Annotated in this window: 56 protein-coding genes (2 of these 56 running past the window's edge); 36 read left to right on the forward strand and 20 right to left on the reverse strand. The window is 48.7% G+C overall.

Annotated features, from left to right (window positions below; genetic code table 11):
- The 10 genes from CVV44_16860 to CVV44_16905 form a co-directional block, all read left to right on the forward strand.
- Positions 1-264, forward strand: partial view of a hypothetical protein gene (locus CVV44_16860; GenBank protein ID PKL37302.1) — the 3' end only. The gene continues 363 nt to the left of window position 1, outside the view; the window shows 264 of its 627 coding nt (coding positions 364-627); the start codon falls outside the window, past its left edge; it ends in the stop codon at positions 262-264.
- Positions 254-577 (forward strand): ArsR family transcriptional regulator, encoded by a 324-nt coding sequence (locus CVV44_16865; protein ID PKL37303.1) that lies wholly within the window; start codon positions 254-256, stop codon positions 575-577. The genes CVV44_16860 and CVV44_16865 overlap by 11 nt, the downstream gene beginning before the upstream one ends.
- The gene (locus CVV44_16870) at positions 570-947 is read left to right on the forward strand and encodes a hypothetical protein (GenBank protein PKL37304.1); all 378 of its coding nucleotides are present in this window, start codon (positions 570-572) and stop codon (positions 945-947) included. Before CVV44_16865 ends, CVV44_16870 begins: the two co-directional genes overlap by 8 nt.
- Before the next feature lie 12 nt (positions 948-959).
- Positions 960-1,718 carry an outer membrane lipoprotein-sorting protein gene (locus CVV44_16875; protein PKL37305.1) on the forward strand — a complete coding sequence of 253 codons (759 nt, stop codon included), beginning with the start codon at positions 960-962 and terminating at the stop codon, positions 1,716-1,718.
- Complete coding sequence (locus tag CVV44_16880; GenBank protein PKL37306.1) at positions 1,719-2,966, forward strand: hypothetical protein; 1,248 nt, start codon at positions 1,719-1,721, stop codon at positions 2,964-2,966.
- A gap of 13 nt (positions 2,967-2,979) precedes the next feature.
- The gene (locus CVV44_16885; GenBank protein PKL37307.1) at positions 2,980-4,215 is read left to right on the forward strand and encodes a hypothetical protein; all 1,236 of its coding nucleotides are present in this window, start codon (positions 2,980-2,982) and stop codon (positions 4,213-4,215) included.
- 15 nt (positions 4,216-4,230) lie between these two features.
- Entirely contained in the window at positions 4,231-4,938 is a 708-nt protein-coding gene (locus CVV44_16890; GenBank protein ID PKL37308.1) for a macrolide ABC transporter ATP-binding protein, read from the forward strand.
- 158 nt (positions 4,939-5,096) lie between these two features.
- Positions 5,097-6,389, forward strand: coding sequence for a hypothetical protein (locus tag CVV44_16895; GenBank protein ID PKL37309.1), 1,293 nt, complete (start codon positions 5,097-5,099; stop codon positions 6,387-6,389).
- 484 nt (positions 6,390-6,873) lie between these two features.
- Complete coding sequence (locus tag CVV44_16900; protein ID PKL37310.1) at positions 6,874-7,074, forward strand: cold-shock protein; 201 nt, start codon at positions 6,874-6,876, stop codon at positions 7,072-7,074.
- A 160-nt stretch (positions 7,075-7,234) separates the two neighbouring features.
- Positions 7,235-8,083 (forward strand): hypothetical protein, encoded by an 849-nt coding sequence (locus CVV44_16905; GenBank protein PKL37311.1) that lies wholly within the window; start codon positions 7,235-7,237, stop codon positions 8,081-8,083.
- A 27-nt stretch (positions 8,084-8,110) separates the two neighbouring features.
- On the opposite strand, the gene CVV44_16910 is transcribed toward CVV44_16905, so the two are convergent.
- Together CVV44_16910 and CVV44_16915 are read right to left on the reverse strand one after the other, a co-directional pair.
- Positions 8,111-9,688: a hypothetical protein gene (locus tag CVV44_16910; protein ID PKL37312.1), complete on the reverse strand. Its 1,578-nt coding sequence runs from the start codon at positions 9,686-9,688 to the stop codon at positions 8,111-8,113.
- A gap of 161 nt (positions 9,689-9,849) precedes the next feature.
- Positions 9,850-10,416 (reverse strand): hypothetical protein, encoded by a 567-nt coding sequence (locus tag CVV44_16915; protein ID PKL37313.1) that lies wholly within the window; start codon positions 10,414-10,416, stop codon positions 9,850-9,852.
- Positions 10,417-10,808: 392 nt separating this feature from the next.
- Here CVV44_16915 and CVV44_16920 point away from each other — a divergent pair, with 392 nt between their 5' ends.
- The 5 genes from CVV44_16920 to CVV44_16940 are packed head-to-tail and all read left to right on the forward strand — an operon-like array spanning position 10,809 to position 15,830.
- A complete protein-coding gene (locus CVV44_16920; GenBank protein ID PKL37314.1) occupies positions 10,809-11,954 on the forward strand; it encodes a Fe3+-hydroxamate ABC transporter substrate-binding protein in 1,146 nt (381 codons plus the stop codon).
- Between the two features lie 54 nt (positions 11,955-12,008).
- On the forward strand, positions 12,009-13,013 hold the full coding sequence (locus CVV44_16925) for an ABC transporter permease (protein ID PKL37315.1): 1,005 nt from the start codon (positions 12,009-12,011) through the stop codon (positions 13,011-13,013).
- A gap of 3 nt (positions 13,014-13,016) precedes the next feature.
- Complete coding sequence (locus CVV44_16930) at positions 13,017-13,808, forward strand: iron ABC transporter ATP-binding protein (protein PKL37316.1); 792 nt, start codon at positions 13,017-13,019, stop codon at positions 13,806-13,808.
- Positions 13,784-14,740, forward strand: a complete 957-nt coding sequence (locus tag CVV44_16935; GenBank protein ID PKL37317.1) for a hypothetical protein — start codon at positions 13,784-13,786, stop codon at positions 14,738-14,740. Before CVV44_16930 ends, CVV44_16935 begins: the two co-directional genes overlap by 25 nt.
- On the forward strand, positions 14,706-15,830 hold the full coding sequence (locus CVV44_16940; GenBank protein ID PKL37318.1) for a sulfate transporter: 1,125 nt from the start codon (positions 14,706-14,708) through the stop codon (positions 15,828-15,830). Before CVV44_16935 ends, CVV44_16940 begins: the two co-directional genes overlap by 35 nt.
- A gap of 28 nt (positions 15,831-15,858) precedes the next feature.
- Here CVV44_16940 and CVV44_16945 read toward each other — a convergent pair whose 3' ends face one another.
- From CVV44_16945 to CVV44_16965, 5 genes are all read right to left on the reverse strand, one after another.
- A complete protein-coding gene (locus CVV44_16945) occupies positions 15,859-16,515 on the reverse strand; it encodes an SAM-dependent methyltransferase (GenBank protein ID PKL37319.1) in 657 nt (218 codons plus the stop codon).
- On the reverse strand, positions 16,512-17,642 hold the full coding sequence (locus CVV44_16950) for a hypothetical protein (GenBank protein PKL37320.1): 1,131 nt from the start codon (positions 17,640-17,642) through the stop codon (positions 16,512-16,514). Before CVV44_16950 ends, CVV44_16945 begins: the two co-directional genes overlap by 4 nt.
- A complete protein-coding gene (locus CVV44_16955) occupies positions 17,643-19,382 on the reverse strand; it encodes a radical SAM protein (GenBank protein PKL37321.1) in 1,740 nt (579 codons plus the stop codon).
- The gene (locus tag CVV44_16960) at positions 19,379-20,026 is read right to left on the reverse strand and encodes an SAM-dependent methyltransferase (GenBank protein PKL37322.1); all 648 of its coding nucleotides are present in this window, start codon (positions 20,024-20,026) and stop codon (positions 19,379-19,381) included. The genes CVV44_16955 and CVV44_16960 overlap by 4 nt, the downstream gene beginning before the upstream one ends.
- Positions 20,027-20,293: 267 nt before the next feature.
- The gene (locus CVV44_16965; protein ID PKL37323.1) at positions 20,294-20,827 is read right to left on the reverse strand and encodes an SET domain-containing protein-lysine N-methyltransferase; all 534 of its coding nucleotides are present in this window, start codon (positions 20,825-20,827) and stop codon (positions 20,294-20,296) included.
- A 206-nt stretch (positions 20,828-21,033) separates the two neighbouring features.
- Between CVV44_16965 and CVV44_16970 the strand changes: the two genes are divergently transcribed.
- The 12 genes from CVV44_16970 (at position 21,034) to CVV44_17025 (ending at position 31,396) form a co-directional block, all read left to right on the forward strand.
- Complete coding sequence (locus CVV44_16970; GenBank protein PKL37324.1) at positions 21,034-21,540, forward strand: hypothetical protein; 507 nt, start codon at positions 21,034-21,036, stop codon at positions 21,538-21,540.
- 187 nt (positions 21,541-21,727) lie between these two features.
- A complete protein-coding gene (locus tag CVV44_16975) occupies positions 21,728-22,537 on the forward strand; it encodes a hypothetical protein (GenBank protein ID PKL37325.1) in 810 nt (269 codons plus the stop codon).
- A 277-nt stretch (positions 22,538-22,814) separates the two neighbouring features.
- Positions 22,815-23,243 carry a flagellar basal body rod protein FlgB gene (flgB, locus tag CVV44_16980; GenBank protein ID PKL37326.1) on the forward strand — a complete coding sequence of 143 codons (429 nt, stop codon included), beginning with the start codon at positions 22,815-22,817 and terminating at the stop codon, positions 23,241-23,243.
- Positions 23,244-23,263: 20 nt separating this feature from the next.
- Positions 23,264-23,728 (forward strand): flagellar basal body rod protein FlgC, encoded by a 465-nt coding sequence (gene flgC, locus CVV44_16985; GenBank protein ID PKL37327.1) that lies wholly within the window; start codon positions 23,264-23,266, stop codon positions 23,726-23,728.
- A gap of 185 nt (positions 23,729-23,913) precedes the next feature.
- Positions 23,914-24,240, forward strand: coding sequence for a flagellar hook-basal body complex protein FliE (gene fliE, locus CVV44_16990; GenBank protein PKL37328.1), 327 nt, complete (start codon positions 23,914-23,916; stop codon positions 24,238-24,240).
- Between the two features lie 204 nt (positions 24,241-24,444).
- Positions 24,445-26,211, forward strand: a complete 1,767-nt coding sequence (gene fliF, locus CVV44_16995) for a flagellar M-ring protein FliF (GenBank protein ID PKL37329.1) — start codon at positions 24,445-24,447, stop codon at positions 26,209-26,211.
- 145 nt (positions 26,212-26,356) lie between these two features.
- The gene (locus tag CVV44_17000) at positions 26,357-27,370 is read left to right on the forward strand and encodes a flagellar motor switch protein FliG (protein PKL37330.1); all 1,014 of its coding nucleotides are present in this window, start codon (positions 26,357-26,359) and stop codon (positions 27,368-27,370) included.
- A complete protein-coding gene (locus CVV44_17005) occupies positions 27,363-28,289 on the forward strand; it encodes a flagellar assembly protein FliH (GenBank protein ID PKL37331.1) in 927 nt (308 codons plus the stop codon). The genes CVV44_17000 and CVV44_17005 overlap by 8 nt, the downstream gene beginning before the upstream one ends.
- Positions 28,290-28,298: 9 nt before the next feature.
- Positions 28,299-29,702 (forward strand): flagellum-specific ATP synthase FliI, encoded by a 1,404-nt coding sequence (gene fliI, locus CVV44_17010; protein PKL37332.1) that lies wholly within the window; start codon positions 28,299-28,301, stop codon positions 29,700-29,702.
- Between the two features lie 13 nt (positions 29,703-29,715).
- Positions 29,716-30,192, forward strand: coding sequence for a flagellar export protein FliJ (gene fliJ / locus CVV44_17015; protein PKL37333.1), 477 nt, complete (start codon positions 29,716-29,718; stop codon positions 30,190-30,192).
- Entirely contained in the window at positions 30,189-30,767 is a 579-nt protein-coding gene (locus CVV44_17020; protein PKL37334.1) for a lytic transglycosylase domain-containing protein, read from the forward strand. The genes fliJ and CVV44_17020 overlap by 4 nt, the downstream gene beginning before the upstream one ends.
- 32 nt (positions 30,768-30,799) lie before the next feature.
- Positions 30,800-31,396, forward strand: coding sequence for a flagellar protein FlbB (locus CVV44_17025; protein ID PKL37335.1), 597 nt, complete (start codon positions 30,800-30,802; stop codon positions 31,394-31,396).
- A 12-nt stretch (positions 31,397-31,408) separates the two neighbouring features.
- On the opposite strand, the gene CVV44_17030 is transcribed toward CVV44_17025, so the two are convergent.
- The 6 genes from CVV44_17030 to CVV44_17055 form a co-directional block, all read right to left on the reverse strand.
- On the reverse strand, positions 31,409-33,814 hold the full coding sequence (locus CVV44_17030) for a hypothetical protein (GenBank protein PKL37336.1): 2,406 nt from the start codon (positions 33,812-33,814) through the stop codon (positions 31,409-31,411).
- Positions 33,815-34,006: 192 nt separating this feature from the next.
- A complete protein-coding gene (locus tag CVV44_17035; protein ID PKL37337.1) occupies positions 34,007-34,450 on the reverse strand; it encodes a two-component system response regulator in 444 nt (147 codons plus the stop codon).
- A 95-nt stretch (positions 34,451-34,545) separates the two neighbouring features.
- Positions 34,546-35,130, reverse strand: a complete 585-nt coding sequence (locus CVV44_17040) for a YihA family ribosome biogenesis GTP-binding protein (protein PKL37338.1) — start codon at positions 35,128-35,130, stop codon at positions 34,546-34,548.
- The gene (rimI, locus tag CVV44_17045) at positions 35,127-35,570 is read right to left on the reverse strand and encodes a ribosomal-protein-alanine N-acetyltransferase (protein PKL37339.1); all 444 of its coding nucleotides are present in this window, start codon (positions 35,568-35,570) and stop codon (positions 35,127-35,129) included. The genes CVV44_17040 and rimI overlap by 4 nt, the downstream gene beginning before the upstream one ends.
- Before the next feature lie 64 nt (positions 35,571-35,634).
- Positions 35,635-36,411: an enoyl-CoA hydratase gene (locus CVV44_17050; protein ID PKL37340.1), complete on the reverse strand. Its 777-nt coding sequence runs from the start codon at positions 36,409-36,411 to the stop codon at positions 35,635-35,637.
- Positions 36,412-36,608: 197 nt separating this feature from the next.
- Positions 36,609-37,511, reverse strand: a complete 903-nt coding sequence (locus CVV44_17055) for a hypothetical protein (GenBank protein ID PKL37341.1) — start codon at positions 37,509-37,511, stop codon at positions 36,609-36,611.
- Positions 37,512-37,747: 236 nt separating this feature from the next.
- Here CVV44_17055 and CVV44_17060 point away from each other — a divergent pair, with 236 nt between their 5' ends.
- Positions 37,748-39,973 (forward strand): hypothetical protein, encoded by a 2,226-nt coding sequence (locus CVV44_17060; protein PKL37342.1) that lies wholly within the window; start codon positions 37,748-37,750, stop codon positions 39,971-39,973.
- 3 nt (positions 39,974-39,976) lie between these two features.
- Here CVV44_17060 and CVV44_17065 read toward each other — a convergent pair whose 3' ends face one another.
- Both CVV44_17065 and CVV44_17070 read right to left on the reverse strand, forming a co-directional pair.
- Positions 39,977-42,160, reverse strand: coding sequence for a hypothetical protein (locus CVV44_17065; protein ID PKL37343.1), 2,184 nt, complete (start codon positions 42,158-42,160; stop codon positions 39,977-39,979).
- A 142-nt stretch (positions 42,161-42,302) separates the two neighbouring features.
- The gene (locus CVV44_17070) at positions 42,303-43,739 is read right to left on the reverse strand and encodes a hypothetical protein (GenBank protein ID PKL37344.1); all 1,437 of its coding nucleotides are present in this window, start codon (positions 43,737-43,739) and stop codon (positions 42,303-42,305) included.
- 272 nt (positions 43,740-44,011) lie between these two features.
- On the opposite strand from CVV44_17070, the gene CVV44_17075 reads away from it, so the two are divergent.
- On the forward strand, positions 44,012-44,329 hold the full coding sequence (locus CVV44_17075; GenBank protein ID PKL37345.1) for an NGG1p interacting factor NIF3: 318 nt from the start codon (positions 44,012-44,014) through the stop codon (positions 44,327-44,329).
- Between the two features lie 17 nt (positions 44,330-44,346).
- Here CVV44_17075 and CVV44_17080 read toward each other — a convergent pair whose 3' ends face one another.
- Positions 44,347-44,688: a hypothetical protein gene (locus CVV44_17080; protein ID PKL37346.1), complete on the reverse strand. Its 342-nt coding sequence runs from the start codon at positions 44,686-44,688 to the stop codon at positions 44,347-44,349.
- Between the two features lie 8 nt (positions 44,689-44,696).
- A complete protein-coding gene (locus CVV44_17085) occupies positions 44,697-45,641 on the reverse strand; it encodes a hypothetical protein (protein PKL37347.1) in 945 nt (314 codons plus the stop codon).
- Positions 45,642-45,977: 336 nt separating this feature from the next.
- On the opposite strand from CVV44_17085, the gene CVV44_17090 reads away from it, so the two are divergent.
- The 3 genes from CVV44_17090 to lpdA all read left to right on the forward strand — a co-directional run bounded on the left by CVV44_17090 (position 45,978) and on the right by lpdA (position 48,926).
- Positions 45,978-46,682, forward strand: a complete 705-nt coding sequence (locus CVV44_17090; protein ID PKL37348.1) for a hypothetical protein — start codon at positions 45,978-45,980, stop codon at positions 46,680-46,682.
- 42 nt (positions 46,683-46,724) lie between these two features.
- Entirely contained in the window at positions 46,725-47,267 is a 543-nt protein-coding gene (locus CVV44_17095; GenBank protein PKL37349.1) for a hypothetical protein, read from the forward strand.
- A gap of 222 nt (positions 47,268-47,489) precedes the next feature.
- Positions 47,490-48,926, forward strand: a complete 1,437-nt coding sequence (gene lpdA, locus CVV44_17100) for a dihydrolipoyl dehydrogenase (GenBank protein PKL37350.1) — start codon at positions 47,490-47,492, stop codon at positions 48,924-48,926.
- A gap of 14 nt (positions 48,927-48,940) precedes the next feature.
- Here the strand turns inward: lpdA and maf are convergent, their stop codons facing one another.
- Both maf and CVV44_17110 read right to left on the reverse strand, forming a co-directional pair.
- Positions 48,941-49,558, reverse strand: coding sequence for a septum formation protein Maf (gene maf, locus CVV44_17105; protein ID PKL37351.1), 618 nt, complete (start codon positions 49,556-49,558; stop codon positions 48,941-48,943).
- A 2-nt stretch (positions 49,559-49,560) separates the two neighbouring features.
- Positions 49,561-51,606 carry a bifunctional (p)ppGpp synthetase/guanosine-3',5'-bis(diphosphate) 3'-pyrophosphohydrolase gene (locus CVV44_17110; protein PKL37352.1) on the reverse strand — a complete coding sequence of 682 codons (2,046 nt, stop codon included), beginning with the start codon at positions 51,604-51,606 and terminating at the stop codon, positions 49,561-49,563.
- 216 nt (positions 51,607-51,822) lie between these two features.
- Between CVV44_17110 and CVV44_17115 the strand changes: the two genes are divergently transcribed.
- Both CVV44_17115 and CVV44_17120 read left to right on the forward strand, forming a co-directional pair.
- Positions 51,823-53,370: a hypothetical protein gene (locus CVV44_17115; protein PKL37353.1), complete on the forward strand. Its 1,548-nt coding sequence runs from the start codon at positions 51,823-51,825 to the stop codon at positions 53,368-53,370.
- Positions 53,371-53,440: 70 nt separating this feature from the next.
- Positions 53,441-54,685, forward strand: coding sequence for a hypothetical protein (locus tag CVV44_17120; protein PKL37354.1), 1,245 nt, complete (start codon positions 53,441-53,443; stop codon positions 54,683-54,685).
- Between the two features lie 102 nt (positions 54,686-54,787).
- Here CVV44_17120 and CVV44_17125 read toward each other — a convergent pair whose 3' ends face one another.
- Positions 54,788-55,924, reverse strand: coding sequence for a hypothetical protein (locus CVV44_17125; GenBank protein ID PKL37355.1), 1,137 nt, complete (start codon positions 55,922-55,924; stop codon positions 54,788-54,790).
- A gap of 313 nt (positions 55,925-56,237) precedes the next feature.
- Here CVV44_17125 and CVV44_17130 point away from each other — a divergent pair, with 313 nt between their 5' ends.
- Together CVV44_17130 and CVV44_17135 are read left to right on the forward strand one after the other, a co-directional pair.
- Positions 56,238-57,302: a hypothetical protein gene (locus tag CVV44_17130; GenBank protein PKL37356.1), complete on the forward strand. Its 1,065-nt coding sequence runs from the start codon at positions 56,238-56,240 to the stop codon at positions 57,300-57,302.
- A gap of 73 nt (positions 57,303-57,375) precedes the next feature.
- On the forward strand, positions 57,376-57,671 hold the 5' portion of the coding sequence (locus CVV44_17135; protein ID PKL37357.1) for a hypothetical protein. The gene runs 46 nt beyond the window's last position; 296 of the gene's 342 nt are visible here — the first part of the coding sequence; its start codon is at positions 57,376-57,378; its stop codon lies beyond the right edge, outside the window.

Here is a 57,671-nt window from a genome sequence, read left to right on the forward strand (position 1 = left end):
CTGGTGGTGCGTGTTTCATCCTTTGCCTTCATCCCGTATCTGATTCTGGTTACCTTCGGCATCTTCATGGTTTTTTTCGCGCAGATATCCTACCAGTTTTATTTCGGCTTTGGCTATTTTTATATGCTCCTGGCCATTGTGCTCTATCTTTTTGAGCTGGATGGGGACAACCTTTTTATCATTACCGGCATGATCCTGGGGGCCACGTTCGTTTTGGCGGGCCTTGTCACACGTCGAAGAGAGAAGGAAGTCAATGACCATTGATACGCTGTTCACTCAGTTCGACAGCGTCTTCTTTGAGAAGACGCGTCTTTCCATGATGACTATACTGTATAAGGAGGAGCCCGTGTCCTTTAACCGTTTGAAAAAAGTAATCGGCGGCACCGACGGCTCCATATACTCACATCTTCAGAAGCTCCAGGAAGCTGGATATATCGGCCAAAAAAAGGAGATCATGAGTGGAAAGGCCCAGACATCATACTTCTTAACGGCCGAGGGGAAAAAGATTTTCCGGAAATACATTAAATTCATGGAGGAAATGATCCATGAGCAGAAGAGGGGGAAGAGCGATGCGTGAGATAGTGTTCTGGATTTACCTGGCTAATGCCGTGGTCCTTATCAATCATGAAGTAGACTCCGGTTACTGGAAGGAATGGGAGCTTGTCGGCATGAAGGGAGGAATAAGCCTGTTTCTGCTGCTTCATTTCCCCCTTTTCTTTGTGTTGCTCTGGGGACTGGTGGAAACTTATAAAGGCACCACGGCGGGTCTTGTTGTTTCACTGGTTGTGAGCAGCATTGGTATTTTTGCCGCCATTGCCCATGCCCTGTTTCTCCGGAAGGGAAATGAAAAGTTCAGGCTCCCGGTTTCTATAGCCATACTGATCATGACAGGGATTCTGTCGCCGGTTCAGCTGGCGATGACAGTTTATCTAATGAATATGCAGTAAAGGGAGGATATAATGAATTTAAAAAAAGCGGCTGTAGTATGTATTATGGCACTCCTGCTCCCCGCCGGGGAAGGCCTTATGGCCCTCACGGCCAGGGAAATAATTGACAGGGCTGAAAATGCCGTGCGTGGCAACAGCGCCATGGGTACATACGCCATTACCATAAAGACCAGGCGCTGGACCAGGACAATGGAGCTGAAGAGCTGGGATCACCGGTCGACCAAGAGGTCCTTTTCGGAGATAACGGCTCCGAAGAAGGATGCGGGAAACCGATTCCTCCTGGTGAATAAGACCATGCATCAGTATGTTCCAAAACTGCAGCAGGAGATCAAGATATCGCCCTCCATGATGATGCAGTCCTGGATGGGTTCTGATTTCACCAATGATGATATTGTGAAGGAATCCAGCATACTGGATGACTATACTCAGCGTCTTATCGGCAATAAGAGCATCGACGGTACGGAATGCTATGAGGTGGAACTAATCCCCAAAAAGGACGCCGATGTGGTGTGGGGAAAAATAATCTACTATGCCCGCATAACGGACTGCCTGCCGGTGCGCCAGGAATTCTATAATGAGCATAACGTCATGAAAAAGGTCATGGCTCTCAGCAGCTTTAAAACCATGCACGACCGGGTAATCCCCACGATAATGAAGATGCAGACCGTTGGGAAAGACGACCGGTATACGGTCATGGAAATAAAGGAAATACGGTTCAATGTGGCAATTCCCGATTATATTTTCTCGCTGCAGAACCTCAAGAGGAAATAGATGATGAAGAACAAAGAGCTGTCCATTGTGCTCCTCCTGGCCTGGAGGAGCGTATGGAAGAACAAGCGGCGGACAATTCTGACGCTTCTCACCGTGGTTATCGGGAGCGCCATGATCATTTTTCTCAACGCCTTTGCCACGGGCGGCCATGAGCAGATGATCGAGGACGCTGTGTCCACCAACACGGGGCACATACAGATCCACGAGAAGGGTTTCTGGGACAACCGTGGAACGGATTACGCTTTTCAGGCCGATGACGGGCTTCTGAAGTTGCTGGAAGGCGACAACCGCATAAAGTCCTTCAGCCGGCGAATACACGCCGCGGGCCTTCTGTCCTGCAGGGATACCACTGTAGGAGCCATGGTCCAGGCCGTTGATCCCGCACGGGAAAATGAAGTCACTGATTTGCACCGACATATAATCGATGGTCGTTTTCTCGATGAAAACGATACAACCAGTGTTGTGCTGGGTGCCGTGCTGGCACGGAATCTGGGAGTAAAACCGGGAGGGAAGATTGCCCTTATCAGCCAGGGATTTGACGGATCTATAGCCGCTGAGAAGCTCACTGTCGTGGGGCTCTTCAATTCGGGGAACCCCGAGTATGACCAGTCGCTCATGATAATGCCCTTTGCTCAGGCGCAGCAGACCTTCACCATGATGGGATATATCAACGCCATAACCATACACCTGAAAAGCCCGGCATACACAGATGCGGTGCGTGACCATATCCGCCGGCATGTGGACACCGGGGCACTGGAGGTTATGGGCTGGGATGAGCTCATGCCGGAACTGGTGCAGTTTATCGTCATGGACGATATAGGCGCCTATATATTCGATTTTATCCTGTTCATGGTTGTGGCCTTCGGGATACTCAACACCATCCAGATGTCGGTCTTCGAGAGAATCCGTGAGTTCGGTGTTATGCTGGCTATCGGAACCCGTCCCGGTCAGGTGACGGCCATCGTGCTTTTCGAATCGTTGTTTATTTCGATAATCGGCGTTGTCCTGGGTATGGCCCTGGGTTCCGGGATCAGTTATTACTTTACGCTGAATCCCCTGGATTATTCTCAATTCGCCGATGAGATTGCCGTATGGGGAATCGCCACAACGCTCTTTCCGGCAAAGCTCACCTGGCTGAACATCACGGTGACTTCTTTTCTGACTCTGGGACTTGCCGTCCTCTTTACGGTATTCCCGGCGCGCAGGGCGGCGAAGCTCAATCCCATTGAGGCCATAAGGCACTTATGACAAGAGGTATGTAATGAAGATATTTATTATGATGAGCTGGAGAAACCTGTGGCGTCACCGCCGCCGCTCTGTCGTGGTTATTTCCTCAATCGGAGTGGGAATCTTTTCCATGATTTTCTCCATGGGCTTTATGAACGGCATGAATGTGCAGATGGTGGAGAACACCATCAGCACGTCGCTTGGTCATGTGGCTGTGCATAAAAAAGGATTCCAGGACAATATGAAACTGGAAAACAATTTCATCGCCGATGATGCGATCTACAAAGCGCTTCGCGAGGCTCCCGCCGTGGTGGCCTTTGCGCCCAAGATAAAGGTGCAGGGAATGGTCCGGTCCTCGGAAACCTCCCGGGGAGTGCTCATCATTGGGATCGATCCTGAAAAGGAAAAAAAGATATCGAAAATATACGATTATACGAGTAAAGATGAGGGGAGCGCTTTTCTCGATGATATGGCGGCCGATGAGGTACTCATCTCTAAAGCCATGGCCGGAAAGCTCGATCTTGTGGTGGGAGACCGCCTGGTTCTCATGGTGCAGGATAAACATCGTGAAATCATCGGTGAAGGGCTCATGGTAAAGGGTATCTTTGAATCTCCCGTGGACAGTTTCGACAAGTACGTGGTTTTCGTTGGTTTGAAAAAACTGCAGGAAGTCACGGGCCTCGGTGATGGTATTTCCGAACTGACAGTCCTGGTAAAAAACAAGGACCGTGTCAGGGCCACCAGGGATTATATCAGGAACGCCCTGAAGGACCGCAACCTGGAGGTCCTCTCCTGGCAGGATATGGCGCCTAACCTGGTCCGGGCCATTGCCCTTTTTGACATGATCATGTATATCTTTTTCGCCATTGTATTCGTTACAGTCATATTCTCCGTGGCCAATACACTCATTATGGCCATTCTGGAGCGCTTTCACGAGATCGGCGTTATGAAGTCCATCGGCACCAGGCCTTCATGGATATTTTTCATGATTATGTTTGAGGCCGTGAACCTGGGGTTTGTGGGTCTTGCCATGGGCATCCTGGCCGGTGTTGGTATTACGGGGCTGCTGGGGTTTACAGGAATAGATTTTTCTTTTTACATGGAGTCCATGCGCACCTGGGGAACGGGCAGCATCATCTATCCCGCCATCAAAATTCTTGATCTTATCGTGGCGGTGATCATAGTTCTTTTGACCACAGTGATCGCGGCGCTCTATCCAGCGGTGAAGGCCGCCCGGATACGGCCCCTTGAGGCGCTGCATTTTATATAGTAAAGGAGCATAGCAATGGATAAAATTATTATAAAGAATCTGACCAAGGACTATAAAACCGACGGCATCACCGTGCAGGCGATTCGCGGCATCGACCTGACGGTACAGGAAGGGGAATTTTCGGCCATTGCCGGTCCTTCGGGCTCGGGGAAGACGACGCTTCTCAACATTATCGGCGGCCTGGACCGCCCTACCGAAGGCACCGTGCAAGTGGGGGACAGGCTTCTAGGCGAATGCTCCGATCGCGAGCTTTCCGATATACGCCTGCGGAAGATCGGATTCATCTTTCAGGCTTATAATCTTATTCCGGTGCTCAATTCCATCGAGAACGTGGAATATGTTCTACTGCTTCAGGGCGCCGATAAGAGTGAGCGCCGGGACCGCGCCGCGGCCATGCTGAAAGAAGTGGGGCTTGAGAAGGAGATGTTCCGGCTTCCCAAAGAACTTTCGGGCGGACAGCAGCAGCGCGTGGCTGTGGCACGGGCCATTGTATCGGAACCCGAGATCATCCTGGCCGACGAGCCCACGGCCAACCTGGACCAAAAGACCGGCGCTGCTCTACTGGACCTCATGCATGATCTGAACCATCGTAAAAATATCACCTTTATTTTTTCCACTCATGACAGCATGGTCATGGAACGGGCAGAGCGGCTCATCTACCTCATTGATGGCGCCGTTAAGGAGGATACGGTGCGCCAGGGCTTCGGTATAAAGAATTCATAATCGTCGGGATATGCTTTGGCGGTGCTGAAAGAAAGAGGCGCGAAGAGCGTGATAAGGGATATCGATAGATTAAACTAAAAGAGAATAGGGAAATGTGTAACGGGATAAAGACAGGAAAAAAGGTCTGTGAGTATAGTGTTATTTTTTTAATACTATTGATGATATTTTTAACGGCCGTATTGCCCGCTGCGTCGGCGGCGGAAAAAAATGACGAAGTTGTTTCGTATGAGGCGGCCATGGAGGATGTTACCGGAGAGAAAGGCTGGCAGTATAAAATGACCGGCCAGTACAAGGACCTCTTCACGTACCAGAAGGTCGATGAGTATTACGGCACCGGATTTTTCCCTTCTGGTGAAAAGGGACTGGCGGCGAACCTGAAGAGGCTGCGCCTCTCACCGGAGGTGACCTGGGGAACCATGCTGCTTCTGCATGTTGATTACGACAATGAAATAATGGTAAGCAGCTATACCGGCAGCCATGAGTTCGATGCCTACTGGCGTCCTTCTGAGTACAATGACTTCCTGGATCTTTCCTGGGATCCGCATTACAGCAATGATCTCTATTACCGGATGAAACTCCATCGCGCCTATGTTCGCCTGAACACCGGTGATTTTTCTTTCACCCTGGGACGCCAGCAGATCCGCTTTGGAAGCGGCAGGCTCTGGAATCCCCTGGATATTCTGAATCCCATATCACCCACCTTCGTGGAAGGCGCCGAGGAGCAGAAGGGCACCGATGCTCTGCGGGCCGACTGGTTTTTTACGTCATCGAGCGAGCTTTCCCTTGTTGTAAATCCTGTTCTTGCCAACAACCGGTATGGTGATATGAAATTTCAGAACTGCAATTATGTTGCGCGTGCAAAAACATCCATTAAAGAAACCGATGTTGCCCTCCTGGGAGGATGGATATCGCACCGCGGCGTAGCCGGGATTGACGGCGCCACGACTTTTTTCGATGGCATGCTCCGTGGAAGTGTGCTCTATTCCAATCCGGAAGATTACGATTATTACGTGCAGGCCAGCATGGGTTATGAATATACCTTCAGTTTCGGCCTTTACCTGCTTGCCGAGTATTTCTTCAATCAGAACGGCCTGAACTACAATGCCGATCTTAAAAACGCTTATGCAGCGAGCCTCATCTCCGGCATGAGTCAGAGCGGATATAATCTCCTGGCGAATCAGTTTCTCACGGCGAACCGCCACTACCTGGGTTTTGTCCTGGGGTATGATATTCATCCCCTGGTGCGCGATGATTTCTTTATCATCATTGACTTTGAGGGACGGGCTGCTTTTATCAACGAGTCATTAAAGTTCAATGCCATGGAAAATATGGACATAACCGCCGGTCTCATGTTTGCCTTTACCGGCGGAGGCACCGATAAGATTTCGGATTTTGAATCCTTTACCGGCGATAACCTGCTGTACTACATCAGTCTGAGTTTGTATTTTTAAATATGGTGGGACTTGACAGTTTCAAATTCTCGACATATTATAAATATACAAAGCAGACTTATATATGGGGAACATGTCATGGCATATATAAAATGGACCGACGAATTGAGCGTACAGATCCCGTCAATCGACGCTGAGCATAAAACACTCATAGGCATCATAAATGAGTTCTATGACGGTATTGATAAAAAATATACGGCGTTTCTGGTGGAAAAGGGCGTTAAATAGAGCAGACTTCTTGCTGAAAATCCGGATCGGACGAAATACCTGAAAAGATGCCAAATGACGGTTTTTTTAATAACATAAATTTATTGATAATAAAGGGTTGACATTTAATTAGTACTGTCTACTATGACCTCAAGTGATTAAGTCCGTTAAAATCTTCTATTTTCTTACCTCAAACAAACTCAGGTAATCTTCATAGCAGTATTTTAGGCTTATCCAAAAGGGAAATATCCCGATTAATCTACACAGGAGTTACACTATGTCTCAAGGTACAGTTAAATGGTTCAACGAGCAGAAAGGTTTTGGTTTCATTACGTCTAATGATGGCAAAGATTATTTTGTACATCACACAAACATCATGGGATCAGGTTTTAAAACGCTGCCCGAGGGTGCCGAGGTTGAATTTGAAGTTGAAAAAAGCGAAAGAGGCTTCAGAGCCGTTCAGGTTTCTGTTATCTAAATAAAAACACTTCATTTTACTGGAAAAGGCGCCCTTAGAGGCGCCTTTTTTTATGCCTTCGCCGGAATATGTCTATTTGTAATATCACCGGCAGATCATTATATTTCATTCATTGCGTGACTCAATGAGCATTTGACTATGATAATGCAGGAGAAATGAAATGATTAAAAATATTTTTTTTATAATACTGATAATAACTGTTTCCCTGGGCGCTGTGATGGGCTTTGCGCGATTTCTTTTTTTTATGAAAGTAAAGAGTGAAGTACGGGAGCTTTTCCGGGAAGTGAGGGTGTCAGAAGCGAAAGTCATAGAAGAGACGGATCTTGATGGATTGCCTGAACCGGTACAGCGTTATCTGCGCTTCACCGGCATCATCGGGAAAAAGGAGATCAGGTGCGCCCGGTTCCGGCAGCAGGGCCATTTCAGGACCGACGTAAAACAGGAATGGTTTCCCCTTGATGCCGCACAGTATGTTGCCACGGAAATGCCCGGCTTCATCTGGTTCGCCCATATGCATATGGCGCCGCTGGTGACGGTAAGCGCCCGTGACCGGCTGAGCGAAGGCAGGGGAAACATGCTGGTAAAACTGCTGTCCCTGGTCAGGCTTGCCGATGCCGCGGGAAAAGAAATAGACCAGGGAACCCTGCTCCGGTATCTCGGTGAGATGGTCTGGTATCCCACGGCCTTCCTGAATCGGAATATCCGGTGGGAGCCTGTTGATTCACGGTCGGCACGGGTCATTTTTACCGACGGAAACATGACTGTGTCGGGCCTGTTCATCTTCGGTGACGGGGGAGAGGTAACGTCCTTTAAGGCCCGGCGATACATGAGCAGCGGCAATGCTTCGACTCTCGAGGACTGGTCGGCAGAGATTCATGATTACAGGGAAGTGGACGGCATACGCATTCCCCGCAGTGCCGAGGTCATCTGGCACCTCGAGGCGGGAGATTTCAGCTATGCCAGGCTGGAGATAAGCGATGCCCGGTTCAATGTTCCTGAACCGTATTGATTGCCGATGAGGGCCGCTTCTCTGTGGCTAATCCTGCATGCGGACAGAGAACATTTCCGTGAGTGTGCGCATTTCCACGGCCTGGGCCGACATTTCTTCGCTCACCGATGCGGTTTCTTCCACCAGCGAGGAATTTTCCTGGGTTATTTTATCCATCTGCATCATAGCCGTATTTATCTGCTGCATGCCATGGCGCTGCTCATCGCTGGCTGAAGCGATTTCCCGTACAACCTCACCGACATTGCCAATGGATTCCCTGATGAGGCGCAGCGCCTCACGGCTTTTCGTTCCCATTTCAGTGGCATTATGGATGGATATCATGGATTCGGCAATCACACCATTTATTTCCTTGGCAGCCTCCCTGGCTCTGCCGGCCAGAGAACGCACCTCGGCAGCCACAACGGCGAATCCCCGTCCCTGCTCCCCGGCCCTTGCGGCCTCCACTGCCGCGTTGAGGGCCAGGAGGTTCGTCTGAAAGGCTATTTCATTGATCATGGCCGTTATCTCGGCGATGCGGCTGCTGCTCTCGCTGATTTTCCCAATGGAGTCGATTGCGCCGAGCACAACCGATGCGCTTTCATCGGCTGTTCTGGCCGCATCGAGGGAGAGCCTTTCAGCCTTCTGGGCATTGTCGGCATTACTGGATATTCCGGCAACGGCCTCTTCTATGCTTGAGGCAATTTCTTCCAGCGATGAGGCCTGTTCCGTGTTCATCTGGGAAAGCTGCTGGTTTCCGCCGGCGATTTGTTCCACGACGGTAGTGAGCCTGTTGGCGTTTTCCACCACGTTCGCTACAAGGTTTTCCAGGTTGTCAGCCGATACGTTCAGTGTTTTTGCCAGTGTGCCTATTTCGTCATTCTGGTCCAGTTCGATTCTCTCTTTCAGGTTTCCCCGGGCCAGTTCTTCGGCAAAGGCCGCACATTGGGCAATGCCGCTTTTAATATTTCGTGACACAAGGTAAATCAACAGGGCCAGGAGGCCGGTAATGATTGTAAAGACGATGGCGATGCGTATCTGGAGATTTACAAGACGGCCCGCAATCTCTTCGCGTATATCAGCCTCGTATACGCCCGTGCCGATGATCCAGTTCAGGGGAGCGAAGGTCTTTACATAGGATATTTTCGGCTCCAGGCGGTTCTTGTCCTGTTTGTACTGCCAGATATACTGCACATATCCGGCGTTGTTTTTTTTGCAGACCTGAACCATTTCGACAAAGAGCTTCTTGCCCGAGGGATCTTTATAATCCGAAAGGTCCTTGTCATTGAGGTCGGGACGCAGGGGATGCATGACCATGAAGGGCCGGAAGTCGTTGATCCATACATAATCATTGCCGTCCCTGCCGTAACGTATTCTTCTGACATAATTGAAGGCATTTTCTCTGAATTCCTTCTCGGTAATTACGCCGTTGATATGATCCTGGTACATGCCATTGATTGTTGCAACGGTGGTATCCACAATATCCATGATCTTTTCCTTTTTCATGTCATAAACTGTCTTCTTTATCACGGGGAGCACATAAATGAACATGACAAGGAGAAAGCTGAGAATGACGATTCCGCCGATTGATAATATTTTTGTTTGTATAGACATATTCTTCCAGTACATGGTATTACCTCGATGTAGCAGGGATGGGGAACGTGGTGATGGGATACCTTTATAGTAACACCCGACTGGAAGACTGTCAATAGCGCATATGAGGAAAAGACATGGATTATAGGGGTTGTTTATATGTTTGTTAAAGGGGTCAGAGCCCGCTTTTATCGAAGTTAATTGGCGCGGAAGGCCGCACTTAAACGCAGAAATATTTTTTTCAACAGATATATGAACATTATCAGGGCGAGAGAGGGGGCGATGACCCAGATCAGTTCACTCTTTATCACGTTGAGGCCCCGTTCGGATATGAAGGCTTCAAGGCCAATGGGCGAGACCCTTATGGGCCGCCAGGGGAAAAAATAACGGCTATGATCGAAGGGGATGAAGAAACCCACGCCCAGGCCGCCGCTGGTCATGGCATCCAGGACTCCATGAAGCGCCGTCACGGTTGTGAATATCAGGAAGAGCTGCAGGTAATAGAATATCCCTCTGCGGTCCGTGAGATAAATCAGGGCGGCCATAAAAAATCCCGTACAGGCGGCGAAGACCAGGCTGTGGGATAAACCCCGGTGTCCGAAGGTATGGCCGTAGGGTATTCCCATTCCGAAGGCAATGACATCCAGGTCAGGAAGGATCGAGCAGAAAAGGACCGCCATGAAAAGCAGGAAGCCCTTCTTTTGCGGATGAAGGACCGAGGCCAGGGCCGGCCCTGCCGCCATATGGGCTATTGCCGTGGGCATGATTGTATTCTCCTGTCGGATGAGATTTGTCATATTGTCTGTACGCTCATTCAGTGTACAGTATTAACGTCATGTCATAGTTTTCATCCCGTTTAAATACTCAAGAAATATTTGCATGAAACGGGGTCAGAGCCTCCTTTGCCGCTTCATTGCTATTCATAGGAATATCCCCCGCCTGATTTGATTTTTAAAATATATTTTAGAACCTATATGGCTTAAATGGTGTTATTTTGTGACAATAGGTTCGTTATGGTTGTAAAATATACTATATCAAACTATATATTACAAAAAATTACCAGTTAAGGGTTATTCTGTTGACACTGGTCTGGAAGATTTTAAATATGAAAATGGATAATTGAAATGATTATAAAATATAAAGCAAGGTGATCGTAGTGTATAAATCTGATAAAAATGTATATAAATTATTATATAATACCGGCAGCGGCACGATGCGAATGATCATACTGAGCATGGTGCTTGTGCTGACGGGCTGCTCTCCCCAGGCCGGCGAAAATAAAGCCAAAGTGGTTCCGGGAGAGACCAGGGAAATCATGGATATGAAGGGGAATCGGCTTGTAGTGCCGAAAAATCTGACCCGCGTCGCTCTTCTCGGCGGTCCGACTGGGCAGGTGGCCTATATACTGGGAGTGCAGGACCGGTTGTGCGCCGTTACAAAAAGTATCGTCACATCGGAACTGGTAGGCATGTTCGATCCCTCCATGAAAACACGTCCCGTGGCCCGCACTGTCAACGGCACGGTACATATTGAACAGCTCCTCAGTTCTGATCCCCAACTGGTAATTGCCGGAGACCTGGACGGGCAGATTGTACAGAAAAAGACAAGCATTCCCGTGGCATTTTTTGAAGACAGCATGTCCCACGGTATTGAGGATATCAAGAAGGAGCTGAAGTTTTATGCCTCCGTATTTGAGGCCGAAGACCGGTGCAAGGCCTACTGCGATTATCTCGATGCCATGATCGACCTTGTCAGAAAACGTACTGCGGGCATTCCGGAAAAAGACAGGAAATCTGTTTTCAACGGGTATAACGCCAATCATCTCGTAACGCTGGGCGGAGATACATTCATGCAGGAACGTATAGAGATCGCCGGCTGCCGGAACGCAGCTATAAGCATCCGGACCGCGGGCAAACAGGAAGGGCTTCATTCCGGCCTGGGAGAGGTTTCCATGGAACAGGTCCTGGCATGGAATCCCGATATCATTGTCGTTGATATGGGGGGCGTTGATGAACTGAGCAGGGATGACCGATGGGCTTCCATAAAGGCCGTGAAAAACAGGCAGGTGTTCATACAGCCTGCCGGTGTATTTATCTGGGACAGACCCTCGGCCGAGGCTGCCGCGCTGCATCCCCTCTGGCAGGCTTCAATTGCCTATCCGGAAAAATTCAGGGACATCTCCTTTGTGAAGGAGGTGCAGCGCTTTTACCGTGAGATTTTTCATTTCAATCTTTCGGAAAAACAGGCCCGCATGATTGAGAATGGTTATTTTAAATCAAAGATCATGCGCGGTGTTAATTAGGGGCCGGCAGTGAACAGGCGAAACCTTCCCGGCGGGGATGTACAGGTGCGGATAATGTCCAGGCCGGCGAGGGTTAAGCTTATACTTGCCGTACTGGTGGTGGTCGTTTCCATTGCCTCCCTCATGATGGGCAGAATATATATCCACCCCCTCATCATCCTCAAGGTCATGGCGTCGAAATTTTTCCCCATTGTTCCAGACTGGTCGCCCACCATTGAAAGCGTGATAATGAATGTACGGCTTCCCCGGCTTGCCGCGGGCCTCCTCGTGGGGTCCGGTCTTTCCATTTCAGGGGCCTCGTTCCAGGGACTGTTCAGGAATCCCCTTGTCTCACCGCATATTCTCGGTGTGGCCGCCGGTGCCGGTTTTGGAGCCGCCCTGGCAATCCTTCTTTTTGACAGCCTGATAATCACACAGATATTTTCATTCGCTTTCGGTATCATTGCCGTTATCATGGCTTTCCTGCTCAGCAGGGTATACCGTTCTTCGCCTATACTCATGCTGGTCCTGGCGGGGATTATCGTGGGATCACTTTTTTCGGCACTCACGTCCTTTATTAAATATATCGCCGATCCCATGAACCGCATGCCGGCTATTGTGTTCTGGCTGCTGGGATCTCTGAATAATGTGAGCAACAAGGATTTAATCGTCGTTGCCCCGGTGTTTCTTCTGTGCATCGCCTGCCTGCTTCTTATCCGCTGGCGTATCAATGTCATCGCCATGGGGGAGGATGACGCCAGGGCACTGGGTGTTAACACGGAACTGACCGGGGCCGTCATCATTCTCTGTGCCACGGTCATCACGGCCGGTGCGGTCTGCATCAGCGGGATCATCGGATGGATCGGCCTGGTCATCCCTCATATCGGACGCCTGCTTACGGGACCGGATCATCGTCACCTGCTTCCCGTATCGCTTCTGGCGGGAGCGGCATACCTGGTAATCGTGGATACCATCGCCCGTACCGTGATGGTGACGGAAATTCCCATTGGAATCCTGACAGCCATAATAGGGGCGCCGTTTTTCGCGCTGCTTCTGCGCAGGAACAGTCCCGGGTGGTAGGCCATGGCTGAACGGATAAAGGTTGAAAAACTTTCTTTCAGATACGGACCGGTCCATGCTCCCCGTGTATTTGAGAACCTCTCTTTTTCGGTATCAACGGGGGAACTCATGTGTCTCCTGGGGCCCAACGGTACGGGAAAATCAACGCTTCTGAAATGCATGAACGGTCTCCTGAAGCCGGTGAGCGGAACGGTAGTTCTTGACGGAGAAGATGTATCCTCTCTGTCACGGGAGGACATAGCGAGGAAGGTCGGTTTTGTTCCGCAGTCCCATTCATCGGTGTTCCCCTTTCTGGTCAGGGACGTTGTCGTTATGGGAAGAACACCGCACCTTACAATTTTTTCATCGCCGTCGCGCAAGGATCTCGATATTGCCGGCCATGTCATGGAACAGGTGGGAATATCCCATCTGGCCGGAAAACCCTGCACCATGATCAGCGGCGGTGAATGGCAGCTGGTGCTTATCGCCCGGGCCCTGACCCAGCAGCCGGAAATACTTATTCTTGATGAACCCACGTCGCACCTCGATATGGGGAACCAGTTGAAAATACTGAATGTCGTGCATGGTCTTGCCAGATCGGGGCTGACTGTGGTAATGGCCTCGCACTTTCCCGACCATGCCTTTCTCAGCTCCACCAGCGTTGCCGTATTGAAAGATGGTTCCTTTACGGCCTGGGGAACTCCCGATGATGTCGTGACGGAATCACTGCTGAGGGATACCTATGGCGTTGCCGTAAAGGTGCTCCATGTAGAGGAGGCAGGCAGAAAGGTGTGCATACCCGTTATGAAAAACTGAAAAAATACGGGAAAACCCGTAGTGGTAAGGAGATTGTATTCAAGATGAAAGTGAATGAAAAAAAAACAGTCCTTGAGAGATCATATGATCAGCTGAAAAGCATATATGAAGAAATGGCATTGCAGCCGGGGACACTTCGTAAAATCGGCCTGAAACGGGCGTGGAATGTCATTATCGGAAGCCATGGACAATGCGGCCTGGCCCTTAACTTTACGGGGATGCATGCCGTCTACAGTGAGGAACAGAGAATAGCCGACCAGGAAAAACTCCGAACTCTTATCGGGCTCTCCCTTTTTGATGCCGCTGCCCGGACCATATCATCGGCTTCTCTCCAGGAACGGTCAATCGGCCTGGCCTGTCTCAATGCCCTGTCGCAGCCCCTGCGGGACAATGAAATTCTTGAAAAACGAGGTATCGCCCCCGTTTATAAAAATATTGACTCGTTCATTAAAAAGACGGACGTTGTAACGGTCGTGGGACACGGCGGTGTGGTGAGGGATTTTTTCGGCAAGTGCCGCGAAATCCATGTCACGGACATGCGGCCGAAAGAGGATTTCCAGACAACGGTAATCGGTGAAACAATAACCTACGGGCCGGAAAATATCTTTCTCCATGGCGCCGATGAAAACAGGGATCTCCTTTCCCGCTCGGATTTCGTCATGATCACGGGATCAACCCTGGTCAATGACACCTTTGATGAACTCATGGGCTGGTGCGCCAATGCCAGGGTCAGAGCCCTGTACGGTCCCAGTGCATACCTGGCGCCGGAAGTCCTTTTCAGCAATGGCGTCACCCTGGTGCAGCAGGCCGGGATAAGCAATCCGGAACGTTTCGAGTTCGACATGGTGAACGATCTGGATATGGAATCAGCTCTGAAAATGAACCAGATGATGAAACATGAATTTCTCGAAAAAGAAAACCCCGGAAAATAAAAGCATGAGGATAGATGTGCACGAAATCGCCGCCTCCGTGGCCGATTTCGGCACCATCCTTCCCATTCTCTTCGCCGCGGCCATGATCGCGAAAATAAACCTGGGTCTTGTTCTTGTCTTTCTGGCCGTCTGGTATGTCATTACGGGCCTTGTCTACCGGATACCCATACCAGTCGAACCGATGAAGGCCATCGGTGCCATCATTATAGCCGGCGGGGCAACGGCGGGAGAAGTGGCGGCATCGGGCATTACTATCGGCCTTTTGTTCCTGGTGCTGGGTATCGCCAGGGGCATGAAATACATCCAGAACCTGATTCCCCTGGCGGTAATCAGGGGTGTCCAGCTGGGACTTACGCTTATCCTTTTAAAAACATCATTCCGGTTTATCACGGCTGACCCGCTGTTTTCAGGCCTGGGTATTAGTGTTATCGTCATATTCTTTTTGTTAAACCGATACCGGAAGGTTCCGGACTTCTCGGCTCTCATAATCATCGTTGGTGGTATTGCTCTGTCTCTCTGGACCCGGGGCCTGCCGGGACTGTCTCCTGTTGCCGTCGCCATCCCGGTTATATCATTTCCCCGTGATTTCCTTTCCTCGGGATGGCGTCTTGTGCTCCCCCAGGTACCACTCACCATCGCCAATGCTATCCTGGCCACGTCGCTTCTGGCAAAGGACCTTTTTAATCGGGATGTTGATTCCGACAAACTTTCCGTGACTATCGGATTGATGAACCTGGCCTCGGCCCCCCTTGGCGGTTTTCCCATGTGTCACGGCGCCGGGGGGATGGCGGCCCATTACCGTTTCGGCGGCCGTACTGGCGGGACCAATATCGTTGCCGGCATTATCCTGCTCGTTTTCGCTTTTTTCTTTTCCGATGCGGCGACTGTTGCCTCGCTGCCCCAGGGCATGTTCGGGGCACTCCTCGTCTTCGTGGCCCTGGAACTGGGGAAACACGGCATCAAGACTGAATCACCGGTTCTCACCGGTGCCATGGCCCTGGCAGCCCTTTTTTTCAACATGACCGCTGCGTTTGCCGGGGGGCTCGTTGTGGTGTGGATTCTGAAGCGTTTCGGAATTACAGTAAAATAGGGGAGGCTCTGACCCCCAAAAGATCGGTTCAGTCCTCTTCCTTCTCCAGGTAAATCCAGAAGCCTGAATCGTCATTGCTGACTTCATACCGGTGGATTCCCAGCTTCACCAGCAGTTCCGGAAATATGCGTTTTTGTTCATTCATGAATTTTCCAGCGGGATGATCTTTTTTCCTTCTGCCGCGTTCATTCATCATGTGGTTGATTTCTTCATGTATCTCGCGGGAGCCCAGGCCCAGTCCGACGAAGGCTTTTCCTCCGGGGCGCAGTACGCGGTTTATCTCACGGAAGGCATGCTCCAGGTCCCAGGCGAAGAGAGAACCGCGGCTTATGACGAGATCCACGGAGCGGTCCTTTACGGGCAGCTCCTTTGTATTGGCGATGAGTGGGGTTATGCGGTGAGAGAATCCCGCGCGGGCGATATTTTTCCGGGCGAAATGAAGAATATGTTCGGAAATATCGAGCGCGATAAGCCGTAGTTCGGTCTGCCGGGCCGTTTCAATGGCAAGATGGGCAGGGCCGCTGCCCAGGTCCAGGGCCAGGCCGTTGACTATCCCGCACTGTTTGATGATGCGCGTGACGATATAGGGAAAGGCCGGGGCAAAAAAGGTTCCGGCGACTTCATTGTAGTCCCTGGCTTCTTCATAACTGAAAATATTTCTGTTGTCCTGCTCATTCTTCATCATCTTTTTTTCCTTTTTTTGTATTCGAAAAAGTTCATTTTTCCGGCGTCAAAACCGGGAGGCGGGAGATTGTGCAAAATCATTTCAGCTTCCCTGCCGGAAAGGTCATAGGAAAAATATTTTTTGTAATACCAGATGTATTCTTTTTGAAGATTAATATCTTCAAAAAGTTCCGGATGCAGGCTTTTTGCCAGAAATTGTACGAGCAGCACAATCTCCGTACTTCCATGGCTTGCGTGGAATACGCCCGTGGGGCAGAGTGTTAATTTTTTCTGGCGGACCGCCTTAATTGTGGACCACTGGTGGTTCGAGAGGATGCGGTCGCGGGATGCGGGATCCCCAACTATAATCATTTCGGGATTCCAGGCGATAACCTGTTCAACCGATGTGTCTACGAAATGCTTGTCGAGCCCGCCCGAGACGAGTTCACCACCGGCTAGTTCCGTCAGGTAGTAGGCAGTGGAATACTTCCCCTGTGATTTAAGCTCATTGGACATTGTGGCATAGTATACACGCGTTCTTTCCGCACTCTGTATTTTTTTTGTACGCGAGAGAATCATGTTAAAACATTTATCAAAGTAATCGCAGTAATCCCGGGCCCTTTGCGGTGCCTGGCCTCCCAGGAGATCTCCGTAAAACATGATCTCTTCTTTGTAAAGCTTCATGAACTGCTGTACCGTTTCGGGGCGCTGTTCGCTACGGCTGGGACACACTGCGGGGATTCCTGCAGCCAGGAGGCGTTTCCGCGGCGAGGGCCAGTACCAGTAAAAAAGCAGATCCGGTTTGAATGTGAGCAGCTTTTCCACATCGGGTTCCGTATAATAGCGGAGTACCGGTATATCTTTCATGCGGGGATAAATATGGTACGCCCAGGCATTCTGCCGTGTGGATATGCAGAGTACCTTATCGGCGGACCCAAGCATGAAGACTTTTTCAAAGCTCGGTCCCAGCAAACAGGCGATTTTTTCAGGGGAGTGAGGGATTTTGATTCTTTCCCCGGCCCGGTCGGTTATGATTCTCTCTCCGTTTCCCTGCCGGGAATGAGGATTGGTCATGCCATGAGAATACAGGATGAGAAAAATAACTGCCGTAGTAAAAATTGTCCTTTGAAGCGCGGTCCTGTTTTTCATCTACGATACCCGGTGGAACGATCTGTTTGGCCTGATCGAAGAGTATGAAATATTATAAAAGAGCCGATAAAAGCGCTCGGTCTCCTCATCCATTTGTCCGGAGAACCTTTCAGGGAAAAGAATGCCGGTGATATAGAGAAGGCCCAGGACCCAGCGGAGACTGCCGAAATCCCAGAGGGGAGGAAGAGCGTATACCCTTTTATTTTCCAGGGCCGGGCAGTGAAGATTATTTTCTTCACAGTAACGGTAAAAATCCGACAGGGGACAGGAGAAAAATCCTGAAATGAAAATATATTCCGGAGCGAAGGCCCTGAATTCTTCAGCGGTGATGGTAACTCCCGGTTTCCCCTGGCGGGTCAGGTCTTTATTCACGCAGTATCCGCCGGCAATGGTGACCAGGTTCGTTTCTATGCGCTCGGCGTTAAGAGCGAAGAGTGGGTAGCCCATGGCGTAATACACGCGGGGCCTTTGTTCCGGCGCTCTGTCTTCGGTGAATCGTTGGAGTATCGATTCTATGTATAGTGATAATTCCTTCCCCCTGTTTTCCCTTGCGGTCTTACGTGCCAGGAAGTTTATTATTTCTCCATATTTAAAAGGGTCCTGCATCTCTTTATGGAATTTCTGCAGGTAATCGTTGTTCATCAGTTCAAACCACAGAGATCTCACTCTGTCCGTATCATCGATATTGAGGCAGGTGATGATGGACTGGAGGATTTCCATGGCCCTGGTCGTGCGGTATCCGCCGAAAAATCCCGGCTCATGAAAGGCCTCACGGTGAAAGTTTCCGTTGAAGGGGAGAGTGTATCCGCATTCACATTTTCCTTCTTCGCTCCAGTGAAGGGTCCGCGCCCCCATGGGGCCGAAGAATTCCCGTGTGACAAGAACGGAGCCGCACCGTGGACATATTGTATTAAGGCGGTCCGTACCGGGAGAATTGAAGAGGTATGTGAAGGGGAGGATATGCCGTATCCTGTCGCACAGGATCTCCGCTTCATGGATGGTGGGCTCGTCATCCATGTTGGCGTCGCCAAAGGGAACGAAGCGCATGATCTGAAAGGGAATCCGCGGGGAAAGGGATGCAATGTGGCAGGCAAGGCCCATGACCTCTTCCTCCCGCCCCTTCATGTATATCACCGCCGTTTCGACGTGGACCCCTTTCTCGTGAAGAATTTTAAGGTTTCTCAGAACGGGGCCTATTCCCGGAGCACCGCAGGAGCGGTACGCATCGTCATTAAATCCTTTGAATCCCAGATTTATGAAGTCCAGATGGGGAATCAGCGCCTCCAGGGACTGTTCCGTGAAATATCCGTTGGATGAACAGCCCGTGAGAAGCCCCTCTTTGTGTGCCAGGGCCGTAAGAGCCGTAAAAGTCTGCAGCGACACTATGGGATCATTGACGCAGAAAACGATCCCCAGGCACTGTTCCTCCTTCGCTTTCCTTATGACCGAACAGGCGTCCATTTCCTTAAGGCTTCCCGACATGGTGTCCAGGCCCGATGTGAGAATTTCCGATATGCATCCGCTGCAGCGGAAGTTGCATCCCAGTGTGCTGATCTGGAGAAATTTCCCCCGCGGGTTATGATGGAGGAGGGGCATGGTTTCAATGCTGATGGGAAACATGGTGAGATACCGGTGGGGGTAACATTCCACTATGGTATCACCGGCTGGTTCATACATGCCGCAACGGCCCCGACGGCCGTCAATAAGCTCACAGCCTATTTCGCAGACAGGGCATTTCATGATAGTTCCTTTTCCATGACAAACCAGAGATTGGCATCGTCGCGTTCAACGCGATGTTTTTTTGCCGATGAAGATGCCAGGGCGCTGCTCAGACGTTCAATGTTTTCGGGGCTCATCCGTTTCCCCGAGCTTTCCTTGAAATCACCGCTCCGTTTCTGCATTTTTTCCAGGATCCCGGCCTTCAGTTCCGGCGTACCGAATCCGCCGCCGATAAAGGAACTGCAGCCGGGCTTCAGAATGCGGTGGACTTCGTTGAAAACATCTACGGGAGATTCCCAGAAGAATATGGAACCACGGCTTATTACCAGATCAATGGAGTTATCCCGAAAGGGCAGATGGTGCACATCGCCCTGTACCGGTACGACCCTTTTTTCGAGATCTGCTGTCCGTATGTTTTCCCCGGCGATTCTCTGTGCAGGGGAGGAAAAATCCAGGGCCACGGTAAGAAAATTGCTCTGATTAGATAAGGCTATGGCAAAGTGTCCGGGGCCGCTGCCCAGGTCCAGGCAGATTCCTTGTTGAATGGGAATTTTTCCCAGGATAATACGAGCCAGTATGGGATAGATTGGGGCAAAGATAGTCCTTGCGATTTCATCAAATTCCCTGGCTTTTTTTTCTTCCTCGTGGGGCTGCATTTTGGCCATATACGATACTCACATGATGACTAATTATTACAAATAATCTTAAATTATTCTTTATTTTAAAACCTGATAGAAAAATACAAGCAGGTTTTACGGTACAAGTTTATTTTTGTGAATATATACGGGGAAATTCAGTCTGTTCGGGGTTCAGGGCGTGTAGTACATGGCATCAACGGTAATTTCACGGGCCATACAGGTCAGGGCCGCCCCGTTCTTGCTCATAAAAATTTGGGAGATATGAATGTGGATATAAAAACAGCGTGACTGCGGTCACGCTGTTTTGTTCATTTCCAGCAGTTTGCGTATTTCGTCATGCATGAAAGTGGGAAACTTGTAGCCGTAGTTGAAGGCCAGAAATTTCCAGTCATCCTTGGTTATCCGCCGCCGGCACTGGGAGGAGCCGCAGGAGCAGAGAAAATCCTGGTCTACATTTGCTATAAAGGTACCGTAATCAATGGTGAGTTCTTCGCCGCCGGCGATATCCCGCCTGGCAATGATGTTGTCATTATAATCATATACCATGTTAGGATCACAGGAGTGGTTCATGAAATTCGAAATGTGCCGGGCATGCTTCCAGTCAGAGGTGCCGATTATCATGCCGAAGTCGATGTCATAGCTGTATCGCAGAAAAATTTCGCGTTCTTCCGCGGTAAGATTGTCGAGATCCTCCACGGTCATTATTCTCCAACCCTCCTTTTCGTCTTCGATCCAGTCATCGTGACTGAAAAGGAGAGTACCCTCGGGGATGTCTTCCTCGGTGTAAATGCCCACTTCTGTGTGGCTTAATCTTTTTTTCACCAGCATCGAGTGCACCTCTCGAAAAAAATGTTAATGTCAGCACGGGCAATATACTTTAATGATGCTATTGTCAATAACATATTACACAATTTATGATGATAAAAATTTTTTTTTTGAACTTTTACATTGACTGATGATTTCTCCATAGGCATTATAATTACAGAGGCGGATTTACAGCAAAATGTATCCTGAAGATGTGAGAGGAAATTGAAATGGGAGAAACGGGATTGATTACCATCCGGGACGCGGAGTTAAACGATATTCCCGTTCTAAAGGAAATGAAAAGAAGACTCCAGGAGCATATGGAGGAGAATAATAAGCGGCTGTGGGGTATGAGCGGACAGTATATACAGAATCTTGATGCCTTTTATCAGTCAAAAATAGGGAAAGGGAGCTCAAGATTGCTGTTGGCCTATGACTCAGGGAAGCCCGGGGCGCCCGTGGGCATGGCCCTGGGAAGGATTATCCACAACGAGGAGCAAGTGCCCAATAAATCAGGCAGGATCGATGATGTATGGGTCGAACCGGAGCACCGGCGCATGGGAATCTGCGAGATATTGGTGAAGGAACTTATCGAGTTTTTTAAGAAAAACAGGGTCTTTGACCTGGTGCTGGAATATGCCATATATAACAGGGAGGCCGAGGAAACATGGCGCAAAATGGGCTTTAGCCCTTCCATTATTATATCAACGGCGCGTATTGATGAAGTAAAGATATAAATACATGCTCTTCCCGGTGTGGATTTCCAAAAAACTGCATCAATATCTTACTCGGGATACATTCGTGATTGACAGGGAAAATCTTCGACGCTACAGTAGGTTATCTTGCCTGCATTTCAATGAAACTGACAACGGAAAATCTGGTTTTCCGAAATTTCAACAAGTGATGGGGGATACATATTAAATTATGAAAACGCTTAACGGGAAAAATGTACTGATTACCGGCGCCGGAAGCGGTATCGGCAGGCTCATGGCCATCAATGCCGCGAATGAAAAGGCCAATGTGGCCCTGATCGATGTGAATGACAAGGCTTTGAAGGAAACCGAGGACGCTCTGAAAAGCCGGAATGTCACGGTTAAGTCCTATGTGTGTGACATATCCGACAATGCAAAGGTAGTCAAGGTATCAAAGCAGATCATCAAGGATTTTCAGACCATTGATGTACTCATCAACAATGCCGGTATTGTTGTGGGAAAAAAATTCCTGGATCTTTCCCTTGAGGAAATGGAAAGGACCATGAATATCAATTTCTGGGGTCATATCTATTTTACCAGGCAATTTCTGCCCGGTATGATGGCCCGGGGAAAGGGGAGTGTCGTGAACATTGCTTCTGCCGGGGGACTTCTGGGTATGGTGAATATGTCCGATTACTGCGCGAGCAAGTTCGCCGAAGTGGGATTCAGTGAAACGCTGCGCCGCGAATTGAACGCCGACGGATACAGGAATATAAAAATAACCTGTGTCTGTCCCTATATCATTGATACGGGCATGTTCAAGGGATTTAAGCCCATGCTGCTGAACCCGGTTCTGCAGCCCGAATTTGTGGCCCGAAAGGTCATTGAAGGTATTAAAAAAGAAAAACCCTATGTCATCCTGCCTTCTTTTATGGTGCGCCTCATGATTTTCATGAAACTTTTCCCCACACGGTTTTTTGACTGGGTTCTCGAAGTTTTCGGCGGTTCCAGGGCCATGAAAACTTTTGTAGGCCGTCACTAGATTCTGTATAAGTGCCTTAAAACAGTCGAATCCCTCATCCCCTCCCGTTGTGGGAGGGGATGAGGGGATGGCGCTTGAATGTAAAAATACTCCATTCTGCCGTTTCTCCCCGGGCTCTGACCCCAAAGTGTGACCTTTCAAGTTGTAACAGGGCTCTGACCCCCTTTACCGGAACAGAAAAAAATTATGTCCCCTGGGAAAAAAATCTTATGCAATTTTAAATCATGCCGATGAGAAAAGTAGGGAAGAAATAGATTTCAGGTAAAGGACACGTGAAATGTTTATTGAAAGCAAGATGATGCAGAGCAATTATCTCCTGGAAAAGGCCCTGGATGTGGAATCTCTCAGGAGAAAGGTCATTTCCAATAATGTGGCCAACGTGGATGTGCCTCATTTTAAGCGCAGTGAAGTGAACTTTGAGAGCCAGTTGAAGCGGGTTATCAATGAGCGGCAGGAAATGGAAAACAAGCTGCCGGCACTCATGAATGATTCACGGCATATACCCTTTTTTATTCCCCGGGAAGTTACGGGGGTCCAGGCACGTATAAACCTGGACTATAATTCCACGTATCGCAATGACGGCAATAATGTTGATATTGAAAAAGAAATGGTTGATGCAGCGCAGAATATGATGCGCTACAATGCCTTTGTTTCAGGTCTCAACCATAATTATAAACTGCTGAAATTATCAATGAAGACCGTGTAAAGGCAATAAGGAGCTGACATATGGGAATGTTTGACAGTTTTAATATCGCCTCTACGGGGCTCACATCACAGCGCCTGAGGATGGACCTTATAAGTAATAATATCGCCAATGCGGGAACGACCCGTACGCCCGAGGGCGGGCCTTATTGCAGAAAGCGGGCCATATTTGCCCCCATAAATATCCGTCCCAATTACAAATCACCCCTGGTACCTGAACGGATTGAAGCCGGGATTGGCCGCGGTGTCCGTGTGGTGAAGATCGAGGACGACAAGGAGCCTTTCAGGCTTGTTTATGATCCAACCCATCCCGATGCCATCAAGACCGGCCCTAAGATGGGTTACGTGGAAATGCCTAATGTTAATGTTGTCATGGAAATGACTGATCTTATATCGGCCTCACGATCTTATGAAGCCAATGTCATGCTGGTGAACAACGCCAAGAGCATGTTCAGCAAGGCACTGGAGATCGGCAGGGGCGGTGTTTAGGAGTAATTAAGCAAGGAGGATACCATGAACAGGGAATATTCAATAACAAAGGATATCAATATCACCCATGACCTCTCCCGGAAGGTGAGCCACCGTAAGAGCGACAGGCTTCGCAACTGGGATTGCGAGCTTCATATCACGTCTATAATCGAAATGAGAAATAATAATATCAAGGAGGCCCATTGATGAATGTCGATGCCATTTTTACCGGTAATGTCGTAAAAATGAGGACAACTGATCCTCTTCACTACAATAATATGAAGCCCGCCAGGCTGCCCGAAGATGATATATCGTCATCTTTTGCCGAAATGCTCAAGGGAGCAGTGAACAAGGTCAACAATCTTCAGATCGATGCCGAGGATTTATCGGAAAAAATGATCTATGAGCCTGAATCAGTGGATATTCATACGGTCATGATTGCCCAGCAGAAGGCGGAAATATCACTGAGTTTCGCCAAAACCGTCCGCGACGAAGCAATTCGTGCCTACAGGGACATCATTAACCTTAGATAATACGGTGATTGAGAAATAACGGGAAAAATGATTATAACAAAAAATATATACATTATGGAGATAATTAGCGTTTATTAAGGAAATTAATTGACATTTTTTTTTATTCTTTTTAGAATGTATTATGTCTCATTGTTCCATGGTGTAATAACAAACCTGATGTAAGTTGCAGATGACACGGCATATCCTTCTATTCTGGACGGGGATATGCCTGACTTGATATCAGTTTACGGCAGGTTCAAACATAATACATTTCTTGAAAGGGGAGGCCATATGGGTGAGTTGTTAACCAAGCTGATTGCCCAGGTTCGCGAAATATTCAGTAAGCTGGATACTACAAAAAAAATTGTCATTGGCGCCGTAACCGGTGTTGTGCTCATCGCCTTTATCATCCTGTTTTCCGTTACCAGCGTTGAACCTAACATGGTTCTCTTCTCGGAGCTCTCTTCCAAGGATTTTGGAGAAGTTACCAAGAAGATGGAGGAAATGGGGCTTGCCTATACCACGACAGGCACAACCACCATCATGGTCAAACCATCGGATAGGGACGTCGTTCTCACCAAGCTCGCCCAGGAAAACGCTATTCCCAAGGGGATTCCGGGGTGGCAGCTCTTCGATATGACAAAATGGACTGAAACGGAACGGGAGCTCGATGTCAAATACATGCGGGCCCTTCGCGACGAGATCAAGAAGCACATAGAATCCCTCAAAAATATCGACAAGGCTAATGTGGATATAGCCATCTCCGAAGACAGCCTGTATACGGACAAGCAGACTCCTTACACGGCCGCCGTTACCGTGTACCTGGCGCCGGGTTATGAAAACCTTTCAAAAAAGGAAATCAAGGGTATCATCTACCTGGTTTCCCGGGCCGTGGGAAACCGCCTGACGCCGGAAAACGTAACCGTCACCGATGAATATGGTAAAATCATATCGGACTTTGATGATGACTTCGATAAGGCGAAAACAGAATACACCATTCTGGAATACCGAAGAAAAATCGAGGAAAAGGCCCGCGTCAAGCTTCTGAAGGACATTCGTCAGGGCCTGGAGCGTATCTACTCCGATGACCGCATACAGATCGTCCGTCTCAATATGGATTTCAACTGGGACAAGATCTCCGAAGAACAGGAGGAGTACACTCCCATAGAAATGGAAAAGGACAATCCGGCCACGCCCTATTCTGAAAGGAAAGTAAAGGACTCCCTGGTCATATCCGAGAAGAGCACTGAGGAGAATTTTCAGGGGCATGGATGGAATCCTGAAGGGCCGGCAGGCACCGAGGGCAACAAGCCTCCCGGATACAAGGCCAGCGATGATCAATACTCCAAATACAATAAAAACGAAAACATCAAGAATCATGCCATAAATAAGACCATGCGCAAGGTTGACCGTGATCCCTTCGATATAACCAAGATATCCGTGGCCATCGCCATTGACGGCATTCAGGACCTGCCGCGTCAGCCCGATGGCTCCTACGATCTTGATCCCAACAAAAAACCTGTGCAGAGCTCCCTCACCGACGATGAGCTGAAAAAGGCCGAAAACATCGTCAAGAAGTCCATCAATTTCAGCGAAGCACGGGGCGACCAGGTGGCTGTGGAAAACATTATGTTCGACCGCACGTCGCACTGGAATGAAATACGTGAAGAATACCGCCGCAGGGAGCAGATGAAAAGGCTCCTCCTGGCCGCTCTTATCGGCGTAGTGGCCCTTTTCGTCGGCTTCATACTCTTCAGGACCATACAAAAGGAAATGGAGAGAAGGAGACGCCTCAGGGAAGAACAGCTGGCGCTGGAACAGCAGCGTATGCGTGAAGCGGCGCTTCGGGCAGCTGAAGAAGAGGGAATTGATGTTGAGCTCTCGCTGGAGGAAAAGGCGCGCCTGGAACTCCAGACAAATGCCGTCAGCCTGGCCAAGGAGCGGCCCGACGATGTGGCGCAGCTGCTGCGTACCTGGCTGGCCGAGGAATAAGTACTGATGTTTTTTTATGGCCCGAAACGTTGTTTCGGGCCGATAATTAATAGTGAAATAATCCGGTATTTTGGGTAAAAATGTGCCGAAAGCGACGGATTTGTATTAATTTAAGGTGTGGGCACACACTTTTGGGGAATAAACCATAATGGCAAAAAAATCGGACCTAACAGGCAGGCAGAAAGCCGCTATATTCCTTGTCTCGCTGGGATCGGACGTATCCTCGGAGATTTTTAAGCATCTTCGTGAGGACGAAATCGAGCAGCTCACCTTCGAGATAGCCAGGCTTGACAAGATTGAACCTGCTGACAGGGACAGGGTTTTGCAGGAATTCCAGGAAATGATGATGGCCCAGGAATTCATCGCGAATGGAGGCATCGACTATGCCCGCGAGGTTCTGGAACGTGCCCTGGGAACCCAGAAGGCCATTGATATTGTAAACAGGCTCACCTCGTCGTTGCAGGTGCGCCCCTTCGATTTCATCAGGAGAACGGACCCTAGTCACCTGCTGAACTTTATACAGGGTGAGCATCCTCAGACTATTGCACTTATTCTCGCCTATCTGGATCCCCAGAAGGCGGCGCAGATACTCTCCGGTCTGGGTCACCAGGTCCAGGCCGACGTAGCCCGGCGGATCGCCCAGATGGACCGGACATCGCCGGACGTTCTTCGCGAGGTTGAACGGGTTCTGGAGCGGAAGCTCTCCACACTGGCCAGCGAGGATTTTACCTCGGCCGGTGGTATTGACGCCATCGTTGAAGTTCTTAACAATGTTGACCGCGGTACTGAGAAGATCATCATCGAGGCACTGGAAGAGGAAGACCCGGAACTGGCCGAAGAGATCAAGAAGCGCATGTTCGTTTTCGAGGATATCGTTCTCCTCGACGACCGTTCAATACAGAAGGTTCTCAGGGAGGTGGACACGCAGGACCTCGCCAAGGCTCTCAAGGGCGTGGACGCCGAAGTACAGGAAAAAATATTCAGGAACATGTCCAAACGGGCCGCGTCGCTGCTGCGTGAGGATATGGATTTCATGGGACCCATCAGGCTCCGTGACGTGGAAGAATCGCAGCAGAAGATCGTTAACATAATCAGGAAACTTGAAGATGCCGGCGATATTATAGTCGCACGTGCCGGTGAGGAGGAACTAGTTGTCTAAGCTTGTTTTCAAACCTAACCAGATCAAACAGAGCAATATAGCCAAGCAGATCGAGCTGCCAAGCAAATATCAGCAGAATCTCATCGATGCCGAGGAGTTCAAGGAATTCGAAGTCGATGATGAGGGAAATCCCATAGATGTGTACCACGGCCCTTCCATCGAGGAGATGGAGGCGGAACTGGAGCGTTATCGCCGCGAAACTGAGGAAGAAGTCAAGGTCATGCTCGACAAGTCTCGCGGCCAGGCCAAGAAGATCGAAGAGGAAGGAAAGGCGTCAGCTTTCCGGGAACTGCAGCAGTCCCGTGAACAGATTACCATGGAAATGGAGAGGCTGAAAGCCGATTCTGAACGGGAGATTGAACGAGGCAAGTTCGAAGCGGAGAAAATGATCAAGGAGGCTGAACTCAAGGTCTCGGAGATAGAACACGAAGCGTACAAGAAGGGATATGACGCGGGAAGAGAGGAAGGATACAAGGAAGGCCAGGCCGAGGTTATGCGCCTCATAGACCGTCTCGGCACGGTTGTATCAACGGCCGTTGACATCCGAGACGAGATCATCCGGTCCTCGGAGAAGCTCATGACGGAAATGATCCTCATGATCGCCAGAAAAATAATAAAAGACGAGATCGTAGAACGCCGTGAAGTTGTTATCAACAACATTAAGGAAGCCATTAAGCGCGTCAAGGACCGCGACCGTATCGACATACGGGTCAACTTCGCCGACCTGGATATGACAACGGCCCACAAGGACGAGCTCATCAAGATGATGGAATCACTGAAAAAAGTAAATATTTATGAGGATTCCCGCGTTGAGCGCGGAGGTTGCATTATCGAAACCGACGTGGGAGCCATCGATGCACGGATATCGACACAGCTTGATGCTATTGAAGAAGCGATACGGAACACGAGTGCATTATAAGGGGCAACCATGATAAAGATTCTGCCACACGAAAAGATCGATGTTCTGAGTAAATATAAGAAAGTTCTCGAGGAAACGGATGTAATCAAGTTCACCGGCAAGGTCGAACGTATCGTGGGTCTCACCATTGAAGCGGTGGGGCCTTCTGTCAAATACGGGGACCTGTGTCGCATAAAATTGAGTAAGGGGGAATACCTTCTGGCCGAGGTGGTGGGGTTCAACCGCAACCGCGTTATTCTCATGCCCATCGGCGAGATGGCCGGGGTGGTTCCCGGAGCCGAGGTATATGCGGCCGGCGCTGCCCTCACCGTTCCCGTAGGACCGGAACTGCTGGGCAGGGTAATTTCCGGTGTGGGAACGCCCCTGGACGGAAAGGGGGACATTTTTACAAAAGAACGTTATCCCGTCGATGGCCATCCCATAAATCCCCTTTCGAGGACACTTATCGATACGCCTCTTTCCGTGGGCATCCGCTCGATTGACGGTATGATCACCGTGGGAAGGGGGCAGCGTATAGGCATTTTTTCCGGTTCCGGTGTAGGTAAATCGACGGTCATTGCCATGATTTCCCGCTATACCGACGCCGATGTTAACGTTATCGCTCTTATCGGTGAAAGGGGCCGCGAGGTAAAGGATTTTGTTGACAAGGAACTGGGTCCCGACGGACTGAAGAGGTCTGTAGTGGTCGTAGCCACATCGAATCAGCCTCCCATGCTCAGACTCCGGGGGGGATTTCTTGCCCATGCCATAGCCGAGTATTTCCGTGACCAGGGCATGGCCGTGAATCTCATGATGGACTCCATAACCCGTTTCGCCATGGCCCAGCGTGAAGTGGGACTCGCAGCCGGAGAACCGGCCGCAACGAGGGGATATCCGCCCTCGGTTTTCACACTCATGCCGAGACTCATGGAGCGGGCAGGCACCAGTAATTCCGGCGGCAGTATAACCGGTTTTTACTCCGTTCTCGTTGAGGGCGATGATATGAACGAGCCAATAGCCGATGCGGCCCGGGGAATACTGGACGGACATATCGTCCTGCAAAGGAAACTGGCAAACCGGGGGCACTATCCTGCCGTTGACGTGCTCTCATCCATTTCGCGGTGCATGAAAGATATCGTTACCCCGGAACATATGAAGGCCGCCATACGCTTCAGGGAACTCCTGGCGGCTTATGAAGACGTGGAAGATCTTATAAATCTCAACGCCTATGCCAGGGGGGCGAATCCCACGGCTGACAGGGCCATTGAAATGAGAAACGAAATGATTTCGTTCCTGAAGCAGGGTATATATGAAGAGGACACCTTTGATTCAATTGTCGGGCGTCTTAAAGACATGTTTGCCGAGAAGAAGGCGGCTCCGGCTGCAGGTTCCTTCATGACACCGCCGCCGGCCTTTGCGCGGGTAATCAGATAAGGAATGATAACGCATGAAGAAATTTGAATTCAAACTGCAGCGGCTTCTGGACCTTCGGGAGGCGCGGGAGCGCGGGGTTCAAAATGAACTGGCCATCCTGGTGAGCGAGCAGAACCGGGAACGGTTGAAGCAGGATGACCTGAGACGGAATATTACTGAATTCGGTAAAAGCCTCAGGGAGAAGATGAGAAAAGGCGAAGTGGTCTCAGGCGAAGCGATGCAGTACGGAAAGTTTGTATCGCTGGCCACTATGGCCATCGATTCCGCTGAAAACCGGATACAGGGAATGGAGCCGGGAATAAGCGAAGTCCGGGGCCGGCTCATCGAAGCGTCGAAGGAACGCAAGGTCGTGGAAAAGCTGCGGGAAAAGAAACTGGAAGAATACCGATATGAGCTGGATCGCGAAACTGCCAAGGAAAATGACGATATGAATCAGAAGATATACCTGCGACGGATGGTGCAGGCGGCTTTTGAGGGAGGCGGCGGATGATAGACAATATGTATGCCATAATGGCCAGGATAAACGAGATACAGTCAAGGTTTGGTCTTAAGCGACATAACGCCGCACAGGTAACCGGGACTGAGAAAACGGGCCGTTTCGACGAAATGGTGAGCGGTATCATCCGGGAAATATCGCCGGAGCAGAAGGGGAAAGTTTCGGTCCAGGCAATATCGTCTACGGATGAAATTAAAAAAATAGCCGAATACCATGCCCGGAAGAATAATCTGTCCCCCTCGCTGGTAAAAGCGGTAATACAGAATGAATCAGGCTACAATCCCCGGGCAGTTTCGCCCAAAGGCGCCATGGGACTCATGCAGATAATGCCCGCCATGGCGAAGCAGTACGGCGTCACTGATCCCTTTTCGCCCGATGAAAATATCGGGGCCGGCGTTTCCTTTCTGAGGAACCTTATGGAAAAATACAACGGGGATTATAAAAAGGCCCTTTCCGCCTATAATGCCGGGGAGAACGTCGTTGACAAAGCCGGCGGTGTTCCCGACATAAAAGAAACAAGGGACTATGTGCAGAAAGTGATAAAGAGCTATCTGGAGAATGAAGAGTAGCAAAATTTTTGCATGATGAACTGGAGTGTGCCATGAAAAACGTATCGAACAGAATGAAGGTCATCTATCTTCTGATTCTTATCATATTTATATCCGTGTTCGGCTTGTTCTGGCTGGATTATATCGGCATTTTTAATTTAAGCCGCTATATCAAGGGATACGGAACCGAGGCCCCTTCCGTGATGAATGCTTCCGATGATGAACCCTCGCTTATCGCGCGGGAAGAATTCGAGAAGGAACGGCAGCGTCTCACGGAGCGGATAGAGGATCTGGACAAGCGCGAGGCCCTTATTACGGAAAAAGAAAAACAACTCGATGCCGAGAAGGAAAAAATAGAGGAAGTAAGGCGCGGCCTGAACCTGGAAAAGAAAAAATTCGACTCGGAGCGCGGTGTATATGCCGGGTATCAGAAGAATGTGAAAAAACTGGCCGACAAGATCGCCAATATGCCTCCCGATGAATCGGTAAAAATCATGGTTAACTGGGAGGATCCTCTTATCATTGATGTCCTGCGCCAGATGGATACCGACGCAGAAGCGGCGGGCAGGGCCAGTATTACGGCCTATCTTATAACACTCATGCCAAAGGAAAAGGCCAGCAGGATAATGTATCTGATGACGCAGATTTAAAGGGTCTTCCCATCAGTTGCTTCGGTATTCGATGAGGATTTTTTCTATGGTGCCGAACATTTCCACGGGGTTGATGGGTTTGGCTATATAATCATCCATGCCCGCCTCAATGCACTTATCCCGATCGCCCTTCATGGCGTGGGCGGTCAGTGCGATGATGGGCGTATACCTTCCGTTTTTTTCTTCGAATTTTCGGATCAGCCTGGTGGCCTCATAACCGTCCATGAGCGGCATCTGTATATCCATGAGTATGATATCGAAGACATTCCGCCTGGCTATATCAAAGGCGATGACACCGTTTTCCGCGCTTATCACTTTCCATCCCTTTTTTTTGAGGAGCTGCGTGGCCAGTGTCCTGTTTACCAGGTTATCTTCAGCCAGAAGAATGTTCAATTTTTTTATGTCATGCTTTGCCTCGTCATACAAAGTTTCAGACAAGGATGCTTCATTATCGGGGCAGCTTCCTGAAGAAAGACATTGACCGAGAGTCTCCATCAGCGTGTCGCGGATCACCGGTTTAATTATAAAATTGCTGGCGCCGGACCTGGTGAGAAATTCATGGGCCCGATGCATTTCCAGTGCCGAGAGCATGGTAATGATTACGGGATTTTTATCATCACCGCTGTGGAAAAAATTAATAATATCCGTGCTGTCCATATCATAGGGATTGGAGTCCATGAGTATAAGGCGGTAGTTTTTTCCTGACCGGCTTTTTTTCTGCAGGTATGGTATGGCTTCCCTTGCCGTGGCAGCAGTATTGCAGTTCATTCCATGGAAGGTGAGCAGTTTTTTAATATATTCACGGTTTGATGCATTTTTTTCGATGATGAGTGCGTGTTGACCGGCAATGTTGACTCCCGGGGGGAGAGCATTTTCAGGCTCGCCCCTGCCGGCCAGGGGCAGGGGAATGGAGAAACTGAAACAGCTTCCTTCGTTCACGCGGCTTTCAACCTCTATTGTTCCTCCCATTTTTTCTACGAGCCTTTTGGCGATGGTGAGTCCCAGGCCTGTTCCGCCGTACCGGCGTGAAATGGTGCTGTCAACCTGTCTGAAAACCTCGAAAATATTCATCAGTTCCTGAGAAGGAATCCCGATGCCCGTATCGGATACGGAAAACCTTATTGTGACGGAGCCTGCATCAGTCCCATGCGCTGAAACAACAATTTTTACCTCACCTTCTTCGGTGAATTTAATTGCGTTGCTTAAAAGATTAAGCAGGACCTGTTTGATCCTGAGGGGATCTCCATAATACTGGATGGGAAGTTCGGGCTCGATTTCACAAAGATATTCGAGATGTTTTTCATGGGCCTTCACTGCGGTCATGCGGATGATGGATTCGACGGTTTCAATGAGATTAAACCGGTGCTTGTCGATTTCAAAGCGTTCCGCTTCGATCTTGGAAATGTCCAGTATGTCATTGATTATATCCAGAAGGGACATGCCCGACTGTTTGACGGCTTCAAGGCGTTCCTGGTGTTCCGGTGAGAATTCCTCCATGAGAAGAAGCTCTGTCATGCCGATGATTCCGTTCAGCGGCGTTCTTATCTCGTGGCTCATGTTGGCAATAAAGGCCGTTTTTGCCCTGTTTGCCGATTCAGCCGTTTCCTTGTCGTTAATGAGACGCGAAACATTTTTTTTCTGCTCGGTGATGTTATGAAGAACGGCGAGTATGACTTCGACGCCGTCGACTTCTGTAACGGAGGCCTTGATATTTACCAGGAGCCTCCCTCTCGAACCGGTTATGACCTCCACATCGGTGCTGAACTGATTACTTTTTCGGGAATATTTGTGAAGTTTTTTATGATACCGGTCTTTTTTTTCAACGGGATACAGATCCGATATATGAAGGCCGGTGATGCTTTCTTTATTTCGTTTAAGCAGCAATTCAGCTGTTTTGTTGCAGTCTATTATGCATCCGTCCTGCATGCTGATGAGGAGGATGGCATCACTGACGTTTTCGAATATGATGCGATATTTTTTCTCGTTTTCAACGACCTTGTGTTCCGCTTTTTTTCTCTGGACAATGTGATTCCATTCCCGATAGATCCTGTTTACAATACGGGGGAGACTCTGTATCGATGAATCGGATTTTACCACATAATCCATGACCCCGATCCGCATGGCTTCAACGGCCTTTTCCTCATCTCCCAGGCTGGTAATGATTATGACAGGATAGGTTTCGGTGATATTTTTCTCCCTGAGGTAGGTGAGAATCCGGTCATCGGGCAGGAACAGGTCGGCAATGATTATATGGGGATTGATTCTGGCAAGCATCTCCTCCATGGCCGGAATCGTTGAACAGTGATGGAGAATGTAGTCGCCCTTTGCTGCGAAGACACGGCTGATGAGGGCCGCATGGTCTTCATTATCCTCTATAAGTAAAATGGACTTTATGGTTTTTGTCGACTTTTTATTCATGATCTTCTGAGAACCTTCCCTGATTATTAACGGATGAGGCTGTTGGCGACGCAGACAGCGGGGAAAAGGTGGCTTTGATATACATCCGCCTGGTTCAAAAACAGGGAGAGCGGTTAAACATAAATCAGGTTTTATACACCTTTCCTTATGTTTTTTATCGGGTTTTCCGATGAAATTATTTACTATTATGGCTTATCGCGGGATGCCCACGTTGCATTTCATCCAGTAATCGGCCATTTTTATCATAAGTTCGCTGAAGAGGGAATATTCCAGGGGCTTGACCATGTAGCCATTGGCGTGAAGCTGGTATGCACGCATAATGTCCTGGGGGGCCTGTGACGTAGTCAACACCACTGTGGGGATTGCCTGGGTTTCCGGTGTGGATTTAATTTTTCGGAGAACCTCAAGTCCGTCGATTTTTGGCAGCCGCAGGTCCAGCAGAATCAGGTCGGGCCGTTCTTTTAATTCTTCAGCGGAGTTTCCATTTTTAATGGAAAGATGTTCCAGTGCCATGTTGCCGTCGGTGACATGGTATATAGTGCTTGCCATGGGATGTTTTGTCAGGCTGCGTATTACCAGTTCGGCATGGTCATCATTGTCATCTATGAGCAGAATGCTGAATGGTCTGTTTTCCATGTGCGGCTGTCTCCTGGAGAAAAAGTATTGCATAGGTATCCGCGAGGGTCAAATAGTTTTTCCCGGGATTGTTCAACGGCAGGGTTTCGAGGATTTTAGAGGCTGCGGTGATCTTCCATGAGTTTCAGCAGTTCCTTTTTTCCCTCACTTGATTTCGTCGATGAATAGAAAAGGGCTTCCTTGCCGATCTCAAGCTGTTTCAGTATTTTTGCCGTATTTACCGATCGCTCGTTTCCTGAAACCTTGTCGCACTTGGTGAGAACAATCGCCACGGGTATACGGTTTCCCGTGAGCAGTGCCAGAATTTCCGACTCGTAATCGCCGGGAATCCTGCGGATATCGATGAGAAGAAAAGCCAGCCGGAGATTTTTCCTGTTCATGATATAGGACTTTATCATGGGCAGAAAGGCCTTTTTGATTTCCAGGGGGACTTTCGCATATCCGTATCCCGGCAGGTCAACGACGGAGAGGTTATCGTCGGCGACGAAGAAATTTATCATCTGCGTCACTCCCGGTTTCTGACCGGTTTTTACGAGATTTTTCTTGTTGAGGAGCATGTTGATGAGAGATGATTTTCCCACATTGGACCTGCCGAAAAAGGCGAATTCCGGATAGAGATATTGGGGAAAATCCGATACCTTTTTGCAGCTCTTCAGGTAATAAACGTTTTTAAATTTCATGCAAGTTCCTTTTCCATGAGAATGGCACTATCATCGTCATAGTATCTGGGGCGGATACCCGTCTCCACGAATCCCAGGTGCTTGTAAAATTGCCGCGCCTTGTGGTTGTTTTCATTGACCTCTATGAGAATTTTTTCAGGATGATAGGGATCGAGCTCTCCCGACAGGTGAGAGATCAGGGCTGTCCCGATGCCACGCCGCCTGAAATCGGGGTGTATGGCGATATTATTGAGCTGAATTTCTCCGGCGATGTTCCAGATTACGGCAAATCCTGCAATTTCGTTTTCAGAAAGGGCCACGATAGTGATGGAAAAGCTGTTTCGGAACTCCGCATAAAATAAATCCCTGGTCCATCGCCCCAGCGACAGGGTCTCAATTTCCATTATCCGGTCAAGATCGGCAATGGATGCACGCCGGAATGTAACGGGAAGGTCAGCCATATAGTACCGGTACAGCGGGAGGTGAGGGGGCTCCCGGAAGGAGCCATCCCTCCCTGTTGATATCCTAGTTGTCCTTCGGCACCGGGTTTCTTTTTGAAAGGAAGGCGTCCACTCCCTCGTCCTTGTTTGCAGTCTCACAGAGAACACCGAATTGTTCGCGTTCAAATGTCTGGGCTGCCATGAACTCCATGACCACACCTTCACGAATGGCTTTCATTGCCTGTATGATGGCAGGGCGTCCCTTGGATGCGATGGCTGCCGCCAGTTTTTTCGCTTCTTCAACGACTTCACCTTTGGGTGCGGTCCTGTTGACTATCCCATAGGCTGCCGCTGTTTTTCCATCGACGAAATTGCCGGAAAGGATGAGCTCATAGGCACGTCCCTTGCCGATGAGGCGCGGGCTGCGCTGTGTTCCGCCGTAACCGGGAATAACACCCAGCTTGATCTCGGGAAGTCCCAACTGGGCCGTTTCGTCGGCAAGCCTGATGTGGCATGCCAGGGCCAGTTCCATGCCGCCGCCCAGGGCGAAACCGTTTATGGCGGCGATAAATGGTTTGTCTGCCTGTTCCATTTTATTCAAAAGTCCCTGTCCTCTTTCCAGGTAGGTACTCCCTGCCTTCGCTGTTTTCAGCTGTTCAATTTCCCTTATGTCGGCGCCGGCAATGAAGGCCTTTCCCGCTCCGGTGAAAACGATGACCCTGACGGCATCATCGGCCAGGGCTTTATCAACTGCCGCTTCGATGTCCTTGAGAACGGGGGTAGCCAGGGCGTTCATGGGGGGATTGTTTATGGTCATAATTGCTATACCGGAATCATCCACGGTGTATGTACATGTAGACATGGTGATCTCTCCTTGTATTTTATTTCTGAAGCCTGATTTTTATTATGGCACGGTATGGCCGGGACTTGGGAAATTTCCCTGTTCCGCAGCATGTTTCATTAATAAACCGGAATTGTATCTGTCAATTGTTTTATGGGCACCTTTAAAAATTAGGTTTGCTGCTCATTAGCAGTTTCCCTGGAGATGTCATTCTCACCTCAAAATCCCGATTCGCGGGCCTTGATCAGGTTATATACAGTTTCGTTCACCGGAATGTCCAAGGCGTGTTTTTTCCCGTACTTGATGAACCTGCCGTTAATACTGTCAATTTCCGTTTTACGCTTATTCGTAATATCCTGCAGCATGGAACAGAGATTCGATGCTGTTTTACGGCATACCTCCCTGGTCCGGGCGAGCATTTCCTTTTCATCGAGTGAAATGCCGCATCGCTTCGCCACGGCGACACATTCCCCGACAATGGTATCCTGAAGCCATTGTGAGTGGCGGCTGGATAGTATTTCACCGTTGGGAATGTTCAGCAATGCTCCAATGGGGTTGATGCCGGCGTTTATGACTGCCTTGGTCCATACGGCCAGACCCGGGTCGTCGGTTTGGGCCGCTTCTATCCCGCATGTCTTCAGAATGGAAATGATCTCATGCAGGGCATGCGCGTTATTGCCGCCCAGAACCGTGTCGCCTTTCCCGCCCGGCTTTACACTGTTCTTCTGCGGTTTGAAGGCGCCCATTGAAGTGGTGCCGTAGAGGATGCCCGAATCGGGGAAAACCCGGGCGATAATCTCGTAATTGCCGATTCCATTCTGCAGGGTGATGATGACCGTCTCATCTTCTATATAATTCCTGATATTCTGCATGACCTCGCCCGTGGTGTGGCTCTTTACGAATATGAAGATATAGGCGCAGCCCGATAAAATGGACGGAGTGGTATCGATATTGGGGTACATGATTTCATTCCGTTCGCCGTCCGTCACCGTCAATCCCTGTTTTATAGACAGCACGGTTTCTGTGTCGTTCTCGTAGAGTGAGACCGGGAAGCCGCCTTTCTGGAGATGATGGGCAAAGAGGCAGCCCATGGCCCCGGCTCCCGCAATTCCAATATTCATGTCCTTTTCTCCTTTTTGTGTTTAGGCTGTAACCAATAATGGTGTCATGGTTGTGAACAGGGAATGTCATAACACGGCAGATGGTATTAGTCAAATCATTACCGCTCCACGATTTTATTTATATCCCGATTTTTTCATTAAAGAGGCACTGGCAAAGGGAGAAATAGCTTTTTATGCACTTGACTTTTCGTCGAATGCCTTTATGATGAACAGTGTCTGCACAGGGAATTAACTAAATGAAAATCTGTAACCGTTTAGCCATAATACTCTTCTTTTTCCTTTCTCCCATTCCTCTCGCGGCCGGGAATATTGATCTCGCTGCAGGGGATATGTACATAACGAAAGGATTTGATCTGAAATGGACCGGGTCCATGCCACGGGATTCGTCATGGCTGTATCTTCCCGCGTTGGAAAATGGTTTGAGGAGTATACGCGTTAAGGATATGGATATTCCCTCTCTTCCGAAGAGGAAATTTCTATCCCTCCGTTCATTCAAGCCGGAACATTTTACCATTGTAACATCATTTGCCATTACCCAGGAAAGGATACACGGCCCTGTGCAGGGCATTTATGTGAAGGATATCGGCCAGAACTGGGAAGTTTATATAAACGGCCATCTGGTCCGATCCGAAGTTCATCTCGACGGGGAGGGGTATATTACCTCGCATCGCAATTACAGGGATGTCCTGATCCCTGTCAATCCTTACACGCTGAAACAGGGACAGAACATCCTGGCCTTACACATCATAGGGGATCCCACGGATGTATCCACGGGTCTCTACAAAAACGGCCCGTATCTCATCGGTGATTACGAGTCGCTCGACGAGATGAGATCGGAAAAGATCAGGCTGGTTCTCATGTTTACGTATCTTTTCGTGGGACTCTATCATCTCCTTCTCTTCTTCTACCGGAGAACGGAAAAATTCAATCTCGCCTTCGGCGTTGCAACCCTTTTTATTTTTTTCTATTTCTTCTCAAGAACATACAGTATTTATTTACTCATACCCGATACGAATATTCTATTTCGTATTGAATTTGCCGTGCTATTCCTCATTCTACCCGCAGGGGCGGCCTTTTTCGATCTTTTACTTTTTCGCAAGGTCCATCTTTTTACCATGATATTTACCGGGTTTTATGTGCTCCTGGCCCTCCTGGTGGTCGCGGCACCCACCCCTTTCTGCGTGGATATTCTGAGGATCTGGCAGACAACGGCCCTGATTCCTCTCATGTACATCCTGGTAAACGTGGCCCGCAACTTCATAGCGGATGTCCGCACCGTTCATGGTGGGGGAGAGGGGAAGCGTTCTTTCGCCGGCGCCGCACTCAGCGTTCTCGGTGGCAATGTTTCGGGCAATCTCCTTATAGGTATTTTCGTCATAGTTCTTTCCGCCGCATTCGACATCATCGACGCCGTGTTTCTTTCCCTTGATATCGGTTTGAGCAAATACACGTTCCTTGCCGTGGTTGTGGGCATGACCGTCATACTGGCTAACAGGTTCATCTATGTGCATCGTCAGATCGAAGTCCTCAACACTGATCTGGAGGAAAAACTTCATGAGCTTCACAGTGCCAATGATCAGATCAGCCTTTCCGAGGCCCGGTACAAGGCCCTGGTTGAAGGCGCCAATGATGTGGTATTCACCCTCGATGAGGAATGGAACTTTATCAGTTCCAACAGGACCATGGAAAAATATCTGAAAATCAAACAGAAAGAAATAACGAAGTGGAATTTCCTGGACCTGGTATACGAAGGCGGCGATGATGTTTCCATGAACAGGGAAATTGTGCGTGAAACCCTGGAGGAATTCAAGAGGGAAAAGAAACCCATAAATTTCCGGGCCGAGCTGACGTCCGCTTTCGGGAAAGAGCCCAAGGTCATGCGCATACGCATGCAGTATATCACCATCGAAGGGAAAAACGAGATACTTGGCATGGCTTCCAGCGAAGTAGAAGACTCGCTGCTGAAATATTTTATTACTGAAAAACAGAAATATATCATTGAAAACTTTCTCATAACAGCCGATGAGGTGAGCCGCAGGATCACCCGTAACCTGGTCCGCTACCTTGAACCGAAAAGCGTGGATCTTATACGGCTCGCTCTCCGGGAGATCATCATAAACGCCATTGAACATGGAAACCTGCATATCACCTTTGAGGAGAAATCCGTGGCGCTCATCGACGGCGACTATATGGAACTGGTCGGGGTAAGGCAGAACGACAATGAGTGCCGGCAGAAAAAGGTTACTGTTGAATACTCCCTCAGTCCGAAGCGTGTCATATATCTGATCATGGATGAAGGTGAGGGCTTTGATTTTACGGGCCAGATGAACGAAAGCGAAGAAGTCAATGCCAGGAATCTTCCTCACGGCAGGGGGATTACCATGGCCAGGAATGTCTTTGACGATGTCCAGTACATGGAAAAGGGCAATGCTGTTCAGTTGACAAAAAACTTTTCTTCGTGACCTTTATACCGAGGTTTTCACCAGGTCATCAAGGTTGTTGGCCTTGTCGTGTATATCCTTCATTACCTCTATAATCTTCTGATTCGACAGACTGATTTCCTGGGCCATCTCTGAAAGCTTCTCGATTGTTACCATGGTTTCATTCATAGAGAGGTTCTGTTCCTTTGTGGAAGTGGCTATCTCCTTCGACAGGGTGTCCATCAGCTCGGCATGGGAAACGACGTCTTTTATAGCGATTCCCTGCTGACCCATGAGCTGGGCAACCTCTTCGGTTTTCTCATTTATGGCGCTCACCATTTTGAAGGTGACATCGATGGCTTCCTTGGTGTTGGTCACTATTTTTTTACCTTCGTCGATATCGGCGCTGATGGTGGCTATTTTCGATGATATGAGCTTCGAGTTCTGCGATGTGGCCGAGGCGAGTTTACTTATTTCATCGGCTACGACGGCAAAGCCCCTGCCGTGCTCCCCGGCCCTGGCAGCCTCGATGGCGGCGTTGAGAGAGAGCAGGTTTATACTGTCGGTGATATCGTCGATCATGGAGATGAAAGCATTTATCGAACGGCCGCCTTCCCCGATGACATCCATTTTCTTTATCATGTTTTTCAGGGTGTATTCCGTGATGTTTGTCGAATCTGAGATGACCTTCAGGTGTTCCACAACCTCCATGCTGGCCCGGGCGATATTTTTCTGGGATTGCTTGAGCATCTCGGCCATCTGGTGAGTTTTTTCCCCTTCCTCCTTCTGCTTCACCGTCGAATGGTAGATATTTTCATTGGAACCGGCCAGCTCTTCGAAGGTTGCCGACATCTCCTCGCTTGTGGCGGCCTGTTCCTGGGACAGCTTGGCAAAAATGGAACCCAGGGCCGAAAGTTCCTCGCTGATGCTGATCAGGTCCCTGGAAATGCCGTGTACGGTCTTCACCACTCCCTCCAGGTACACGGCCCGTTCCCTGGTGAGCTGTTCGCTTTTTGCCAGGTCTTTGTTCATGCGCGCCACGTCCTTGCGCATGGTGTTGATCTTGTCGGCCAGGCCCAGCGAAAGAAGAACCACCACGGATGCGGACCCTATCTGAACCGACCAGTTGGTGATGAAATTAGACGGCAGTACACCGAAGGCCTTGAGTGAATAAAGAATGATCCCTATGATCAGACCGGTAAAACCGATGATATAGAATTTGCCCTCCCGCGAGCCCTTGATAACCGAGATGACGGCCATCACCATCAGCGTTGAAGATGTGACAATGGTATTGGCCGTGGCAACGACAATACCCATGTGCGAACCGAAGATCACGGTAACGGGAATTGACAGGGTGCTGGGAATGATGATTATAATTTGAATAATGCGGTGCAAAATGGGAAATTTTTCTTTTGTCTGCATGTAGGATGTGAAAAACATACCAGCCCAGAGAGCAATAAAGGACATGAAAATGGATATATTGTTGTTGGCCCACCAGATGGCCCGGGGCCACAGGTACTGGAAGGCGAAGCCGTTGAGTGTCAATTGAAATCCCACCCATGAAGTAAGGAAAAGTACATAGTAAATATAGCTCCTGTCCCTGATAGAAAGGAAAATGAACAGATTGTAGAAGGCCATTATTATCATGAGTCCATAGTAAATCCAGAACAGGGGCAGTTCTTTCAGCAGGTGGTCGATATAGGCGCTGTTGGACCAGAGTACGAAGGGGAAAGCCATTGAACTGGTGGTTTCCACGCGGATATAATAAGTTTTAGCGCCGGGATTCTGCTTCAGGGTGAAAATGATGTTCCGGTCCTGAATATCCCGCATGGTGAAGGGCATGTGGTCCCCGGTTTTCCGTACATTGACGGTACCATCATCGAGAATGTCAAAGAGCTCCACTGTGTCCAGAAGGGGGTACTGCATTTCGAGATACCATTGCTGCTGCCGTGACGAAGTGTTCGTGATGGAAAAACGGAACCAGTAAACCGACTTGGTGAAGCCGAAATTAACTGCGTCTGTAGCGGACTGAACCCATTTCAGGTCCTTTCTTGCCATATCCTTGAAGGTGTACTCTTTGTTTTTATCTTCCAGGTAGAAAACGTTTTGCGTTATGTTTTTATTTGATAACCACTCATCGACCAGTACGGGCCCGGCAAAGGAAGACATGGCGGGAAGGAGCCACAGGATGAGAATCAACGCGGTCTTGGTAAAATATGCTGTTTTCATAATTCCTGTTTTGACTCCTTTTTTTTACACGGGTAAATCCTTTTTATTGATTTCCCGGTTAGAATGTAAAAATGTAATACAATCAGATATCATTTTTTCTGCAGAACTGTTTCATCGACGTGTGCCGCCTGATTTTCATTGATTATACCAGGGACAGGGTTTTCCCCGAAGGGGAAAACCTTTCACGATTAATGAAGGCGAGGCGCCCGTTTTTTACTACCATGAGGGGATTGCGGCAGGCCCCGATATCCTGCAGGGGATTTCCGTCGAGGACGACCATATCGGCGGAAAAATTTTCTTTTATCCGGCCGATCGTATCACCCATTCCCAGTATCCGGGCATTGTTTACCGTGGCGCTCTTAAGCGCTTCTCCATTGCTGAAACCGAGTCGGGTGAGGGCCTCCATTTCCCGGACAAGGGTGCCGTGATAGCAAAAAGGAACCCCTGCATCGGTGCCGCAGCCGATGAGCACACCGGCTTCTTTCATTCTCCGGACATTATCGGGCCCGTATTTCAGAATACCGTAATAGAGCTCGGGCCTGGTGAGCATGATTCCCCTGTCGTAGCATTTTTCGCATCCCAGCTTTTTATACCAGGCCAGGGCTTCCATGTTGGCCCGGTGGATATCTTTTTCAATAAAACGGTCCAGGTTCGATATCAGGTACTCCCGCCTGATCCTGACTTCGTTATCGATATAGTCATTCCTGAATTCTCGCGGCACTTCATCATAGGCCTCTTCCGAAGCGAATACCTGGCCCACGGTCATGGTGGGAACGATGGCGATATTTTTTTCCGCCATGAGTTTTATTTCTTCGTCGCTGATTCTGGCGTCGCCGATGGTATGCTCCATGGAATTGATTCCGTACTCGAGTCCCCGGTCGAAGCCGAATTTTCTGTGGATGTGACCCGCCACGGGAAGATTATGTTGTTCAGCGAAATCAAAGATTATCTTCAGGTGTTCGCCGCTGTATACGGGAATGACGCCCTTGCCGCACATGAGGGAAAGGTTATCCATGGTGAGCTTGATGAAGGAGGCGCCGTTTTCCAGGCTCTCTTTAAGGCTGTCCTTCAGTTCCCTGACAGAAGAGAACCACACGCTGCTTTTGCCCGTGAGGAGCATGGTGGGTTTGGCGAATATGCTTACGTCCGAGGGATCAATATCGGGATGCCCCCCCTTTATGTTGGTAATGCCGTTCTCAATCTGTTGGACATGGTTGCGTTTCAGCTGGTACAGGGTGGTTGATACTCCCCAGAAATCGAACTGTCCCGCTCCAGGCAGCGTTGTATGACAGTGGGCGTCTATGAGGCCCGGTATGACGTATTTCCCTCCGAGATCAATGACGGCAGAAAATCCCGAAAGTTCGCTTCGGGCTGCTGCCGGACCCAGGGAGGAAATTTTTCCCCTGTCAATGATAAAGGAACTGCCGGGTATGGCCCGCCCTGTCATTACATCGACAATGGATGCGTTCGTGATGAGCATGGCACCGGAATAATCCAGTTTCGGAAGGGAACGTGCAGGAATGGAGGCGCAGCCCGAAAGGTCCGCCGCGGCAAGGGATGTAATTCCCAGGGCCGACATGCGCAGGAAGTCCCTGCGGGACAGTTTATCATTACCAGGGTTTTTCACTCGATACCATTAAGCAGTATTATACCGGCATTTATTTCATTATGGAAAAAGTGAAAATGGATGTCTATCACTTTAAACATTGTTCAGGAAAAAAATATCAGGTATGATTTCATTTTCCCGGTATGCGATACTATTGTAATTTATCAATTGCGATTGACGACACAGTCAAGGCATGGTATCGGTGCGGACATGTCAGTTTCATGTTTAATAGTCGAGGAGGATATATGTACAAGCTCTGCTTTTATGTGCCCGGGAGTCACCTGGAGGAAGTGAAGAGCGCTCTCTTCGCTGCAGGAGCGGGGAAAATCGGCGATTATGACTGCTGCGCCTGGCAGACACGGGGAACCGGTCAGTTCAGGCCCCTGAAAGGGAGTAATCCCTATATAGGGAGACAGGGAGAGATAGAAACCGTGGATGAATACAAGGTGGAAATGGTCTGCGAGGACCATCTCATCGAAGAGGTGGTGCGAGCCATGAAAAAGGCCCATCCCTATGAAGAACCGGCCTTTGATATATGGAAGCTTTTTCTTTTTCCTGATTGACGGACCGGACCGTCTGGTCATCCCCGCCGGGGATTTTTAATCCGGTCCTGCATGAGGTGAATCATATTCAGGTATTCCTTCTGGCGGAGAATGAAGTCCTTCACCAGTTCATTTTTTTCCAGTTCCTGCTGAAGAAGTATGTATTCCGATGATTTCTCGGCCTGGATCGGCTCACCCTGCCGTCCCTTGCGAGTAAGTTCTTCGCCCAGCATAACCAGCCGCGCCAGGAGTTCCTGGGATTTGTGATCCCGCTTCATATCCTCCTGTATCTCGTGATATCTGTCGGTGATATCATGATTTTTAATGAGGGACGAGAGCTCGTTGGCCTTGGCTATTATATCCGAATAGTCTTCACTCATTGTCGGGATTACCACAGTATCTTCATGGGATTCAGGAGTCTATTATGGTGCCAGATAGTGAAGTGGAGATGGGGGCCCGTGGAGAGTCCCGTGGAGCCAACCTTGCCGATGATGGAACCGGCTTTGACTTTCCGTCCGGGAACCGTTAAAATCTGTGAAAGGTGTCCATAGAGCGTCTTATAGCCGTCGGGGTGGACGATGATGATGGCCTTGCCGTATCCTCCCATCCATCCCGTTGACTGGACATAGCCGTCCCGTGATGCTCCTACCCAGGTACCCTGGGGAGCGGCAATATCGACGCCGTTATGAAAGCTCTGGACCTGAAAGATGGGGTGGCGCCGCGAACCGAAGAAAGAACTGAAACGACCGCCCAGGGGAGACCGGAACATTTCCCGCAGCGTATACTGCCGGGCCAGCTTCTCCGTCATGGTGAGAGTGCTGGGCCTGGCATTTTTAATGAACACGGCTATGGGCTTTGGCCGGGAAAATATGCCGTAATAGAGTCGGAAAAAGAGGGGGAGTTTCTGAACGATAATATCCTCCTCCCGGACCTGGTAGAATTCAGCCAGCGCTTTGATCTGCCGGAATTCCGTTATGAAGGCCAGGATGCCGCTTTCCGATGGAACTACAATCTCCTGCTCCATGCGTGCCAGGAGGTCGTTCCAGTATGGATTGGCCCCGATGAGAGTATCGATATCAACGGAACTGTCCCTGGCAATTTTCCAGAAATTGTCCTTCCGCTGTATGGTGGTAACGGAGAGACGCATATCTTCGAATGATACATTATTTTTAATATATCCGATGTATTCATCTTCACCGGTAAAGAGATTCTTTGTGTCGACTATTTTTTCGATTTGTTCTGTTCCCGTGCTGGAAATCAGGGGCGGGATGATTATGATCATGGAGATTGCTACGGTGAATATAATTATGCCGATTATTGTTTTTATTTTCATAGTCTATTGTAATTCTCCTGTTCAGAGTTTTACCCTTTATTCAGCTGTTTTTTCTATATATAGCGTTCCGGTTAACATCTCTGATCTGGACAGCCAATAATAGCAGTCCTTCCGGCAGGTTTCTTCCTGATTAAATGTCTCCTATTATTTTATGTCGGAGTCAAGAAGAATTTTTATAAAGACAATAGAGCATTTGTATAATTTTATTTGCTATAAAAAAAATTATATTCTATATTGATTTTTTATTGAATTTTAATAATTGTTATGCTACATTTTATTATGCAACAATGTATATATTACCGGTGAAAGGATATTTGTATCAATATTATATTACCGATGGTGGAAAAAATGAAAATTAAAGCAATGGCTTTGAAATCCTCAATCATCTTCGCAGTTCTTCTCATCGCCGTTTCTGTCATGGGGAACCTGTTTTTTACAGAATTTCTTTCACAGGAAAAACTGAAGCTGATGCCCATTCCCCAGGACTACAGGAACTATTTTCTTCTTCAGTCCATTGACGATGACACCCATGTTATAATCGGTGATTTTACCGGATCAGAAAAACTTGTCTCCCAGATACAGGATCTGAAGAGCGATAACCAGATAGACAAGGTCGTAGAGTACTTCCCCGATAGCGGCAAGTATAAAATCCGCAAGGCCTCGTCGTCGTCCTTCGTTAAAAACCTGAAGGACCTGAAGGCCGATATCATCAGCGGTAAAATATTCGCCGAAAGCTATTCCTATAAAATGAAGTCTCTGGACACGCTGAAATACAAGATCAAGGACGGCACGGATATCTTCCCTTATAACTTCGGGCATACGGTAAAATTCTATGATCCCGATGAACCTACAACGATTATGAGTGAGTTTTTTTTCTCGAAAAGATATGGACGCTATGATCTCATTTTCAAGACCAACTACTACAAAATTTATAAAATGAAGATAAAGCCCCCGGTCCCCTTCTCGGTGTATTGCAAAAATTCCAAGGATCCCTTGATCGCGGAAACGGTGGAAGAATTATATAAAATGCTTGCAGAATAGTGATGCAATTATGATTATTTTATTCTTTTCAGGAGAGTTATCATGAAACAAAGAAAGCAGTATATCATAGATAAAAATTTTCAGCTGAAAACGACCTTTTCCATCATTGCCATCGTTTCAGTCATATCGGCCATAATCATCGGCGGTATAGCAACCAACATTGTGTACAACAATGTGAAAATAAAAAACATCTATGAGATCGAGGATAATATCGTTCATTTTCTCACCTCTCGCCCCATCTCGGGACAGGACGAGGCCATGGTCAATGCCATGAGGGAAATCGCCATCAACCACAGTGAGAATATGGAAACCCTCAATGTTATCATTGAACTTAACCAGATTCTTCTTGTGGCTCTTATTGTAGCTATAGTGCTGCAGAGCATCCTGCTCTATGTGCTTCTTATCCGGAAGACCCACAGAATATCGGGACCTATTTTCGTCATGTCCAATTATATCAAAGAGGTGATCGACGGCAAGTGGCCCACACCGCGGCCCCTCAGGGACAAGGATGAGCTCAAGACCTTCTACCATCTTTTTACCCAGATGGTCAATGTGCTGAAGGAGCGGGATAAGAATCAGAAATAGTAATTCCCCTGATTGATGCTTCCCTTATATGAAAAACAGAGGCCGCCGGAGAAAGGCGGCCTTTTATAATTAATTTATTCATTGAGCAATTCAAAAGAAATACAGGGCTGAATAGAAAAAAATTGTTGCGTAACTGAACATCTGTAAAGATGAATGAAAACCATTGGTGGAATAGTGTGACCATGTTATAGGAATCCTTTAATCAACGGGGAGATAAAATCAATGTCGAAGAAGATACTAATACTGGGCGCCGGCCCCGGAGGCTATATTGCAGCCGTGAGAGCTGCCCAGCTAGGCGCCGAGGTAAGCATTATCGAAAAAGAACATGTGGGGGGCACCTGCCTGAACTGGGGATGTATTCCTTCAAAGGTTATGATCACCACGGCAGAACTGCTGGAAAAAATAAAAAAATCCCAATCTTATGGCATCACGGTAGATGGCAGCATTGGTGTTGATATGCCGCGTTTAATGGAAAGAAAAAATAGTGTCATTGAGGCCCAGAGAAAGGGAATTCTCAGTTTATTGAAACATCATCATATCCGCTACATACAGGGAACAGCATACCTGAAAGGCAAAAATATAGCGGCTGTGCGTACTGAAGAAGGACAGGAACTTGATGTGCCCTGGGATAAACTCATCCTTGCCGCTGGTACCAGTCCTTTTGAGCTTCCTGGGCTTCCCTTTGACGGCAGGAGGATACTTTCCAGCAACCATGCCCTTAGCCTGCAGAAAGTTCCCGAGTCAATTTTAATCGTAGGCGGCGGTGTCATCGGCTGTGAGTTTGCCTTCCTTCTTTCAGCCCTGGGCTCCAGGGTAAGCATTGTGGAGGCACAATCCCGTATACTGCCGCTCCCTTCCGTTGACGAGGATTGTTCAAAGATTCTTCAGCGTGAAATGAAAAAACGCGGTATTAACTTCATTGTCAACCGCACCATAGCGGGATTTGAAGAAAGGGATGACGGGCTGCATGTGGAAATCGCGCCATCGCCATTTCTTCAAAATCCCGCGGAAAAAGACAAAAAGCCTGTTTTTGAAACGGTAGAAAAAATATTGGTATGCATAGGACGCATTCCCAACACCAGAAATATAGATGGTTTTGATTCGCTTGACGTGGAGCTTGATAAAAAGGGCTGGGTCCTGGCGGATAACCGGATGCTGACGAGTAATGCCGATGTATATGCCATTGGAGATATTTTAGGTCCTTCAAAAATCATGCTCGCCCATGTAGCATCGGCGGAAGGTCTGGTCGCAGCAGAAAACGCCATGTCGGGCCATAGAACCATGGATTACCGTATTGTTCCGGGAGCGATTTTTACCTCGCCCGAGGTTGCAAATGTCGGTTTAACCGAGTCCCAGGCTGTGGAAGAGGGTTTCGCGGTGCGATCGGACAGCGTACTCTTCAGGGTTATCGGTAAAGCGCAGGTCCTGGGTGATATTGCGGGACAGGCCAAGATAGTTTCTGAAAAGAACAGCGGACGAATTCTGGGAGTGCATATCATCGGTCCCCATGCCACGGACCTTATTGCCGAGGGAACCCTGGCCATAAAAATGGGGGCGACGGTGGAGGATCTGGTCAATACCATTCACGCCCATCCGACCCTGGCGGAAATAATGCTGGAAACATCCATGAAAGCCATGGACAAATCTCTTCACGGGTAGTAATGCATTGAATTTCAGTCTTCCTGCAGCAGTACCGGCCCGGTTATATCCAGCTCATGGAGCATTCTGAAAAGAAGCCTCAGTGGAAAGCCGATCACGTTGGTGACGGACCCCCTGAAGCTCTCAACGATCATGCGGCCGTTCTCCTGAAAGGCGTAGGCGCCGGCCTTGTCCATGTATTCAATGGAATCAAGATACTCTTTCAGTCCGTCACGGGAAAGATTTTTGAATGTCACCTCGGTTGCTTCAAGGGCCGTCAGCATGGTGACGGGGTCTTGAACGGCGCCATTTCTGACGCAGAGCGTCATGCCCGTGACCACGCGGTGGGTCCTGCCGTTGAGAAGTGATATCTTTCTCATGGCGTCGGTAAAGTCCGATGGTTTGCCCAGGATAAGGTCGTCGATGGTTACGATCGTGTCCGAAGTAATGATGAGCTCCCGGTCCTTTCCCGGTTCCAGCGAACCCAGGATGTAATCCATTTTTTCCCGCGATACCCGCTCGGTAAAATCCATGGGTCCTTCTCCCGGTGTATGGGTCTCGTCTACGAGGGGAACCAGAACATCGAAGCGGGGAATGATAAGCGAAAGCAGCTGCCGTCTTCGCGGTGATGCTGAAGCGAGAATTATCTTCATTTCTATTTTATAACGACCTTTTCATTCAGCTTGTACACGTCCGTGACGTTCCTGATTTTATTGAGCCGCTGCATGATTTCTTTCAGGTGTTCATTTCCCTTTACTTCCAGGATGAATTTGAATACGGCATGACCCTTTTCTTTAACCGTGGCTTCGGCCCTGATGATGTTTGTTTTACACAGGGATATCTCGTCGGCCACATCTTTGAGCAGGTTGGTCCGGTCCATGGCCTCTACGGCTATCTTGACGGGATACATGGTGTTTTCCGAGCCTTCCCATACGACCTTGATGAAGCGTTCTTTTTCACTCTCGAGCCTTTTCAGGGAAGGACAGGTTTTTTTATGAATGGTGATGCCGCGTCCCCTGGTGATAAAACCCACAACGTTGTCGCCGGGGATGGGTTGGCAGCACTGTGAAATCTTGATGAGCACATTGGACGCGCCTTCAATGAAAATGCCGTCCTTTTGTTTGCGTGTGACCTTTCTCAGTTTTATGTGCTCGTCTTCCGGTATCTTCACCTCAACGGTGCGGTGGACTTTCCTGTCTTTTTTAGGTTCGGGCTTTTCGGCCGTATCCTCCGTGGTTTTCGGGGTCTGTTTCCTGAGCCAGCTGCGGATTTTGTACCGGGCTCCCGTTGATTTCGCGAACTTGAGCCATGCCTCCGACGGGTGGCCGTTCTTGCTGGTGAGAACTTCAACGATGTCGCCGCTTTTGAGCTTGGTGCGCAGGGGAACCAGTTTGCTGTTTACCTTGGCTCCCGTGGTATGCAGACCTATTTCGGAGTGGATGGCGAAGGCGAAATCCACCGGCGTCGAGTCGCTGGAAAGTTTGATGATTTTGCCCTTGGGAGTGAAGACGAATATTTCATCCTCATAAAGGTCCATCTTGAGGTCCTTCATGAATTCCCGGCTATTGCCCGTTTCCGTATAGAGCTTGTTTATATTGTTGAGAAGCGTCAGGTCTTTGTAGTCCCGGGGTGAGCCCTTTCGTTTTTCCTTGTAGAGCCAGTGCGCGGCAATACCCATCTGGGCCGTTTCATGCATTTCCCTGGTGCGGATCTGTACCTCCATGGGATGGCCCTCGGGGCCTATAACCGTTGTGTGTAATGACTGGTACATGTTCGATTTTGGAACAGCGATGTAATCCTTGAAGCGCCCGGCAATGGGCGACCACAGCGTGTGAATTACGCCGAGAATGGCATAGCAGTCCCTCAGCTCATTGGTGATGACCCGTATGGCCCTGATATCATAGATGTCCTCAAAAGACTTATCCTGCATTTTCATCTTTCTGAAAATGGAGAAGTAGTGCTTGGCCCTTCCCGATATTTCCGGCTTCAGGTCCATCTCCCCGAGCTTTTCCTGAAGAATTATTTTTATGTTCTCAAGGTAGGCCTCGCGTTCATGTTCCCGGTCCCGGAGCTGATTTTTTATTTCGTCATATTCCTCGCGATACACGATGTGAAAGGACAGATCCTCCAGTTCGGAACTGATCTGGGACATTCCCAGGCGGCGCGCAATAGGCGCGTAAATATCCAGGGTCTCCCTGGCTATGCGCAACTGCTTTTCCTGGGGCTGGAACATGATGGTGCGCATGTTATGCACCTTGTCTGCCAGTTTGATGATGATAACCCGCATGTCGTTTATGGTGGCGATGAGCATTTTGCGCAGGGTTTCGGCCTGTGCCGTAGCCCTGGACCTGTTTTTTATGTGGGATATCTTCGTAACACCGTCGACGAGCTGGGCGAGTTCAACGCTGAACTCTTTTTTTATACGGTCCAGGGTCGTGCCCGTGTCTTCCACAACATCGTGGAGGAGGGCGGCGCAAATAGTCATGGTGTCCATGTGAAGCTGGGCCAGGATGATGCCCACCTCCAGGGGGTGTATGATATAGGGCTCTCCCGAGAGGCGTTTCTGGTCCCGGTGGGCCTCTTCGGCGAAGTGATATGCCCTCATGACTGTCTCTATATCAGCGTCGGGACTGTAGGTCCTGATCTGATCAATGAGGGTCTGGATGTCCCTGCTGCGTATTTTTAATCCGAATTCCGGCATCTGAACTGCACCTTTTTTCTTTTAAAGAGAAATAATTTTCCAGGGTCCCTGAATAGTCAACCTTATATTAGCTTTTTTTTATGTATACGGCAATGGGAGAGATTTAAAATTTGTAAAAATATTCAAATTATATGGACTAATATCTTTAAAACAAATACCCTGCCATAGTTGTCATATACTGCATGCCAATAATATCTGTCAAGAAAGGCGCAGGCAGTGTCGATTATAAAAAAAAATAGTCATACAGTGAAAGCCGACAATACCATGAAGATAAAAAATACGCGGACAACAATCCTCGCCGCCCTGGCTGCAATATTGCTGTTGATTTTTCCGGCGGGGAAGCTCCTGCCGCAGTTTCTCTACGAAGAAAACAATGAACCGGGAAAAGAGGAACCGGTGGAGAAACCGGTATCCCAATATCCCCCCTATATGGCTTATAACATTAAGGCGGTCCCGGTGCAAAATATACCCAACGCCATAATGATTACCTGGGAAATGGACCCTGAGTATATCGACGATTTTATAGTCGCCCGGTCGGCCCAGGTTATCGATACCCGTGAAAAGGCCATGGGTGCCCAGACCGTAAAGGTGGTTTCATCGAAGGATAAGGGGGTGGTAATTGATCCTAACATGGTGCAGGGTGTTTATTTTTATGCAGTCATAGCCAACAAGATCATCACCCGGGAAAAAATTGAACTGATGGAAAATGTCAATTTTACATCGGTTCCCGTGGTTATCAGCCCGCCGCAGGAAAAGACGGTACGCGAAGAGGTAACGGGGATACAGGCCCGGCTCCTGGGGAACACACTGGCCCATATCTCCTGGAAACCGATCCAGGAAAAGGGTTTCACCTATACGGTGTATCGCAGCACTGCCATCCTGGACTCTGCCGACAGGCTGAAAAAAGCCGAGAAAATAGCCATTGTACCCGACTCATCGCAGTACCTGGACCAGGGCCTGCTCAGGGAAGGGACTTACTATTATGCCGTGACCTTCGCCTATCTGAAAGGCGATGAAAACCTGATTCTGAAGGCAGGAGAGAATTATACCACCGAGGGACTGTATGCGGGGGGAGAGAAGTCAAAGACACCCGATTACTTTAAAATTCTTTCCATCAGGGCCGTGGCCCGAAAGGATAATGTCATTATATCCTGGGACTATTCAGGGCTGAAGGGAAACCGTTTTTTCCGCCTGTACAGGACTGAAAGGAATATCACAAAAACCGCTGAAATAACCGAGGATGATGTGATCGATGATGTGGATATCACGCTGGGCAGCTTTATCGACCGCAATCTGAAATCGGGAATTTATTATTACGGCCTGGCTCCCTACGAGGACAGCGTGTATAAGGATTTTGAGGTGGTGAGCGGCATAAATATAATGAGCAACCCCCTGGCCGTGGCAGGCGTAAAAAAGGCCGAACCGGAAAAGGAAATATCCCTGGTCCCCATTGTGCCCGATAAATCAGGCGAAACCGGCGCTATTGAAAAAGATCAGACCGAATCGGGCACCCTTGATGAAATTTTAAGAAGAACCTTTTTTGCCGGGGAATATAAATATGCCATAAAAGAATTGCAGAGGGTGATAAAAACTACCGATAATGATATGGACAGGGCAAAAGCCCGGCTTTTTATCGGCCGGTCATATATAGAATTGCATCAATATGAAGAGGCTGTGAAGTACCTGGTCTTGAAGGACGTGGAAAAGTATTTCCGCCGGGAGGCTTTTTTCTGGCGGGATTTTGCTTTTCTTCAGATAAAATGAAAATTACAATTGATCAACAGGGCGGTATTGGTATTATGATACTTTCTCTCTATCGTCAGGAGAATATTAGATGAAAAAAGAAGCGGTTATCGGCATAATTCTGATTTTTCTGGGCATGGGATTCTTTGCCTATTATGACCAGTTTATTAAACCCGAGGAAAATGCCCGGCAGCTGCTCAGGGAAGGCAAACTGGTATTCGAAAGGGGGAACAAGGAGGCGTTGAATGACTCCATCAACCTTTTTACCAAAATAATCGCCCGCTATCCTGAAACTGAATCGGCCCGTGATGCCTATTATTTCATCGCCCAGAGCTACGAGAAGCTGGGACTGAACCGTCTGGCTTATCTGAAATATATCTATATCCTGAAAAACGAGAAAAATATTTCCGAACAGTTCGCGTCCGAGGTGAAGGCACGCATAGCCCGGCTTACGATTATGAAACAGCAGACCGAGGAAGGCGTGCACCAACTTCTGGATATGCTCAATTATTCCGCCAATAATGATTTCCGCAGCAGGGTTTACACAGAGCTGGGACACACATACCTGAAGGGAGGCGAGTATTCAAAGTCGAAGCGCATGTTTGATATCGCCCTGTCGGAAAACGGCAGTAATGAAGAAGCCATACTGGGTAAGGCCAGGGCCTTCAAGAGGCTGGGTGAGGACGACAAGGCCTATGACCTCTACGAGTATTTTCTGAAATATTACGGCGATTTCAGCCCCTATTCACATGATCTCAGGAGCGCATACCTGAGCCAGCTCTACAACAGCGCTTACAACAGCTACAAACGGGGCAGCTATTACAAGTCCATCGAATATTTCAGCAGGCTAATCCGTTTCTTTCCCGGCTATAAAAAAACTGAAAACGCTCTCTATTGGATTGGAGAGAATTATTTCGCACTGAAAAAATATGAATTGGCAATAAATTATTTTGACAGGACGCTTTTGAACGGGTTTCCCCATAAGGACGAAGACGCCAGGATGAAAAAGGGATACAGCTATTTCATGGCCAAGCGCTTCGATTTATCGGCCCGGGAATTTCAGCAGTACCTGAAGGACTATCCCCACGGGCGTCATGTGAGCACAGCGAAGAAATGGAAAGAAATGAGCACCAGGGAGATTCTCTACCGGATCAAGGACAAGATGGAGCCCGAAGACGAAAAGGATATGGAAAAGGAACCGGATAAGGGCAAGGACCTGGAAAAAGAAGAAAGCGATGAGGAAAGCGTCGGTGATGATCTGAGCAACGGCGCCGATGAAGTGAGCAACACCGAAAGCGCAGAAGAATCTGAACTGGAAAATGTAGCGGAATTATAAAATTTATTTATTGCCGTACGGGCAAATTAGGTACGGGCGGGTCGCGACCCGCCCGTACCTAATTTGCCCGTATTTAATCTGCCCGCACGGTAAAATAATGATTTACGGTCTTTCCTTTATCGTCAGCCATAAATTTTGTTTTGTCTTGTCTCTCCATACGGTCACACGGATGGTCTTCCCAATGGGTGTTTTACTTACGGTGTTTATGAGATCACGGTAATCCTTCACATCCGTATCCTCAACTTTAATGATGACGTCCTTTATACGGAGTCCGCCTTTTTCGGCCGGGCTGTTCTCTTCGACGCCGCCTACCAGCGCGCCTTCAATTTTATCAAGGCCAAGTTCTTTGGCAAATTCCTCTGTCAGGGGTGATATCTGCACGCCAATGTAGCCGCGTTTTACCTTTCCATACTGCTTCAGGTCTTCCAGGGTGCTCTTTATCGTGTTGATGGGAATGGAAAAACCGATGCCGATATTGCCGCCGGACTGGGAGAAAATGGCCCGGTTCATGCCGATGACTTCACCATCGAGATTGATGAGGGGACCGCCGCTGTTTCCCTGGTTGATGGAAGTATCGGTCTGGATATGGGTATTCCCCGATGCATCTACTGACCGTCGTCCCGTGCCGCTTACGATGCCCGAGGTGTAAGTTCTGTCAAGACCGAAGGGATTGCCGATGGCCACCACCATGTCGCCGATGCGTACTGAATCGGAGTCGCCCATGTAGACCGGTTTAAACTTGCCCTTTCCCTCGATCTTCAGCAGTGCGATATCCATCATCTTATCCGATCCTATGACCTTTGCCTTGTATTCCTTTTCACCCACCGTTATGGTCACGGTGTCCATCTCGGCTATGACATGATGGTTGGTGCAGATGTAACCGTCGCTGGATATGATGAAGCCCGTGCCGAGGCCACGCTGTTTCCTGGTTTTGGGCGTGGTGGCCTGTTCTCCGAAGAACTGGCGGAAGAAGGGATCATCAGTAAAGGGGTGCTTGTATCGCATCTGCACGGTTTTTTCCGTACTGATGAATACAACTGAGTCCTTGTATATTTCAAATATTTCACGGAAAGTGTCCTGAAGCTGATGTGCCGACGAGTTTTTATTTTTTGAAACAAGAGGCGAGGGCCGTTCCGCTTCAGAGAGGAATGAGGTTCCTGCCTGGAGAAGGGAAGCGGTGAGAATCAATGCCGCAAACGATGCAAATGCCGTGATGCCGTGTTTCTTTAATACATTCATGATTATCCTGCTTTTTTTCTGCCCGGGGCCCGGGTCTGGAATATGACTTCATAATAAACGTTTAGAAGAATGAAATACGGATATGTTACGGCAGGACTTTATTTTTTCCTCATAAAAATAAGGTATGTTGCCATTGATAGCAGGGCCTCGAATGGACGAATAAATAATCTTATATCCTTTTCATCATATCTTTATCAAATCTTTATAAAACCCCGCTACTTATATATCCGAAAAGATAAAATTTTTATACGCATGGCTGAATCACGAAAGATCAATCGGCCAAATAATAACATAACAACATATGGAGGAACATATGAATTTCAAGACTCTCGGTCTTACACTGACTCTAGCCGCGGCCCTGGGCGGCGGTGCGGTTTTTGCCCAGGATGCTCCGGCTCCGGTAAAAGAAGAAAAAAAGGAAAGCAAAATGGGTTCTCTTTCGGGGGAGGCTTATTTTGGCTATACTCAGGATCTCGAAGACAATGACGGGAATGATAAAAAAGACGGTTCATTCACGCTGGACAGGGTATATGTGACCTGGAAAAAAGACATGGGTGATAATTTTTCAGCCCGTGTAACGGCCGATATTGCCGATGTCAGCACTACAGATGATAATGCAGTATCAGGTGGTGATGATGCCACTAATCCCAGGGGTTACTTCTTTGTTAAATATGCCTATTTTCAATACAAGAATAAAATCGGTGATATAGGTCTTGAAACGCAGGCCGGTCTTATCGGAAATCCTATCATAGGCATAACGGACAAACTGGGCGGCATGAGATGGCTTACTCAGAACCAGATAGATTCACAGAAAATCAACAACTCGGCTGATTTGGGTGTGAGCCTTGCCGTTGATTTAATGGGATTTGCCACCCTTACTGGCGCTGTCCTCAATGGGGAAGGATATAAATATGTTTTCGATGAAACCTATTCCGGTAAATCCATCGATACACTTCTGTCCATTACTCCAATCAAAGGTCTTTACATAAACGGATATTTTAAAAATGAATATTACGCAAAAGACCAGGTAGACCGTTTCTTCGGTGCCGGCATTGCCTGGAGTGATAAACTGTACAAAGTCGGTGTGAACTATGTCTATGTGAGTGATTCAGAAAAAGCTAAACTGGGAAGCTATATTGACGCGTGGGCCAATGCCAATCTCAATGATGCTATTTCCATGCCGGTTCTTATTGTTGGTCGGTTCCAGTACAGAATGCCGAAAGAAAGCAGTGATGATTCACTGACAAGTTTTTTCTTCGGTCCCGGCTATCAGTTTAATGAAAATCTGCAGACGGCAGCCATCTTCGGTTATTCAAAAGCTGAAAGCGCTGATGATGCAGATATGAACCTGACATTAAAGGCTGAATTCAAATTTTAGAATACTCTGATGTAAACAGCGAGCATAACAGTTGCAGGGGGTACCCAAACGGGTACCCCCCCTTTTTTTCCTGTTGACAACTTTTTATCTCTTCCATTTCCTTGCCATTATGGCGGAACTCACCGATTACCAGAGAACGGTTATACTGTACTGCCGGGAGTTTATAAACGAGTTGCGGCAGCGGGACTTTATTTCCATGGATCATGATACGTATGATGCTATACTGCTTCTCATGCTGGACCGCGGCGAGTTCGGGCCCGGCATGTTCCGCGAAGTTGAACAATACCTGAATGACCTGTCCGGGCAGCTTCTCATGGCCTATTCCAGGGAACCGCAAAATACACGGCTCGACTCCCTGTACCGCAGGGC

Source organism: Spirochaetae bacterium HGW-Spirochaetae-1, assembly GCA_002839375.1.
Classification (GTDB): Bacteria; Spirochaetota; UBA4802; order UBA4802; family UBA5550; genus PGXY01.

What these genes read in the sequence shown, in the direction of transcription:
- CVV44_16865 (PKL37303.1), top strand. Translation starts at nt 254, where the DNA reads ATGACCATTGATACGCTGTTCACTCAGTTCGACAGCGTCTTCTTTGAG.
- CVV44_16870 (PKL37304.1), top strand. Translation starts at nt 570, where the DNA reads ATGCGTGAGATAGTGTTCTGGATTTACCTGGCTAATGCCGTGGTCCTT.
- CVV44_16875 (PKL37305.1), top strand. Translation starts at nt 960, where the DNA reads ATGAATTTAAAAAAAGCGGCTGTAGTATGTATTATGGCACTCCTGCTC.
- CVV44_16880 (PKL37306.1), top strand. Translation starts at nt 1,719, where the DNA reads ATGATGAAGAACAAAGAGCTGTCCATTGTGCTCCTCCTGGCCTGGAGG.
- CVV44_16885 (PKL37307.1), top strand. Translation starts at nt 2,980, where the DNA reads ATGAAGATATTTATTATGATGAGCTGGAGAAACCTGTGGCGTCACCGC.
- CVV44_16890 (PKL37308.1), top strand. Translation starts at nt 4,231, where the DNA reads ATGGATAAAATTATTATAAAGAATCTGACCAAGGACTATAAAACCGAC.
- CVV44_16895 (PKL37309.1), top strand. Translation starts at nt 5,097, where the DNA reads ATGATATTTTTAACGGCCGTATTGCCCGCTGCGTCGGCGGCGGAAAAA.
- CVV44_16900 (PKL37310.1), top strand. Translation starts at nt 6,874, where the DNA reads ATGTCTCAAGGTACAGTTAAATGGTTCAACGAGCAGAAAGGTTTTGGT.
- CVV44_16905 (PKL37311.1), top strand. Translation starts at nt 7,235, where the DNA reads ATGATTAAAAATATTTTTTTTATAATACTGATAATAACTGTTTCCCTG.
- CVV44_16910 (PKL37312.1), bottom strand. Translation starts at nt 9,688, where the DNA reads ATGTACTGGAAGAATATGTCTATACAAACAAAAATATTATCAATCGGC.
- CVV44_16915 (PKL37313.1), bottom strand. Translation starts at nt 10,416, where the DNA reads ATGCCCACGGCAATAGCCCATATGGCGGCAGGGCCGGCCCTGGCCTCG.
- CVV44_16925 (PKL37315.1), top strand. Translation starts at nt 12,009, where the DNA reads ATGTCCAGGCCGGCGAGGGTTAAGCTTATACTTGCCGTACTGGTGGTG.
- CVV44_16930 (PKL37316.1), top strand. Translation starts at nt 13,017, where the DNA reads ATGGCTGAACGGATAAAGGTTGAAAAACTTTCTTTCAGATACGGACCG.
- CVV44_16940 (PKL37318.1), top strand. Translation starts at nt 14,706, where the DNA reads ATGAATTTCTCGAAAAAGAAAACCCCGGAAAATAAAAGCATGAGGATA.
- CVV44_16945 (PKL37319.1), bottom strand. Translation starts at nt 16,515, where the DNA reads ATGATGAAGAATGAGCAGGACAACAGAAATATTTTCAGTTATGAAGAA.
- CVV44_16950 (PKL37320.1), bottom strand. Translation starts at nt 17,642, where the DNA reads ATGAAAAACAGGACCGCGCTTCAAAGGACAATTTTTACTACGGCAGTT.
- CVV44_16955 (PKL37321.1), bottom strand. Translation starts at nt 19,382, where the DNA reads ATGAAATGCCCTGTCTGCGAAATAGGCTGTGAGCTTATTGACGGCCGT.
- CVV44_16960 (PKL37322.1), bottom strand. Translation starts at nt 20,026, where the DNA reads ATGGCCAAAATGCAGCCCCACGAGGAAGAAAAAAAAGCCAGGGAATTT.
- CVV44_16965 (PKL37323.1), bottom strand. Translation starts at nt 20,827, where the DNA reads ATGCTGGTGAAAAAAAGATTAAGCCACACAGAAGTGGGCATTTACACC.
- CVV44_16970 (PKL37324.1), top strand. Translation starts at nt 21,034, where the DNA reads ATGGGAGAAACGGGATTGATTACCATCCGGGACGCGGAGTTAAACGAT.
- CVV44_16975 (PKL37325.1), top strand. Translation starts at nt 21,728, where the DNA reads ATGAAAACGCTTAACGGGAAAAATGTACTGATTACCGGCGCCGGAAGC.
- flgB (PKL37326.1), top strand. Translation starts at nt 22,815, where the DNA reads ATGTTTATTGAAAGCAAGATGATGCAGAGCAATTATCTCCTGGAAAAG.
- flgC (PKL37327.1), top strand. Translation starts at nt 23,264, where the DNA reads ATGGGAATGTTTGACAGTTTTAATATCGCCTCTACGGGGCTCACATCA.
- fliE (PKL37328.1), top strand. Translation starts at nt 23,914, where the DNA reads ATGAATGTCGATGCCATTTTTACCGGTAATGTCGTAAAAATGAGGACA.
- fliF (PKL37329.1), top strand. Translation starts at nt 24,445, where the DNA reads ATGCCTGACTTGATATCAGTTTACGGCAGGTTCAAACATAATACATTT.
- fliI (PKL37332.1), top strand. Translation starts at nt 28,299, where the DNA reads ATGATAAAGATTCTGCCACACGAAAAGATCGATGTTCTGAGTAAATAT.
- fliJ (PKL37333.1), top strand. Translation starts at nt 29,716, where the DNA reads ATGAAGAAATTTGAATTCAAACTGCAGCGGCTTCTGGACCTTCGGGAG.
- CVV44_17020 (PKL37334.1), top strand. Translation starts at nt 30,189, where the DNA reads ATGATAGACAATATGTATGCCATAATGGCCAGGATAAACGAGATACAG.
- CVV44_17025 (PKL37335.1), top strand. Translation starts at nt 30,800, where the DNA reads ATGAAAAACGTATCGAACAGAATGAAGGTCATCTATCTTCTGATTCTT.
- CVV44_17030 (PKL37336.1), bottom strand. Translation starts at nt 33,814, where the DNA reads ATGAATAAAAAGTCGACAAAAACCATAAAGTCCATTTTACTTATAGAG.
- CVV44_17035 (PKL37337.1), bottom strand. Translation starts at nt 34,450, where the DNA reads ATGGAAAACAGACCATTCAGCATTCTGCTCATAGATGACAATGATGAC.
- CVV44_17040 (PKL37338.1), bottom strand. Translation starts at nt 35,130, where the DNA reads ATGAAATTTAAAAACGTTTATTACCTGAAGAGCTGCAAAAAGGTATCG.
- rimI (PKL37339.1), bottom strand. Translation starts at nt 35,570, where the DNA reads ATGGCTGACCTTCCCGTTACATTCCGGCGTGCATCCATTGCCGATCTT.
- CVV44_17050 (PKL37340.1), bottom strand. Translation starts at nt 36,411, where the DNA reads ATGTCTACATGTACATACACCGTGGATGATTCCGGTATAGCAATTATG.
- CVV44_17055 (PKL37341.1), bottom strand. Translation starts at nt 37,511, where the DNA reads ATGAATATTGGAATTGCGGGAGCCGGGGCCATGGGCTGCCTCTTTGCC.
- CVV44_17060 (PKL37342.1), top strand. Translation starts at nt 37,748, where the DNA reads ATGAAAATCTGTAACCGTTTAGCCATAATACTCTTCTTTTTCCTTTCT.
- CVV44_17065 (PKL37343.1), bottom strand. Translation starts at nt 42,160, where the DNA reads ATGAAAACAGCATATTTTACCAAGACCGCGTTGATTCTCATCCTGTGG.
- CVV44_17070 (PKL37344.1), bottom strand. Translation starts at nt 43,739, where the DNA reads ATGTCGGCCCTGGGAATTACATCCCTTGCCGCGGCGGACCTTTCGGGC.
- CVV44_17075 (PKL37345.1), top strand. Translation starts at nt 44,012, where the DNA reads ATGTACAAGCTCTGCTTTTATGTGCCCGGGAGTCACCTGGAGGAAGTG.
- CVV44_17080 (PKL37346.1), bottom strand. Translation starts at nt 44,688, where the DNA reads ATGAGTGAAGACTATTCGGATATAATAGCCAAGGCCAACGAGCTCTCG.
- CVV44_17085 (PKL37347.1), bottom strand. Translation starts at nt 45,641, where the DNA reads ATGAAAATAAAAACAATAATCGGCATAATTATATTCACCGTAGCAATC.
- CVV44_17090 (PKL37348.1), top strand. Translation starts at nt 45,978, where the DNA reads ATGGTGGAAAAAATGAAAATTAAAGCAATGGCTTTGAAATCCTCAATC.
- CVV44_17095 (PKL37349.1), top strand. Translation starts at nt 46,725, where the DNA reads ATGAAACAAAGAAAGCAGTATATCATAGATAAAAATTTTCAGCTGAAA.
- lpdA (PKL37350.1), top strand. Translation starts at nt 47,490, where the DNA reads ATGTCGAAGAAGATACTAATACTGGGCGCCGGCCCCGGAGGCTATATT.
- maf (PKL37351.1), bottom strand. Translation starts at nt 49,558, where the DNA reads ATGAAGATAATTCTCGCTTCAGCATCACCGCGAAGACGGCAGCTGCTT.
- CVV44_17110 (PKL37352.1), bottom strand. Translation starts at nt 51,606, where the DNA reads ATGCCGGAATTCGGATTAAAAATACGCAGCAGGGACATCCAGACCCTC.
- CVV44_17120 (PKL37354.1), top strand. Translation starts at nt 53,441, where the DNA reads ATGAAAAAAGAAGCGGTTATCGGCATAATTCTGATTTTTCTGGGCATG.
- CVV44_17125 (PKL37355.1), bottom strand. Translation starts at nt 55,924, where the DNA reads ATGAATGTATTAAAGAAACACGGCATCACGGCATTTGCATCGTTTGCG.
- CVV44_17130 (PKL37356.1), top strand. Translation starts at nt 56,238, where the DNA reads ATGAATTTCAAGACTCTCGGTCTTACACTGACTCTAGCCGCGGCCCTG.